Raw genomic sequence first — 45,683 nt, forward strand, 5'->3', positions numbered from 1 at the left:
ACGCCCCGTGAAGCGTATCTTGAGCATCGCAAAATACGGCTCGCGGCGTAGATTTCGATTGTTTGACTACTGTCCGGAAAACGCGAGGCTCCTCACAGACCCCCAGCACTCGCACGTCCTCATCCGTCAAGTGCTCCAGGTACCCCTGCCCGGCGCTCCTCACGTCCACGCCATCCACGGTACGACCAACCCCGGGCGCCTGACATGCCGGCTTTCCGGTGCGGCCGGGTGGGCGGGTGGGCGGGTGGGCGGGACAGTGGAGGGTGTGCGGGGCCGTGGCGCCGAGGAGATGACGGACCAGGTGTCGACTGCGCGGCGGCGACCCCCTGTCCCAGTACACGCTCGCCACTCCCGACGGTCCGCTCACCCGGCCTGCTCACCGACGTCCTCGACCGGGTCCGCCCCGGCGCCGGGATGCGGATCCTCGTCCTGGACCAGGGGCAGTGGCCCGTGGGCATCGTCGCCGGGCACGACATCTACCGGCTCGCCCAGCAGCACGCGCGCGACGGTGACGTACCGGCGTGAACGCCGCGCCTCAGGGCAGACTCAGGACACACGTCGGAGATGGTTCGTGGAGGTGGGAGCCATGGACGGACCCCGGCTGTCCCCACGTGAACAGCAGATCCTCGCCCAGATCGAGAGCACGCTCAGCCACGACAAGCAGCTGGAGCGGGAGCTGCGCACCCTCCACCTGCGCGGACGAGCGAAGTGCGCGGAAGAGATACGGCGGATACGCAAGACCACGCTGGTCGTGCTGGCGGTGATCTGGGGGGTTGTGCTGGCCGCAGTCGTCCGCACGCCGACGGCCGGGGCCATCGCCGCCTTGGCCGTGCCGTGCGCGGTGGCCCTGGTGCTGGGCGTCACGGCCGTCCGCGCGTGGGCCCGCCGCCGGCGGCCGTGACCTCACCGCAAGTGGACTCGGCCTGTTGCGGCTCGGTCTGTTTCCTGCGGGAGCCCGTTCCACCCAGCCCCAAGGGGCTGAGATGCAGATCCAGCAGGAGCGTCCCTGCCGTTTCCGTGTCGATCCGCGCCAGGAGCGGATGCGGATGTCCCGCGGCAGGGCGTGCGCGACCTTGTCCATCAGCTCCGGGGGGACTGCCGCGTCCAAGGCCTCCAGCACCGCGGCGGCCTGGTGCACGGCGGCCTCCTCCGTATCACCGGTAAGCAGGGAGATCCGGCCGGCCAATGGCGCCGGAAGCTGGGCGGCCAGGTGCTCCGCCAGCCCGTCCGGCAACCGCTACTCCGGCGTCAGGAGGGTGGCCCGCACCGGGCGCTCGGCCGAACCCCGGTCCGGAAGACCTGCCCCTGACCGGACGTGTCCGGCCCTCGACGCCCCTACTCGCCCAGCGGCGAGGACAGTGGCGATGATCCGGACAGCACAGCGGTTCCTGACTTTCGCAGTCAGGAACCGTCAGCCTCCGAAGGGCGGTTCGGGCCCGGGCCCGGGCAGGATCCATCGCCTGGTTTCGAGTGAACAGCGGTTCATCGCGCCGATCAAGCAGAGTGGTCAGGGCTTCGCCCCACGAAGGCCGCGAGGGATGGCAAAGTCGGTCAGCCGGGCGGTGCCAGGCGCGAGTGCCGACCAGGTTCCCTGCCAGGTCAGCACCGCGATCGCTGCGGTCGGAAATTTCACCCGCGCCTGCTGCAGCGCATCATCCGCCGCCTCGCCTGCCAGCCGCAGTACCAGCTCTTGGGCACCTGGGTTGTGCCCGATCAGCAGCAGCGTTTCCACGCGGTCCGGGACTTCGCGTATGACGTTCAGCAACTCCGGGACGGTGGCGTCGTAGACCCGCGGGTCGTGCACCACCGGTGGTGAGGCCGCGAGTTCCGGAGCGACCAGGTCCCAGGTCTGCCGGGTGCGGCGGGCGGTGGAGCAGACGACGAGGCCGGGGGCGCAGCCCATCTCGCGCAGCCGGCGGCCGGCGGCCGGGGCATCGCGGCGGCCGCGGGCGGCGAGCGGCCGTTCATGGTCGGCCACATCGTCGGGCCAGGCGGACTTGGCGTGCCGCAGGACGGCCAGCCGCCGGGACGGTAGCGCCGTCATCGTGCCGGCCCGTAAGAGTAGGCGCTGCCCACGTCGCGGGGGAGTTCCAGCCCGAGCACGCGGTCCAGGTGCGCGAACGTCTCAAATTTCGCACCGTCCGGCATCTCGCTCTCGCCCTCCAACCATCTCAGGACGCCGAGCACGGCGGGTACGTCCAGGTCCTCCTCGATCGGGCGGATGCCCAGATCGGCCGCGTGCCGTTCGAACGCCTCCCGCCGGTCCCCGTACGCGGCCGACGAAGCGATCCCCACCAGTGCCTGTCCGCCGAACAGCTCCGCCGTACGCGCCAGCACATCAGCCACCAGCAGCACGCGCAGGCCGGACAGCTCATCACAGGCCCCGTCGCACGGCACATGAACCCAGACCCGCAGCGGCGTGCGCCGCCCCGGAGCGAGCTCGACGGGGCGGTGGGAACGGGCATCCACGATGCACAACACAGCTCCGAATCTATGCGACCGCCCCAGCCGCGGCACATCCTGCCGCCCTGCGCCCCAAGAAACGAACCACCCCCAACTCAGTCTCAACCTGACCCGGTCCTAATGGACCGGGCTTGGAGGTAGGGCACCACTATGAGGACGTGCCCCCGATTCAGGGTGTTCTCCCGTGCTCCCGCCCGATCCGTGGAAGGCGGCCCCACCCGGACGGGTCCCAGGCCAGCGAGTCACCCGGTGCGCCCGTGACTGCAGCGTCACGCTTGATCCATAAGCCGCTGGCTGGAGAGCTGTACCACCGGGCAGGTCAGGGTGCGGAGGATGCCCTCGACCTTCTGGATCCGTGCGAACACCAGGCGGCCCAGGTCGTCCACAGTCTCGCCCTCGGCCTGTGCGATCACGTCGTACGGGCCCGTCACCGCCCTGGCTCGCTGCACGCCGGGGACGGCCGAGACCGCTGCGGCCACATCAAGTGCCGTGCCCGCTCGGGTCTGGATCAGGATGTAGGCCTCGATCATGACGGACCTCCCGGCGCCTCGGGGCGGGCATCTCCCGCGAGGCGGCGCTGCACCGTTGTGACCTCGCGGTCAAGGCCAGTGTGCGCCGCCGTGCGACGCGTGACCATGGGGCTGGGAAAGGGGCGTTCTGACAGGAATGCCACCATGGCTTTGGAGCGCCCCCGGCGATACGTTGAACTCCTCGGTGGTCCATCGGGGCCGGTGCACGACTGGTGATTCGCGGGGCAGCGTCTCGGCCATGCCCTGCTCCCAGCTCCTCGCGAGCGCCCGCTGCCTGGAACACCGTGGCCCCGTGCAGCGCCGGCTCGGAGGGCTGATCCTGTACTGGCCCGGATGGGCACAGTAGGTGTCCTGCCAGTGCTGGCGCTGACGTCCGCCGGCTCCTCGCTTCCCTGCATCGTCAACTCCCGCACTCCGCCGCGTTGACCATCACCAGCCGTGGAGCACAGCGGAGATCCGAGCGGCAGCGCTATCGACCGCTGCTTGGAGAGCTTGCCCCGCGGGCGCGCCAACTCCACGACGGGGCGCGATGCCCGACATGATTGACGATCGCCTCCAACCGGTGGGACGTGGAGACTGCGGCCCGGTCATACGATGCACCTAGCCCGTGAGGCCGCCACTCCCCCGCCCCTTGCGGCCGCACGGGCGTGAAGCCGTCGTACCCCGCTGCCACGGGCCGGGGTGACCGTCAGCGTTCCGCCATCGTGTGCTGCTGGGCGAGCCGGTCGATGTCGCGCGCGGTGATGATCCCGCCGAGGCGTCCTCCGTCCATGACCAGGATGGGCAGTCCGGTCCCGGAACCCAGGCGGGCCAGGACACCGTCCAACAGCTCGTCCGGCACGGCGAGGGTGCACCGCGACAACGGGGTCGCCACCTCCCGTACGCGCAGCGCGTCCCGCCGCCCGGACGGCACGGTGGCCAGCCGGCGCAGCTTTACGACGCCGCTGGGACGGCCCTCGAAGTCCACCAGCGGCAGCACCGAATGACGTGTGTGCGCCGCCACCTCGGGCAAAAAGCGGTCCACCGTCAGCCAGTCCGGACCGGTGACCACCGGACGAGTCATCGCCTCGGCCACCCGTACACCCCGCAAGGCCGCGCCCAGCTCGGCCCGCCGCCGTTCGGCCGCGGCGGTGACCGCGATGAACAGCCCGATGACCGCCAGCCACAACCCGCCCGCCACCCCCCTCACAAACCCCAGCCACCCAACCACGACCAGCACCATGCCCACCACCTGCCCGCTGCGCCCGGCAGCGCGCTGGGCGCGGTCCCGGTCACCGGTGCGCCACCACAGCGCGGCCTGCAGCACCCGCCCTCCGTCCAGCGGCGCGGCGGGCAGCAGGTTGAACACGCCCAGCACTACGTTCATCGCGCCCAGCCACCCCAACACGGCGACCGGTATCCGCCAGCCCAGCGCCGCCTGTACCCCGGCCGCTGCTCCCAGCCCCGCCCCGCCGAGCACCAGACTGGCCAGCGGCCCGCTGGCGGCGACCGCGAACGCCGCCCGCGCTGTCGTCGGCGGGTCCATCCGGGTCATCCCGCCCAGCGCCCACAGCGTCATGTCCCGCACCGCGATTCCCGCCCTGCGGGCCGTCAGCGCGTGCGCCGCCTCATGCACCACCAGGCTCACCAGCAACAACAGGCCACCGGCCACCCCCGCGACGGCGTACACGACCGCCGCACGACCCGGTGCGTACGCGGGCAGCGTCCGACTTCCCAGGCCGTAAGCGAACAGCAGCATCAGCACCGGCACGCTCCAGTGCGTACGCAACGCCACCCCGCGTACGCTCCCGATCCGGATCGAACCGTTCATCGCCATCACCCACCGACGGGCAGCCGACCGCCATCCGCCCCCTTCCCATCGTCCGTCACCGGCCCCCACGACCGGAAACGCCCGACGAAACCACGCCCTCGCGCACTGTGGACCACCCGCCGCGGAGGCGGAAGCGGTGCCACAGACCTACGGTGGTTCGAAAGAGCCCAGCAAGCCGAACCGGCGTTGCGGAGGAGGCTGCGATGGAGGACCACTTCGTCTGGGTGACGACACGCCGCATCAAGCCGGGCACGCTGGAGGAGTTCGAGAGGGCATGGCGCCCGGACCCCTACCCGCAGGGCCTGCGCCGTGCCTACGCCTACTGGTCCGAGGACGGGCAGGAGATCACCGGGGTGTCATTCTGGGACTCCAAGGAAGCGTGCGACTCCTGGCGCGCCTCCGGGCCGGAGGCCCTGAGGCGCGCGGCCATAGCCCCGTACGTCGTCGAGGAGCGAGAAGGCTTCTACCGCGGCCGCGAACTCGCGGTCCCCGCGCGTTAGCCGTGGGCGGGCCTGGGCCGCCCACGGCCGCCTCAGTCCTGGTGCTCGTGCGCGCAGCGGCCCGCGGCCATGCCAGCAGCTCCGCGCCCAGGGGGCACACTGGAGACATGGCCCCGTAAGCCGTCAGACCGAGCTGTGAGGTGGCCGATGAGCACGCTCGAAGAACAGATCGACATAGACGTTCCGCTCGGTGCGGCCTGGGACAGCCTCCACCGCGTGGAGACCTATCCCCGGTTCGTCGAAGGCGTACGGGAGGCCCGCTCGGAGGGCGGGACCCGGACTCACCTGGACATCGACACGGGCGGCCGGACCCAGGAGATCGAGGCGGAGATCACCGACCGTGCCAAGGAAAACGTCATGGCGTGGCAGACCACCAGCGGCCCCGACCTGGCAGGAACCTTCTCCCTGCTGCCCATCGACCGGGAACACACCCGAGTCCAGGCCCGGATCGAATACGACCCGGACACCGTCAAGGAGGCATTCGGCGGGCCAAAGGGATTCGCCCAGGCAACCGCCATCGAACGGCTCGTCCGCAATGACCTCGAACACTTCAAGGAGCTCGCGCAGCAGCAGCGGTGAGCCTCACGACGGCCCTCTCACCGACACCGCCCAGCACGACCGGGAGCCCTGGCAGTAGGGCGGGAAATCCGGCGCAGGGCGCGTTCGGGGTCGTGTTTGGCGTAGTAGTCGCCACCGAGGTCGTGTAAGGCGGTGTCCTGGGTGAGCATGTGCCAGACCGCGGTCAGGGTCGCGTGTTCGAGTGCGACCAGGGCTTTCTTCTTGCCGAGGCGGGGCATGAGGCGGCGCAATGCCTCAGAACCCTAAGCCGCGCGCCGACCAGCTCCGAGCCGCTGATTTTTGCCGTCCGGTGGACGTGCGGGCTCGGCGACGGAGCGGGTCGCGCACAGGGGGCGCAGGCCGATGCGTGTTTCAGATCGCGGGTGGCAGTTCCTGTTCGGCCCACACGATTTTGCCGTCCGGTGTGTAGCGGGTGCCCCGTCGGTGGGACAGCTGGGCGACGAGGAAGAAGCCGCGGCCGCTCTCGTCGGCGGTCCGGGCGTGGCGCAGGCGCGGGAGACTGTCGCTGGTGTCGGAGACTTCGCAGGTCAGGAGCTGGTGCCGGATCAGACGCAGACGGACGGGGCCGGTGCCGTGGCGGACGGCGTTGGTGACCAGTTCGCTGACGATCAACTCGGTGCTCGTTGCCAGATCCTCAAGTCCCCACTGGGTCAGTTGGCGGACGGCCAGGGACCGGGCGGTGCTGACGACGGCCGGGTCGGCCGGTAGGTCCCAGGAGACCACCTGGCCCGGGCTGATGGTGCGGGTTCGGGCCAGGAGCAGGGTGACGTCGTACCCCGAAGCGGCTCTCCCAGCGGATGCAGGAACAGGCACGGCCGTTCGAGCCGGCGCTCCTCACCCCGCTGTTGGTGATCGTGCTGGCCGCGGTGGCGGACATCCTCACCCCCCACCTGGAGTTCTACCGGTTGCTCGGGGCGGCGCCGGCGCTGGCCGTCGCCATGTTCCCCGTGGCCGGCACGCTGGGCATCGGGCTGCTGGCCCTGACGGCCGGTGTCGCCCTGTCCGCCGCCCATCACGACCTGGGCCAGACACCGGCCAATTTCACCCTGCTCGCGATCACGGCCATCACCCTGGCCGCCGCGTACGCCAGCCGGGTACGGCAGCACCGGGAGCACACCCTCGCCCAGGTCCGCGCGGTGTCGGAGACCGCGCAGCGGGTGCTGCTGCGACCGGTCCCGCACCACCTCGGGCCGGTCGACATCGAGGTGCTCTACCAGGCCGCCGCCGCACAGGCCCGGATCGGCGGCGACTTCTACGAGGCGCGGCATACTCCGCACGGGGTGCGGCTGATCATCGGTGATGTGCGTGGCAAGGGACTCCTGGCCGTCGAGGTGGCCTCGGTGGTACTCAGCTCCTTCCGGGTGCACGTGCGGGACGCCCCCGATCTGCCGGACCTGGCACGCCGACTGGAAACCAACATGAACCACTACAGCGAGGACGTCCCCGGTGATGACGCACTGGAGCGTTTCATCACCATCCTGCTCGTCGAGATCCCCGCCGACGACCCCGTCGCCCGACTGGTCAACTGCGGGCACCCCCCGCCGCTGCTCCTCCACGACCGCGAAGTGCGCGAGGTAGAACCCAGCGCACCCTCACCACCCATCAACATGGCCGACCTCCTCGGCGACCACTACCAGGTCGACACCATCCCCTTCGCCACCGGCGACCGCCTGCTGCTCTACACCGACGGCGTCAGCGAGACCCGCGACCCGACCGGAAGCTTCTACCCCCTCACCCAGCGCATCCGCCAATGGGCCTCAGCCCCGCCCCGCCAACTCCTCGACCACCTCGACCAGGACATGCTCTCCTTCGCCACGGGCACCCAAGACGACGACCTCGCCGCCCTCGTCGCCCATCGCGTCGAACCGGTCGGCACCGTTACGCACGACTGGCTGGCTGATCCACAGATCGACCAACGCCCGCCCCTTGGCGGAGGCGTAGAACCCGGGAGTCGTACGGGTCTGTCCAACGAATGGCTCTGAGATTTCGGGGTGACGGTCGATGTCTATGAGAGCAGGATCCGCTGCCGGAGCAGGGGGAAGGCTGCTCGGCCGTACATCTGGCGCTTGATGGGCTTGGCCTTGGTGTTGGTGTTGGTGTTGGTGCCCTCGACGGGGCCGTTGCTGGAAGGCAGGGCCAGCCAGGGGACGGCCTACCAGCTGATCACCGAGCGTCACAATTTCATGATCACCAAGACCTGTGCCCGCCTTGCTCTCGGGGTCGCTCCCCGCGCCTATCCGCGCGACCTCTTATACGCGCTCTGGCTCGGCGTCCGAAACAACCCGCTGACGGTGATCGTCGCCAAGGACGACTACCAGCCGACCATGACCCACCGTCGAGATCACGAAAAGAGCGGCGGTCACCACCGACTTCAGGCTCAAGAAAGCGTAGTCGTCTGCTGCTTCTGACATGACCGGCAACTGGATCCGCGTGCCACCTCGCCGACCGGCGAAGCGGCACGCGGGTCGTCACCTCGTCACCTCCCCACCGACACTGTTGCGTTCAGCGTCGGGATCGTGGTCACGCCGTCCTCCCCTGACCACGACTTGACCAGCCGGGACAGGGCCGCAAACCAGACCCGGTCGAGCATCTAGGCAGTCCACATCACAGCCAGAGAGCTTTTTTAAGTTAATTAGTAATAACCGTTGACAGGGAACGGTGGCGCAGCCACAGTCTTCGTCGTGGCGCCGCCGCCGTGATCTTGGGTCGGCGGGGTGCCTTACCCCAACTCTCGGGAGACATCAGTGACTTCGCATCGTGGATGGATGGTGCGTGCTCGTTGTGCAGCGGCTTTTCTCGGGGCCACCGCACTGATCGGGGTGGTGGTGCCGACGGCACACGCCGCGGACGACCAGGGAGCACCGCAGTACTACAACAGCGGCCTTGCCCCCACGCCATACATGGGCTGGAACACCTACTACGGCCTCGGCGCACCGACTGAGGCGCAAGTCAAGAGCGTTGCCGACTATCTGGTCAGCAGCGGGCTCAGAGACAGCGGCTACAACATCGTCTGGCTTGACGGCGGCTGGCAGGCTGACAATCCGCGCGACAGCCAGGGACGGCTCGTCGCGAATCTCGACCGATTCCCCTCTGGCATCCCGTCGCTCGTGACCTATCTCCACCAGCGAGGTCTGAAGGCCGGGATCTACACGGACGCGGGCACCTACGACGGCGGCAAGAGCTGTGGGCTCGGCAGCCGTGGCCACTACACCGAGGACGCGCAGCAGTTCGCGGACTGGAAGATCGACGCCATCAAGGTGGACTTCCTGTGCGGGGTCTCCGAGAAGCTCGATCCGGGACCGGCGTTCAAGGAGTTCAGTGACGCGGTCGCCAAAACCGGCCGACCGATGCTGCTGAACCTCTGCAACCCGCTCACCGACGATTGGGGTCTGCCGCACACTCCCGCGCAGGACGCGCACAACGCGTACACCTACGGGCCGACCACGGCCGACTCGTGGCGCACCGGCACCGACATCGCCTGGGGATCTCCCACGGCCGGCGAGTGGCCCAACATCCTGCGTGCCGCCGACGCCAACGCCTGGCATCCGGAGGCACAGGGGCCCGGACACTACAACGATCCCGACTATCTGATACCCATGCGCAAGCTCTCGGACGGCACGTATGAGCTGTCCCAGGAGGAGTCCACGACCCAGGTGGTGATGTGGGCCGAGATGGCCTCCCCGCTGGTCGTCGGCTCCGATCCGCGCACGCTGCCCCAGTCGATGATCGACACGCTGCGCAACCCCGAGATCCTCGCCGTCGACCAGGATCCGCTCGGCATCCAGGGCGTCCGCATCGCCACCGACACGACCGGCGACGTCTACAGCAAGGTCCTCAAGGGCTCGGGCAACCGCGCGGTCGTTCTGCTCAACCGTTCGGACCACGCTGCCGAGCGCACGGTGAGGTTCTCCGACGCCGGACTGGCCGGCGAGGTCGCGGTCCGCGACCTGCGCGCCCGGGAGGACCGAGGTGGGCGCACCGGCTCGTACACCGTCACCGTGCCCGCGCACGGTACGGCGTTCCTCAAGCTGTCCGGCAAGGACGACGCCCCCGGAGTGTCCCTGGGCACCAAGTCCTCGGCGAGCCCCGCGCTGGTGCGTGACGGCGACAAGCTGACCGCCTTCACCCGCGGCGCCGACGGTTCGCTGCGCGAGCAGACCGGGAGCGACGGCCACTGGTCCTCGCACACCACTGTGCTCGGCGGCCCCGGGCAGGGCAAGGTCCTCGGCCAGCCCGCGGCGTACGGCACGCCTGCCGCGGCGGGTGGTCGTATCGACGTCTTCGTCCGGGGCGAGGACAACGCCGCCTACCGGCGCGTCTACAGCGGCGGACAGTGGGGTCACTGGCAGAAGCTGGGCGGGACGCTGAGCGACGCGCCGAGCGTCGCCTTCGAGAGCCCCGACAACTGGACCCTCTTTGCGCGCGGCGCGAACGGCTCCATCGTCTCGCGCGGTCCTGACGGCGGCTGGAGCTCGATCGGCACCCCCACGGACCTCAACGTGTACGGGCGCCCATCGGCCATCACCGACGCGGCCGGCCGGATTCATGTCGCCGTACGCACCAACGACGACGCGGTGTGGACGCGGGTGCGTGACGCCTCGGGCACCTGGTCGGACTGGACCTCGCTGGGCGGGACGGTCAGTGGCAGCCCGACGCTGGTGGCGACGGGGAACACCGTGCACCTGTACGTCCGCGCCAGTGACTACACACTCTGGCAGCGTTCCTACGCCGCGGACGCGGACAGCTGGGGTGGTTGGTCACCGGTGACCGGATTCGTGAGCGGCGTTCTCGACGGCGCGCTCGGGGCGACCGCGGGCCCGGACGGCAGTGTGCTGTCCGTCTTCCGCGGGGTCAGTGGCAGGGTCCACCAGAGCAAGCTCTGACGAGCCGCCTGCGGCCCGGGCCGCCGCGGGCCGCACGGTCCCCGATGGCCCATTAGAAATAAATTAGTAATTCATCTTGACGGTGCTGCGACACCGCGTCACTCTGATTCAGCCGAACGAGGGCCCGGCCGTTAGGGGGCCGGGCCCCGTTCCTTGGCATAGGGAGTTCTGCCATGATCACCTCACCACCCAGCCGCCGTGGGTTCCTCACCGGAGCGGGCGCCATCGGCGCCGCCGCGCTGATGAGCGGCTGCGTCGCATCCAGCTCGGGCGGTAGCGGGAGCCAGTCGAGCGGCGGGCCGGTCACCCTGCAGTCCAACCTCTCCTCACCGCAGGCGAAGTCCGCCATGCAGAACCTCGTCGACTCGTACAACAAGCGGGGCAGTGGGAAGGCCGAGCTCAACACCGTCGCCTCCGAGACGTTCCGCACCCAACTGCCGACGTACCTCACCTCCGCCAACCCGCCTGACCTGCTGACCTGGTACCCCGGTTCTGTCGCGAACTCGTATGCCAAGAAAGACCTGCTGCTCGACGTCAGCGACATCTGGAGCAAGCCGGAATTCGCCGGGTACTCCGCCGCGCAGCAGAGGTTGTGCACCTCCTCGGCAGGCAAGAAGGTGTTCGTCCCCGCCACCTACTACTGGTGGGGCGTCTTCTACCGGAAGTCGAACTTCGCCAAGTGGGGCTTGCAGGAGCCCACGACGTGGGACGAGTTCCTCGGCCTGTGCGACAAGCTCAAGTCCAAGGGTGTCGCCCCGATCGGGCTCGGCGCGGGCGGCAACACCGCCTGGGTGGCCTCCTCCTGGTTCGACTACCTGAACATCCGCGTCAACGGCGCCCAGTACCACCGTGATCTGCTCGCCGGCAAGCACCGTTTCGACGACCCTGAGGTCCGCAAGGTCTTCGACCGGTGGAGCGAGGCCCTGCCGTACTTCGACCCCAATGGCACGGCGCTGGCCTTCCAGGACGCCACCACCGCCCTTCTCCAGAGCCGCACGGGCATGATGCTCATCGGCACCTTCTTCGCCGACGCCGCGCCCAAGGACCAGCTCGACGACATCGACTTCTTCCGCTTCCCGGTCATCGACCCCGAGATCCCGCTCGCCGAAGAAGGGCCCACCGACGGCTACTTCGCCAGCGCCCACACGCGACACAAGGCCGAAGTCAAGGATTTCATGCGCTACATGGCCACGGCCGAGGCTCAGGAGATCTACATCAAGGGCTCGTCGGGGACCGCACTGCCGACCAACCCCACGGCCAAGGACTCCGGTACCGCGCTGGTCAAGAAGGGCCGCGCGCTGATCGAGAGCGCCTCGGACGTCACGCAGTTCTTCAACCGCGACTCCAGCGACGCCCTCCAGCCCACCGCCGACACCGCTCTCACCCGCTTCCTCGCCAAGCCGAAGCAGATCGACTCCATTCTCACAACCTGGCAGCGGGACGCGCAGAAGATCTGGAGCCAGTGAGATGGCGGTTTTCACCGCGACCCGGGTGCGGAGGCGGGCGACCGGGGTCCCGCCCGTGGTCCTCGCCTTCGTCCTCGTGCCCCTGCTGGCAGAGACATTCTGGGTGTTCTGGCCGGCCATCCAGGGCTTCTATCTCTCCCTCACCCAGTGGGACGGCGTCTCCGCGCCGAAGTTCATAGGCCTGGGCAACTACCGCGAGATGCTCGGCGACAGCGTGTTCCGTACCGCCGTCCTCGACACCGTGCTGTGGCTGTTGCTGTTCGGGGGGCTCTCGGCGGTCCTCGGGCTCGGCGCCGCCCTCCTGCTCCAGCAGGAGCGGCGCGGTGTCGGCTTCTACCGCGCCGCGCTCTTCCTGCCTGTGGTGTTCTCCCTCGTCGCCACCGCGCTGGTGTGGCAGGCGATGTATCAGCCCGATGGGCTGATCAACAAGACGCTCGAAGGCGTCGGGCTCGGCAGCCTCACCCACGCCTGGCTCGCCGACCAGGGCACCGCCTTCTACGCCGTGATCGTGCCCGCCCTGTGGCGGCAGATCGGCTATGTGATGGTGCTCTACCTCGCCGGCCTCAAAGGCATCGATCCGGTGCTGTACGAAGCGGCAAAAGTGGACGGCGCAACCCGGTGGCAGCAGTTCCGCAACATCACCATGCCGCAGCTGAGCAGTGTCAACGCCGTCGTCCTGTCGGTCATCGTCATCGACTCACTGCGCTCGTTCGACGTGGTGTGGGCGCTCACCCGCGGCGGGCCATACCACTCCTCCGAACTGCTCAGCACCTACATGTACTCCACCGCGTTCCAATCGCTGCGGCTGGGATACGGCTCCGCCCTCGCGGTCGTGATCTTCTTGCTGGCCTTCGGGGTCATCGTGTCCTACCTCGTCCGCGCCTTCCGGGAGGCCGACTGATGACCGTCACCCAGCCCTCCGCGCCCACCACTGTCCGGAAGGACCGGGCCACGCCGCCGCGTTCCCGCGCGAACGGCCCCGTGAGCCGGAAGTGGGCGACCGCGGGCTTCCACATCGGCGCGAGCGCGCTGTCCGTGCTGTGGCTGCTACCGATCGTGCTCGTCCTCGTCACCAGCACGCGTTCCTTCGACGACATCGCGGCCAACGGCCTCGGCAGCCTGCCACACTCCTTCACCCTGGACGGCTTCCGTCAGGCCTGGGTGGACGGCGGCCAGGAGCGCGCACTCATCAACAGCATGCTGGTCAGCGTCCCCACCGTGCTGCTGTCACTGCTGCTGGCATCCATGGCCGCGTTCGCACTCAGCCGCTACGAATTGCCGCTGCGCCGCACGCTGCTGCTGCTGATGCTCGGCGGCAACCTGCTGCCCCCGCAGATCTTGCTGATCCCGGTCTCCAAACTCACCGAGTTGCTCGGCCTGTACGACAGCCTGTACGCCCTCATCGGCGTCCAGGTCGGCTTCGGCGTCGGCTTCTACGTCTTCGTGCTGCAGGGCTTCATGCGGGCCATCCCGGCGGAGATACAGCAGGCCGCCGTCATCGACGGCGCGGGCCCCTGGCAGCTCTACCGGCGGATCATCATGCCCCTCGCCAGGCCGGCGCTCGCCGCGCTCTGTGCCCTCTCCTTCACCTGGATCTTCAACGATCTGCTGTGGGCGATCACCGTGCTGCGCACGGACAGCCAGATGCCCATCACGGCCTCACTCCTCAACCTGCAGGGACAGTACGTGTCCATGTGGAACGTCATCGCGGCCGGCTCGGTCATCGCCGCCGTTCCGACCGTGATCGTATTCCTGCGATTCCAGCGTCACTTCGTGGCCGGACTCAACCTGGGAGCAGTCAAGTGACCTCGCACGACCGGTGGATCCTGCGCACCGAGAACACCACCTACGCGGTCGCTCTCGCAGCCGAGGGCCCCTGGGTAGAGCTCACCGCCTGGGGCCCGCACGGTGCCGAGACCGGGCCCTCGCCGCTCGACTGGTCGGGACACACCCACTTCATCACTCCCGCCGACGCCGCACCCGCCGAGTACATCCCTTACGGTCTGCGGCCGTTCACCGGCGCCGACCTCGTCGCACAGCGCCCCGGCGAAGAGCGTGGAATGTGGTGGACGTTCAGCCCGGAAAGCACCGAAACCACCGAAACCACCCTGCGGCTGGTCTTCGACGACAAGGCCCTCGGCCTGCGGGTGGCGCTCTGCTACGAGGCCGTGCGTGGCACCGACGTGATACTGCGCTGGAGCGAACTCACCTGCACCGGTGAGGACGAACTGCGCCTGGAGCGCTTCGACTCCGCGGCCGTGAACGTCCCGGTCACGGCCGGCGCCCGGCTCACCTTCCTCACCGGCCAGTGGGTGCAGGAATTCCAGCGCACCGAGCTCGAACTGACCCGAGGGCGTTTCGAGATGGCCAGCACCCAGGCGGTGCCGGGCCACGCGTACGCACCCTGGCTCGCCGTCCAGGACGCCGCCCACCCGGCCGACGGCAAAACCCCCACCTACGGCGTCGCCCTGGAGTGGCCGGGCAACTGGCACATCACCACGGACGCCGAGCCCGGCGGAGCGGTGAGGATACGCGCCGGGCGGCTGCCCCACGAGGGCGCCGTCCGACTCGCCCCCGGTGCCACCCTCACCACACCGCGCCTGGCCTGTGCCTTCAGCCCGGAAGGGATCGACGGCCTCGCCCGGGTCTGGCACCGCTACGAGCGGCACCTCACCGGTGACCGGATGAACCGCACGCGCAAGGTCCTGTACAACTCGTGGGAAGCCACCGGCTTCGACGTCGAGGCCGGGAGTCAGCTGAAACTCGCCAGGATCGCCGCCGGTCTCGGTGCCGAACTGTTCGTCGTCGACGACGGCTGGTTCCCCGGCCGACACGACGACACCGGCGGCCTGGGCGACTGGTACCCCGACCCCGCAGCCTTCCCCCAGGGATTCGACGACTTCATCGGCGAAGTCCACTGGCTGGGAATGGACTTCGGGCTCTGGGTGGAGCCGGAGGCGATCAGCCCCAAGTCCGCGCTCTACTCGGAGCACCCGGAGTGGGTCTACCGCATCGAAGGCCGCCCCGCCACGCTGGTACGCAACCAACTGCTGCTCGATCTCGGTCGCGAGGACGTCCAGGACTTCGTCATCACGACTCTCGACCGGCTGCTCAGCGACCACGCCGTCAGCTACCTCAAGTGGGACATGAACCGCCCGCCCACCGAGCGCGGCCGGCCGGGCGGCGGCCCCGTCGAGAAGCAGGACCTCGACGCCGCACACGTCGCCGGCTATCTCCGCGTCCTCGACCACCTGCGCGCCCACCACCCCCACGTCACCGTCGAGGGCTGCGCGGGCGGCGGGGCCCGCATCGAGCACGCCACCATCGCCCGAACGGACGTCGTCTGGCCCAGCGACAACACCGCACCGCTGGACCGGCTGGCCATCCAGTACGGCTATCTCCACGCCCACGCGCCGCACACCATGAGCTCCTGGGTCACCGACGCACCCGGAGTCTTCGACCCGCGCCCGCGCTCGCTCGGCTTCCGCTTCGTCAACGCGATGGCCGGGGTCCTCGGCATCGGCGCCGACATCCGCACCTGGTCGCCGGAGCAGCGCACCGAAGCCGCCCGCTGGATCGCCCGTTACAAGGAGATCCGCAACGTCATTCACCACGGCGAGATCCACCTGCTGAACACCCCGGCCGACGCGACCTGCGGCATCCAGTACGAGGAACCGGGCGGCGGCCGGATCGCCGTCACCGCGTGGAACACCGGCCGTCTCAGCGGCGCGCCCCTGGTGCCCGGCCGCGCGGCGAGACTGCGGCTGAGCGGCATCGATCCCGCGGCCCGCTACCGCGATGCCGCCTCCGGCACCGAATACACAGGAGCCCATCTGCTCCACTCGGGACTGCCGTTCGCCTGGACCGACCGGTACGACGCCGAGCTGACCGTCCTGATCAGGCTCTAGGCCGGCCATGGCGCGCCCAGTCGCTAAAGTCGGCCAGTGGCCCGGAAAACGCACACCACCCGCACACCGAGGAGTTGACGCCCCATGAACGCAGCCGCTCGCTTCACCGACCGCGTAGCCGTGGTCACCGGGGCCGCCTCGGGTATCGGCGCCGCCACCGCCGTACGGCTCGCCGCAGAGGGCGCCGTCGTCGTCCTCGCCGACGTCTCCACAGACAGCGGGGAAGCCGTGGCCGCACGCATATGCGACCAGGGCGGCCGCGCCGCCTTTGTCGCGGCCGACGTGTCGGACCAGGGCGGCTGGGACCGGATCGTCACCGCCGCGCACACCTACGGCCCTGTCGGGGTGCTCGTCAGCAACGCCTACACCTTGGAGGTCAACCCCGCTCACGCGATGACCCGCGCCTCCTGGGACCGGCAGCTCGCGGTCAATCTCACCGGAGGTTTTCTCGGCTTCAAGGCCGTCCTGCCCGATCTTCGCGAACACCGCGGTGCGGTGGTGCTCACCTCATCGGTGCACGCCCACAAAGGCATCCCGGGCCATCCCGCCTACGCGGCCTCCAAGGGCGCGCTGCTCTCGTTGTGCGCACAGCTCGCCGTGGAATACGGCCCCGAAGTCCGCGTCAACGCCGTACTGCCGGGCCCGATCCTCACCGCCGCGTGGGACCGGGTGCCGGAGGAAGACCGGGTGCGCAGCGTCGCCGAGACCGCGGCCCGCCGCTTCGGCACGCCCGAGGAGGTCGCCGCGGCGATCGCTTTCCTCGCGGCGGAGGAAGCCTCCTACATCACCGGATCAAGCCTGCTCGTGGACGGCGGCTGGAGTGTCGTGAAGGCCTCGGCCTGACCGCCGTACACCAATCGACCAGCAGAAAGGCAGTAAGCGACATGACACCATACGCGCGCCGCGGAGTGCACGGGCAGACCGTGGAGACTCTTGCGCGCCGGGTGCTCAGCGGCGAGATTCCCGAGGGGGCGACACTCGACCTCGTCGCGCTGCAGAGCGAGTTGGACGTCAGTCTGACGGCCCTGCGCGAATCGCTGAAGGTGCTCGCAGCCAAGGGCATGGTGGACGCACGGCAGAAGCGCGGCACCTTCGTCAGGGCCCGCTCCGACTGGAACCTCCTGGACGCCGACGTCCTGCGCTGGCAGTTCGCCGAAGGCTCCGGCTCAGGTTCCGGCGTCGATTCCGGTCTGCTGCGCAATCTCGGAGAGGTCCGCGGCATCATCGAACCAGCGGCCGTCCGGCTGGCCGCCCAGCGCCGTACCGACGCCGACCTCGCCGAACTTGAGGCCGCGCTCACCGCGATGGGCGAGCGGGACGGCACAGCCGCCCACGCGGTGGAGGCCGACCTGGCCTTCCACCGCGCCCTACTCGCGGCCTCGCACAACGAACTGCTGGAACGCATGGAAATGGTCATCGAGTCGGGCCTCGCCCACCGCGACCAGATCGTGCACAGCTCCCCGCACGGTGAGGACCCGGTGCCCAGCCACCGGGCGGTTCTCGACGCCGTGCGCGCCGGGGACCAGGACGCCGCGGAACACGCCATGCGCGGCCTGCTCGACCAGGCCGTACGTGACCTCGACAAGGTCCACGGCAGCCCTCATACGAAAGGCCCCCAGGAGCAGTGAAGATCGTTCGCGTTGAAACGTTCCTCGTCCCGCCCCGCTGGCTGTTCTGCCGCATCGAGACCGATGAGGGAGTCATCGGCTGGGGCGAACCGGTGGTCGAGGGGCGTGCCGAGGTGGTGCGCACCGCCGTGGACGTCCTCGCCGAATATCTCGTCGGCCAGGACCCGCTGCGGATCCAGGATCATTGGCAGGTACTCAGCAAGGCCGGCTTCTACCGTGGTGGACCTGTGCTGTCCAGCGCCGTCGCCGGTATCGACCAGGCTCTGTGGGACATCGCCGGCAAGACGTACGGGGCACCTGTGTACGCCCTGCTCGGAGGCCCCGTCCGGGACACCGTCCGCGTCTACGCCTGGGTCGGCGGCGACGAACCCGCCCGGATCGCCGAGGAGGTCTCCGCGCAGGTCGAGGCGGGATTCACCGCAGTGAAGATGAACGCGGCCGGCCGCACCTCGCCCATGACCACCCCCGCGGAGACCGCCGCCGTCGTGGCACGCGTCGCCGCGGCCAGAGATGCCCTCGGCCCCCACCGGGACGTCGCCGTGGACTTTCACGGCCGGTTCACCCCGGCGAGCGCGCGCCGGGTGCTACAGGAACTGGGGCCGCTGCACCCGCTGTTCGCCGAGGAACCCCTGCTGCCCGAGCACGGGCACGCGCTGCCGGGCCTGGTGGCCGCCAGCCCCGTGCCCATCGCGACGGGCGAACGACTCTACGGGCGGTCGGAGTTCATGCCCGCACTCGCGGCCGGCATCGCCGTCGCCCAGCCGGATCTCTCGCACGCGGGCGGCATCTCCGAGGTTCACCGGATCGCCTCGCTCGCCGAAACCTACGGCGCCCAGCTCGCCCCGCACTGCCCGCTCGGCCCTATCGCGCTCGCCGCCAGCCTCCAGATCGCTTTCTGCACACCGAACTTCCTCATCCAGGAGCAGAGCAGAGGCATCCACTACAACAGTGAGGCCGACCTGCTCTCGTACCTCGTCGACACGGAGCCGTTCCGGTTCACCGAGGGGCAGGCTAATCGCGCCGAACTGCCGGGGCTCGGCGTCACCGTGGACGAGAACGCTGTACGCGCCGCCGACCGTTCCGGGCATGCCTGGCGCAACCCTCTGTGGCGGCATGACGACGGATCGTTCGCGGAATGGTGAGCGGGGCGGGGCGCGAGATGAGGACCGTCACCGATCCGGCGCTCGGCGGCCGCTGGACCTCGCTGGCCGCGGGCGGCCGGGAGTGGCTGTGGCACCGAGACGAACCGCGGCGGGCCACGGTGCGGCCGGGTGATGCCTTCGCCGACGCCGGCGGCCTTGAGGAATGCGTGCCCACCATACGTGGGACGCCCGACCACGGCGACGCCTGGTCGCGCCCCTGGCAGCGGGACGGGGACGAGGAGAGCGTCGACTGCCCGGACTTCCGGCTCGCCCGGCGCATCCGTACCGATGCGGAGCGAACGGTGGCCGACTACCGGCTGACCGCCGCGCCCGGCTACCGCTTCCTCTGGGCCGCGCATGCGCTGCTGGACGTCTCCGAACAGGCCACCGTGGAGATGGCGGAGGGCGCCGAACTCCGGCTCTACCCCGACGGCGGATCATACGCGAACCCGGGGGTCTGGCCGCGCGTGAGCGGCGTGCCGCTCGACCGGCTCGGACCGGACGACGGCACCGCGCTGGGAGCGGTGGTCAACACGCCGGAAGTGTCCGTCCACGACGGGGCCGACACGCTGCACATGGCCGTCGAGGCGGAAGGCCAGCCCGTCTCGGTCGCCCTGTGGCGCAACCTCCGCGGCTTCCCCGAGAGCGCGCCGTACCGCTCCATCGGCGTCGAACCGATGCTCGGCCGGGTCTTCGGCCTGGCAGAGGCCGGCGAGGGGGACACCGCGTGCGTCCCAGGGTCCGGCGAGGTGCGCTGGCGGCTCACCGTGACGGCGCGGCGCCACTCCTGACGACACGAGCAACCTAACTGCGACATAAGGAACTTCCGTGGATCTGCTGGGCGCGCTGCGCACCCACCGTCTTGTCGCCATCGTGCGCGGTGACGACGCCGAGGCGGCGCTCACGACCGTACTGACCCTGGCTGAAGAGGGCATCGCGCTGATCGAGGTGTCGCTCTCCGGGCGGGACGCGCTGAAGGTGATTGCCGGGGCCAGAGCCGCCCTCGGCCCCGACGCTCCGCTCGGCGCGGGCACCGTCCTGAACGCCGACGACGCGCGCGCCGCCCACGAGGCGGGCGCGGACTTCATCGTCACCCCGGCGCTGAGCGACGGCATCACCGTGGCCAAGGATCTGGGACTCCCGGTCCTCGCCGGGGTGATGACCCCGACAGACATCCTCGCCGCGCTCCGGCTCGGTGCCGAAGCGCTGAAGATCTTCCCGGCCGAACAGGCGGGCGGCCCGTCGTATCTGCGGGCCCTGCGCGGTCCGTTCCCCGACCTCCCGTTCGTGCCGGTCGGAGGGGTGGACGCCTCGGCCGCACGCGAGTACCTGGCGCAGGGCGCGGCGGCGGTGGGCGTCGGATCCCCGCTCGTCGGCGACGCTGCCGACGGCGGAAGCCAGGACGCGCTGCGGACGCGGGCCCGGGAGTTCCTCGATATCGCAGGCGCCCGGCAGGAGGAGCGGCGATGAACCAATCCGTACACATTCCGCAGCCCGCTCCCTGCTGGTCCGACCGGCTCGAACTCGGCGAGGGCATCCGCTGGGTCGACGGCAGCATCGTGCTCGTCGACATCCTCACCGGCCGGCTGCTGTCCGCCCCGGAAGGCGATGACCGTACCGGACCGCTGGAGGTCCTCGCCGAACTCCCCGTGCCGCTGGGCGCGGTGGCACCGGTCGAGGGCAGGCCCGGCAGCTGGATAGCGGCGGCGGGCACGGGCTTCTGGGTGATCGGCGCGGACGGTACGACCGAGCAGCTGGCGCGCCCCGAGGAGGGGTGTACGAAGGTCTCGATCCGGATGAACGACGCGGCCGCCGACCCGTTCGGCCGGTTCTGGGCGGGCAGCATGTCCTACGACGAGGTGGAGGGCGCGGGAGCCCTGTACCGGATGGACCGCGACGGGACGGTGACCAAGGTGCTCGAGGGCATAACCGTGCCGAACGGCCCGGTCTTCGGGCCGGACGGCACGACGATGTTCCTCGCGGACAGCGTCTGCGGAGTCGTCCGGAAGTACCCGGTCGTCCCGGACACGGGCGAGCTGGGCGAGCGGTCGGTGTTCACCACGCTGGATTCCGGCAGCCCCGATGGGATGGCCGTCGACACGGAAGGCGGACTGTGGACCGCCGTCTGGGGCACGGGCCGTGTCCACCGCTACCTGCCGGACGGCACTTTGGACCGAGTGGTGCGGGTGCCGGCCGAGCAGCCTGCCGGGATCTGTCTCGGCGGCGCCGACGGCCGCACGCTGTACATCACGAGCGCCCGGGTCGGGCTGTCCGCGCCGGGGCCGCTCGACGGCGCGGTCTTCGAGGTCCGGGTGGACGTGCCGGGCCTGCCCACCGCCCCGTACCGTCCGGAGTGGGTATGAGCACGCCGCCGGGTCTCGGGCCCGGACCCGTCGTGTGCGTCGGCGAGACGATGGCGGCCATGGCGCCCGCCCCGCTGGCTCCGCTCGCTGCCGCCGAGTCGCTGACCGTCGATGTCGCGGGCGCCGAGTCCAACGTGGCGATGTACCTGGCCGAGCACGGGATCAGCGCGCGCTGGGTGTCGGCGGTCGGCGACGACCCCTTCGGGCGCAGGGTCGTTGACCGGGTCGCGGCGTCGGGCGTCGATGTGACCGGCGTACGGACCGACCCCACCCGCCCGACCGGCCTGCTGTTCAAGGATCCCGGCCCCGACGGGACCCGGGTCCACTACTACCGGCGGGGCTCGGCTGCCTCGGCGCTCACCCCGAAGGTGCTGCGAGAAGAGGCCGCGCGGAGTGCGGCGGCACTCGTCCATCTCACCGGCATCACCCCGGCCCTCTCGGCGACGTGCCGGGCTCTGGTGGAGGAGGCGCTGGTCCCGGGCCGGCCGTGTCCGGTGAGCTTCGACGTGAACCACCGGCCGGCGCTGTGGACCGAGGAACCGGCCTCGGACGTGCTGCTGCCGCTCGCCGACAGCGCGGACATCACCTTCGTCGGCCTCGACGAGGCGCAGGCGCTGTGGGGCGACGCGCTCACGGACTCCGCGGCGGTACGCGGACTGCTGCCGGGTCCCGGCATGCTGGTGGTCAAGGACGGCTCCCGGGCGGCCACGGCCTTCGTCGGCACGGCGTCGTACACCGTTCCGGCCCTGCAGGTCGGCGTGGTCGAGCCGGTGGGGGCAGGTGACGCGTTCGCCGCGGGGTTCCTGGCGGGACTGTTGCGGTCCTACGACCCGGTGCGGGCGCTACGCCTGGGCCACCTGACGGCCGCGTCCGCCCTGCGGGTCACGTCGGACCACGGCCCCCTGCTCCCGCCGCCCCGGACAGCGGAACTCCTGGCGGCGGACGAGGAGACGTGGGCGGCGAGCAACGTGTGAGCGGGCGGCGGCAGCGCGGCGGGGCTGGCGCCGGTGGTGCGTCTGGCAGAGCGTGCGCGGCTGCCGCAACTGACCGACCAGGCGATCACCCCCTGCCCCGCAACGACCGACAGTTCACCAACCCGCGGCACAAGCCCGTGGAAGCTCACTTCCGACGCCCGTCGCCTGGATCGGGGGTTAGCGATCGCGGTCGACGTGGGCTGGTTCAGTCTGGGATGGCGGCGTCGACTACCGCGGCGGCCATGGTGCGGGCGGCTGTTTCGGCGCTGGGGTTGCGGTCCATCCAGGCGCTGATGCCGGCGCCGTCGTAGAGCAGGACCAGTTGCTGGGCGAGTGACTTCGCGTCCTGGGCGCCTGCCTGCTGGGCGAGGTCGAAGAACAGCTCGTGCAGCCAGGTTCGGTAGTCCTGCGCGGTCTGTTCGACGACTCCGCCGGGTGGGGCGTCGGCGCTCGCGCTGACGAACGCGCAGCCACGGAACCCCGGCTCGGTGAACGACAGACCCTGCACCTCGAACGCGCCGACCAGGCGCTCTTTGGGGGTGTCGTAACGTGCTTCGAGCTCGCGCGCCATGCGCTCGGCTGTGGCGGCGTGCCGTGCCTGGAGGTAGGCCCGGACCAAGCCGTCCTTGCTGCCGAACGCGCTGTACAGCGTTGCCTTCGCGACTCCGGCGCGCTCGATGACTCGGTCGATCCCGACCGACTGCACACCCTCGGCGTAGAACAACTCGTCGGCGGCGGCCAGCAGCCGCGCCCGCGCCGCCGCGCTGCGTTCCCGCGGGGAGAGCACCTTCTCAGACATGACCTCAAGGTAGCAGACAGGTCTGTCTGTCTTCAATTGATCGCGCGATCCCGTTGACATAGCCGGACGAGCCTGCCTACGTTGGTCGTGTTACCAGACAGACCGGTCTGGATGACAATTTCGAAAGGTGCATCCCATGTCTGTGGAGCGCACAAACAACCTGGACCCGCATCCCCTCACCGCCCTGGTCACCGGGGCCACGTCCGGCATCGGCCGGGCGGTCGCCAAGCGGCTGGCCGCCGACGGCATGTCCGTCGTCGTGGTCGGCCGCAACGCCCAGCGCGGTGCCGAGACCGTCAACGAGATCACCACCGCCTGCGGACACGCCCGATTCGTCGCTGCGGACCTCGAGGACCCGGCCGACATCGAACGGCTCGCCGCCGAGGTCGGCGAGATCGATGTCCTGGTCAACAACGCCGGGCAAGCCGTCTGGGCACCGACCGAGGAGATGAAGGTCTCCGACTACGACGCGATGTTCGCCGGCAACGTCCGCGCGCCGTTCTTCCTCGTCGCCGCGTTCGCCCCGGCGATGGCGGCGAAGGGATCGGGCAGCGTGATCAACATGGGCAGCATGGCCGGCAGCCTCGGCCTGGCCACCGGCGCCGCCTACGGCGCGACCAAGGCATCCCTGGCATCAATGACGCAGGCCTGGACAGCCGAGTACAGCGGCCGCGGCGTCCGCTTCAACACCGTTGCCCCCGGCCCCGTCTACACCCGGCCCGAGGCCCGCGCCCTGTTCGACCAGCTCGCCGAGACCACCGCGATGAAGCGCGCCGCCGAGCCCGACGAAATCGCCGAAGTCGTCGCCTTCCTCGCCTCACCAAAGGCAAGCTACGTCACCGGCGCGACCATCGCCGTCGATGGCGGCCGCACCGCCATCTGAATCTCCCCGCGTCGGAGGAAAACACCCGGACGGGGCCACCCCGCGGCTGAGTTTCCTACCCGAGCCGAAGTCGGTGAAGAACCGGCAGCACCTCGACCTCATCAGCCCCACCTTCGAGGCCGAGTCGCAGCGGCTGGTCGCGTTCGGCGCCTCCCGGATCCGCGACGTCAACCAGGGCTCCCCCCGCTGGAAAACGTTCGCCGACCCCCAAGGCAACGAGTTCGACCTCATCGCCGGATGAGAACGGAACTAGGCAGTGCCCGAAGCGGGCGGAACACCCACGGGATCGGCCATCAGAACTCACACGGCTCACACATGAAAGGTCACAGCAATGAACAGGCTGGACGACAAGGTCGCCCTCGTCACCGGCGGCAGCAGCGGTATCGGATTCGCGATCGCGCAGAGGTTCGTGGAGGAAGGTGCCTACGTGTTCATCACCGGGCGGCGCCAGCCCGAACTGGACAAGGCAAAAGACAAGATCGGCAGGAACATCACCTCCGTCCAGGGCGATGCCACCGTCTCCGCCGACCTCGACCGTCTCTTCCAGACCATCGAGAATGAGAAGGGGAAGATCGACGTCGTCGTCGCCAACTCGGGCCTGGTCGATCCGCAGGAGTTCGGCCAGATCACCGAAGACAGCTTCGACCGCACCTTCAACCTCAACGCCCGTGGCACCCTCTTCACCGCCCAGAAAGCACTGCCCCTGATGAACGACGGCGGATCGATCATCCTCGTCGGATCGATCGCCGGCTACACCGGCCTCGACGGGTACACCACCTACAGCGCCACCAAGGCCGCCCTGCGCTCCTACGCCCGCACCTGGACCAAGGAGCTCAAGGACCGCGGCATCCGGGTCAACAACCTCAGCCCGGGCCCGATCGACACCCCGATCATGGACAGCCAAGCAGACTCCCAGGAAGGCGCGGACGCAATCAGGGCAGCCTTCGCATCGGTCATCCCCCTCGGACGCATGGGACGCCCCGAGGAAGTCGCAGCGGCCGCCCTCTTCCTTGCATCCGACGAGAGCAGTTTCTGTGCAGGCATGGACCTGAGCGTCGACGGCGGCATGGCTCAAGTCTGAAGCTGGAGTCTGTCAAACCGGGGGATCTTGACTCCTCCCACGACTTCAATGGGATCGCCCCGGAACGTGCTGCGGCCATGTGTTGCGCCACAGGAGGCGCCTTGGCGAGGCGTCAGCGCGCGCCGAAGGCAAGGCCGATCGCCGCGGCGTCGCTGTTCATCGGATCTGCCGGAGAGAAACATTCCGGCACCACCTGTAGGGAGAACTCTCATGGGACAGAGCGTGGAAGAAAGGAACAAGGAGATCGTCCGGGAGGCGTTCGACACCCTCTTCAACAAGCGTGACTACGCAACCGCCGAGAAGTTCTGGTCCCCGGACTACATCCAACACAGTGCGCACATCGAGCAGGGCCGGGAGGGTCTTTTCAATCTGATCAAGATCCTGCCGGACGAGCTGCGCCACGAGGTCGACTGCATCATGGCCGAAGGCGACATGGTGATGGTCCGCGGACGGTTCTCCGGACACGCTCAACCAGCACCCTGGATCGCCGCAGACTTCGTCCGTATGGAGGATGGGCTGCTCAAGGAGCACTGGGACATCATCGAGGACGAGACATCTCGCGCGAACTCGTTGAGCGGCCTACCGATGTACGGTGACACGTTCCCCGAGGAGCGCTGACCGAACGTGGATCGGTCGGCCGCGTCGTGCTGCGTGCCGCCGCAGAGCACCTCACCCCCGTCGCCCTCGAACTGGGCGGCAAGTCACCGGCGTTCGTCGACCGGGACGCCGACCTGACCGTCGTCGCGGACCGGCTCGCGCGCGGCAAGTTCGTCAACGCCGGACAGATTTGCGTCGCCCCCGCACTACGTCCTCACCGACCCGGAGACCGCCGTTGCGTTGGAGCCCCGCGCTCGCCCGCGCTGTCGAGGCGCTCTTCGGGGCCGAGCCGAAGACCTCCGCCGAGTACGGGCGGATCGTCAACGAGCGGCACTTCGACCGGCTCGCCTCCCTGCTCGCCGCCGGCCGTGTCGTCACCGGCGGCGGCAGCGACCGCGCCACCAAGTACATCGCGCCGACCGTGCTGGCCGACGTCGCCCTCCAGGGCGCGAGCTCGCCGCCCTGGACAGCGCCGCCTACGGCAACCCGGCCGAGCGGCACATCGAGGTACAGCGCACCGCGAAGGACGCCGCTGGTGAGCTGATGCCCTACGGCCTGGCGACGTTCGTCGCCGAACGCGGCATGTGGCCCGTCCGAGGGACTTACACCGGGGACTGGAGCCGTCGGCCGGGAGACTCTGCGGTCGACGACTGGGATGCCCGGTCAGATCAGAGGGTCTTCGCTGACTGTTCGACGAGGGGCCGGCCGGTTCGCGTGATCCTTCGGCCGCCGCGCTGTCCGGGCCGAGATCAGGCGTGCGTGCGTGCGCCGGCACCGCCTTCCTGTACGGTGCGATCACTGGTGTGGCGCAGAGTTGGAAGGGCTGCGGTGGGCGTAGCGATGGAAGCATCGGTCAGCAATGGGCCCCCGGCGGATGGCGCGAGCAGTGCGCCGGAGACGCGTGCGCCCCGCGGCCGTCCGCGCAGCGAACGTGCCCGCACTGCCGTGCTCGAAGCGGCGGCGGACCTGCTGATCGCCGGTGGGATCGACGCTGTGACCATGGAGGCCATCGCGGCCCGTGCGCAAGTCAGCAAGGCAACCGTTTACAAGTGGTGGCCGTCACGCGCCCACGTGATGCTGGAGAGTTTCTTCAGCCGCACCAGGAATACCACTGACGTCCCGCTGAATGCCTCCCTGGCCGAGGCGCTCACCTACCAGGTCGGGGCTCTCGCCCGGCTGTTCCGGGACACTGCGACGGGGCCGCTGATGGCCGACCTGATCGCCGCGGGGCAGGCAGACCCCGACATCAGGGCGGCACTCGACGAACAGTGGCTGCGGCCACGCCGGCAGATCGCGGCGCGTCTGCTGCGCGAGGCTGTGGAACGCGGCGAGCTGGACCACGGCATCGAGGTCGCCGCCGCCGTCGACCAGCTCTTCGCACCCGTCTACCACCGCCTGCTGCTCGGTCACGAGCCGCTGCACGACGAGCTGGCGGCGACACTCGTCAGGCAGCTGCTGGCCGGATTGCGGAGCCGGCATCAGGGGCCAGCCTGAAAGCCTGCACCCCGGACAGGCAGGTGAGCACGGCGATCCCCAACCATGCCACCCGGTAGGCTCCCGGTCCTTCCCCGCCGTCGCCGGGCAGCACGGCGGCGCCCCGCAGGATCAACGCGCCGACCGCGACTCCCAGGCCCGCGGCCAGCTGCTGCGCGGTGGCCGAAAGCGTATTGGCCCCGGAAAGGACGTCGGGGCCAACATCGGCGAACTGAAGGGTGTTGTAGGCCGTGAAGCCCGTGGACCGAAACACACCGCTGGCCAGCAGCACCACCGAAGTGATCCACAGCGGCGTCTCAGCGGTCAGCGCCGCGCAGGCGGCGAACGTCGCGGCGAGCCCGACCGTGCTGACAACGATCACTGGCCGGAATCCGAACTTCCGCATGATCGGGGTCGTCGCGGGCTTGATCCCGATATTGCCCACGAACACGGCGATGACCACCAGTCCTGCCCGCAATGGCCCCCATCCGAAGACAACCTGAAACATCAAGGGGAGCAGGAACGGTGCGGCACTGACCACCGTCCGGAAAAGGGAACCGCTGAGCGTGGCGGCATTGTAGGTGCGTATGCGCAGCGTCCTCAGGTCGAGCAATGGGTTTTTTGTGCGCAGCATATGGACGGCGGACACGGTCAACATCACGGCGGCCAGTGCGAGGACTGCCAGCGGCGAGACGACATCGTCGCCGCCGAGTTGCTCCATGCCCAGCAACACGGCCGCGAGCCCCACCCCGGTCAGCAGGAATCCCGCCCAGTCGAGCCGCACCCGCCCGACCGGGGCCGGCGTACGGCCCACCATGCGCAGCGCGGCATACAGGCACACGGCACCCAGCGGCAGGTTGACCAGGAAGATCCAGCGCCAGGAGGCGTAGGTCACGAACAGCCCGCCCAGCGCCGGCGCCACGACCGGAGCGAGCAGCGCCGGCCAGGTCAGGTAGGCGATGGCGGTGACCAGATCACGGCGGTCGGTGGTCCGCAGCACCACCAGCCGTCCCACCGGCACCATCATCGCCCCGCCGATGCCCTGCAGGATCCTCATGGCGGTGAGCATCGGCAGGCTGCCGCTGATGGCGCACAGCCCGGAGGCAACGGTGAAGACCGCGATCGCCGCACCGAACACCCGCCTGGGGCCGAAACGTTCGGTCAGCCAACCACTGGCGGGGATGCAGACGGCGAGCGTGACCAGATAAGCGGTCATCACCACGTTGATGTCCACCGCGGCGGTATTGAAGGACTCGGCCATACGCGGAGCGGCGGTCGAGATGATGGTGCCGTCCAGGTTCTCCATGAAGAACGTACCGGCCACGAGCAGGGCGAGCCCGCTCCCCTCCCAGCGCTTCATGCCGTTCCGCCCTTGTTTCGCAGTGCCGTCCACTCGACGCTGCCTGTACCGGCGGGCCACGCGTCGCTCTGCCCCCGGCAGTGCGCCGCTCACGCGGCGATCTCTCGGCCGGCCGCGGCCTCTGCACGCACCTGGCTCAGAGTGGAGACCGCCCACACGCACACCCCGATGAGCGCGAGGGCGGCGCCGACCAGCGACACGCCCGTCCAGCCGTACCTGTCGTTCACGACCCCGGACACCGCGGTGGCTACGGCGCCGCCGAGGAAGATCGAAGTCACCCAGCGGCAGCAGGACAACCAGGCCAAGGGCGTATCCGAGTTGCGTGAGGGTGAAACCACCAGCGTGGTGCTGCCCTGGCTGACACCGAAACCCGACCCGATGGGAGCGAGCAACGGCTGCGAGTAGTAGATGTTGGCGACCGCCAGGCCGGTGCCCACAGCGAGGACCAGGATCACCTTCCGCAGCCGCGCTGGCGAAAGGACGGCTTCGGTTTCCGCTGCGGTCGGCGCCGCCGGCGCCTCTGCGACACCTCCTGGCGGCCGTCCCCCGGACACCCTCCGAGTCCCCTGGGTCTCTCTCAATTGACTCCGCCCTCACCCTGCCATTCTGTACGTTCCGTTTAGTTTATAGCGGGGAGCCGGTATGCGGACACTTTGTCCCAAGAGGCGGACATCGCGTCCGCCACGCCGGTCCGCAAGGGCCGGAACGTGAGCGACAGGCCCACGGGGCACCGGTCTCCGGATAGGAAAGCAGCGACTGCCCGGTCCACTCACGGCGCAGTTTGCGTGAACTCGCGGAGGTCCGAGGGTCCAGGCCGGCCAGGCCGATCTCGTTGAACCGATGGATCACGTCACGGACCGTGTCCTCGTCTGCCTGCACCAGCTGGGCGATCACCGGCACTCGGTTCCCGCCAGCGGAGGCCAGCAGCATCATTGCGCGCCGATAGCGCAACGAGTTGGTACTGCCCCGGCGCACGATCTACTGCAGCCGCTGCCCCTCCTGGTCGGTCAGTCTGCGCACGCGAACGGGCTCTGCCACCGCACCCCCACCTTTCCGGATCGAACGTGTCACCACATCCAACCGGGTCACCGGTCCCGGCCGCGACCAGCAACCCGGTGAACCATCCCGGTCAAAGCAGACGCGCCGCCGTTCTCCGCGGTCACGTACATCCCGTTGGCGTGGGCGCGCAGCGCGATGGCGGTGGACGCCGGCTGGCCGGCGCTTCGGCTCCTGCACTCCCAATCTCGCCTGCCGCCTGCCCCTCCATGCGCAGAGGGGCAGGCCTTGGCGTCGCAGTGCGTGTTCAGTCGCGGATCGGCGAGATGTCGCCGGCGAAGAGGCCTTCCGGGTCGACTTGCTTACGGATGCGCTCGACGGCCGCGAGCGTCTCGTCGTCGTAGGTCCTCTGCTGGGGCAGGTCGTGCCTCTCGACCCAGGTCGGCACGGTCAGTCCTGTCCGGTAGCTCAGCGTCGCGTCTCGGATGTACTCAAGGTCGACGGGCGTGGTGTGCTCGAAGGGCCCCGTCATGAGGCCGCCGCTCCAGTACAGGTAGGCAGCGTCGATGTGATCGAGCACGCCGCCGTTTTGGGACGGTGTGGCGAAGGCGCCGCCAAGCTGTCGGAGTTCGACCGACAGGAGCGTTGTTCCAGAGCCGGCGCCGGCCGCGCGCAAGAACGTGCGCCAGCCCTCGTCGTCGAACTCGCGCAGCAGTGCGGTGTCGCTTCTGAGCGGGATGGGTTCCTGTGGGTCCATGTGCGTGAGGGGAAGCTCACGCGGCTTCGCGACTGCCCAGGTGTCAATGAGCGGAGTGGCAACCGCGCGCAGGGGTGCGAGGAGCCCGTCGGCGATCTCCTGTGCAGCCCTGAGGTCGGCGGTGGTGGACGCGATGACGGCACCGTCCAAAGCCAGGACCTGCTTGTCCGTGATCTCGGGAGGAACCCCGTCAACGGGTGGGAGGTTGAGTAGCCGTAGGGATGTCGTGACGGCGTCCGGGGCTGTTGCGGCCCAGCGCTGCCACCGTGGCGCGATCTCCATCGCGTGGGCGGCGTCCCACATGATCGCCCCTGTGATGATCTCCGCGATGGGCACGAGGTCGATCTCGGCCTCGACGACGATCCCGAATCCTCCGCCTCCCCCTCGCAGAGCCCAGAAGAGCTCCGCATGCTCCGAGGAGCTGGCGGTCACGATCTGGCCGTCGGCGAGCACCACGGTCAGGGAGCGCACGAAGTTCGACGAGACGCCGAAGCGACGGCCGTAGAAACTCACTCCTCCGCCGAGCAGGAACCCGATCACTCCGACGGTCGGCGAGGAGCCGTGCAGTGCGGCCAACCCGTGCGGCGCCGCCTCGTTCACGACGTCCTGCCACCGCTTGCCCGCCGGCACCCGCGCGGTACATGCGTCGACATCGACCTGAACGGGAGCTTCGATCTCAGGCCGGAGCAGGAGGGACCCCGACACCGGGGCGCCTCGACCCATCGCATGTCCCGTCGTGGTGACCTGGATCGGAAGACGCGCCGAACACGCGACGCCGACAGCGCGCACGACAGCGGCGACCGACCGTGCCACGAACGCGCCCACCGGATCGACCGTCACTGCCAGCTGGTAGGCCACTGTGGCCCGGACATACTCGGGCTCACCGGGCCGAGCAAATGGCGCGAGATCCGCAGTGTCGGCGATTGACGTCATTTCTCTCCACGAAAAAGACAGGCCGGATATGGAAGCGATGATGCCACCACTCCGGACGCTCACAATTAGCGTTTGCCGAGGCTCGCAATGGCGAGTCGCAGTTCCGATCTTCAAGGCCCTGCGCGGTAGCCAGTTCTGCACAACTGGCTATGTAGAAGCCGAGGCAAGTTGAACGGATACTGGACGCATGCGTAAGCTTTCTGAACGAATAGTCGAGGTGGGTGGATTGGCATCTCGGTAGGTGTGGCGCTGTCTCGCGTGCCGGCCACCGCGAAGCGGGGTGGTGGTGCTGACCATGCCGGGGTGTACTCCTGCTCTCGCCCATCCAGGCTAACCCGACCAAGCGGGTGTCTCAGCCGAGACTGTCAGAGCGGGCTCGGCCGGCGTGAAAGCGCTGGGCGAGACCGGTGCCCGGGGCCTGACCGCTTGGTGGCCTATGTGCGGTGCCGCACGTGCTGTCGGACTCAGGCTGCGGCAGCGGTTCATCAAACTCCGATGACCCCGGGCCAACGCCAAGATCGAACGGTTCGCACAGATCGCCTGCTCGGCCTTGTGATGCGTGTCAGCCGTTTGTTTACTGTTGATTGAAGTGCCCTGGTGTTTCAGCACTGCGGAATCTGTATTCTTTTACGCTGCTTCCCACTGTTTCAGGTACACGATACGGATCTCGCGTGGACGGCGATACCCGTTTACTGTGAGAAAATTCCCCTAATTGGAGAACAACACGATGTACCGCGCAATGTCGTTCATCGCCCTGTCCCGCGTGAAAATTCCGGTTCGGGCTGTTGACCAGGTCGTTTGTATGGGTGCGGTCAGGCTGCTTGCTGGTACTCGTTGATGAGGCCGAGTAGTTGGGTGCGGCGGATGCGGCCTCCCAGTGGGATGACGGGTGCTGTCTGGCCGGTCTCCGAAGCGGTGGCCCATCCGGTCGCCGCCTGCCGGGCGGAGATCGCGCTGCGCTGGGAGCACGGCGCGGACTACCGCAACACCGGCTACGTATTGCGGCGATCCGGTTTCGCCTGCATGTCCAGGACCTCCGTGGCGACCCCCGTTTGTTGCATCCCTGTAAGAGCGGGTTAACGTTTGCGTTCGGCTACTGACGGATGCGCGGGGCGTTCATAGGGTCTGCATTGGTTGGACCATCCGTCCATCGATCTCCTGCACCAGTGACCGAGAGGAACGGCCCCATGCGCCACCTTCTGCCGGTAGCAGCGGCGTCCGCCGCTTCACTTGCCGTTCTCACGGCCTGCGGCTCCAGCTCGGGCTCCAGCACGGCAACAAACGCCGCAGCAACCGCAGCCCCGGTGTCGGCCGCCTGCAAGCAGCTGCAGACCACGTACCCGACGCTCAAGGGCAAGTCGTTCACGAACGCGATCAACCCGCACACGCCGGGATACGAGGCGCTCGATCCCAACGATCCGAGCAAGTACGTCGGATTCGACATCGATCTCGGCACCGCTCTCGGCGACTGTCTGGGCTTCAAGCTGAACTACAAGGCAGTGGCCTTCCCGGCGCTGCTGACCACGCTGCAGAGCGGCCAGGCCGACCTCGTCATCTCCGACATCTACGCCACCTCCGAGCGTGCCAAGGCGGCGGACTTCGTCACCTACTCCAAGGTCTTCGACGGGGTGCTGGTGCGCAAGGGCAACCCGAAGAAGCTCACGGGCATCAACACCTCCCTGTGCGGGTCCACCGCCGCGCTCAACACCGGCTTCGTCGAGGTGCCGCTCGTCCAGAACCTCGCCAGTGCGTGCAAGGCCGCCGGCCGTCCCGCTCCGCAGGTGCAGCTGTACGACAACAACGCCCAGTGCATCCAGGTGATCCTCGCCGGCCGGGCGGACACCTACATCAATGACGTCAACACCGTGGACCAGGCGGTCAAAGCGAACCCGAATAGCCTGGGCAAGGCGACCGCCGTGACGCTGCCCTACTCCATCGGCATCGCCGTGCCGAAGGGCAAGACCCAGTTCCGCGACGCCATCAAGGCCGCGGTCACCGAGGTCCAGAAGAACGGCACGGAGACGAAGCTGCTCAAGAAGTGGTCGCTTCAGACGGGCACTCTGGAGGCACCGAAGCTGGTGACCGGCTGATGTCCGGCTTCCTTCACTACCTGGAGATGCCGTATCTGCTGCAGGGCATCCTCATCACCCTGCAGCTGACGGCGCTGGGGCTGCTCGGCGGTCTGGTGCTGGGCTTCGCGCTGGCGAGCATGCAGCTGTCCAGGCACAAGGCGCTGTCCGGGGTGGCGCGCGGGTACACGATCATCTTCCGGGGCACCCCGCTGATCCTGCAGCTGGTCTTCGCCTACGACGCCCTGCCGCACGCCGGTCTGATGCTCAGTCCGATGATGGCGGCCGGGCTCGCGCTCGCGGCCAACGAGGCCACCTTCATCGCGGAAGTCTTCCGGTCCGGCGTGCTCGGGGTGGACAAGGGCCAGGTGACCGCCGGCCAGGCGCTCGGCATGACGCCGGTCGTGATCATGCGGCGCGTCGTCGCTCCGCAGGCGATACGTCTCATGGTCCCGGCTCTCGGCAACGAAGCCGTGACGACGCTCAAGAACTCCTCGCTCGCGTCCTTCATCGCCGTCCAGGAACTGACCCTACGCAGCACCCAGCTCGCCTCGTCCACCTTCGACTTCTTCTCGATCTTCTGCGCGTCCGGGGTCATGTATCTCGCCCTCACCGGAGCCATCAGCGCCATACAGCTGGCGGCCGAGCGCGCGCTGGACCTGGACCGTCCCGCGTCCCGGTCGTGGGCGGCCCGGCTGCTGCCGATCCGCCGGCCGGTCACGCCGACTGTGGCGAAGGACGCCGGTGCCGCGGCGCCCGCCGAGGCCGAGGAACTGTGGCTGCCGCCGACCCCGCCCGAGCCGTGGGAACGGCAAGCCCGCGCCGCGGCGCTCGACGGCGCTGCGGCGGCCGTAGAGGTCCGCGACCTGCACAAGCGGTACGGGGAGCACGTCGTACTCGACGGGCTGGACATGACCGTACGGACCGGCGAGGTCGTCGCCCTGCTCGGCCCCAGCGGGTCCGGCAAGAGCACGCTGCTGCGTGGCATCAACCACCTGGAGGACGTGGAGTCGGGGGCGGTCCTGATCGCGGGCCGCCGTATCGGCTACACCGGCGACGGCAGGCCGCTCTCCCCCGCGAAGGTCGCCGGGGCCCGCGCGGAGGCCGGGGTCGGCATGGTCTTCCAGCACTTCAATCTCTTCAGCCACCTCACCGCCCGTGAGAACGTGGCGGGACCGCTGCGGTGGGTACACGGGATGCTTGCCGCGGAGGCGGCACGCAGGGCGGACGAGCTGCTGGAGCGGGTCGGTCTGGCCCATCGGGCGGACGCCCTGCCGCGGCACCTGTCGGGCGGTCAGCAGCAGCGCGTGGCCATCGCCCGGGCGCTCGCGCCCAACCCCCGGGTGCTGCTGCTCGACGAGCCGACGTCGGCCCTCGACCCGGAACTCATCCACGAAGTGCTCGAAGTGATCCGCGGGCTCGCCCGCGAGGACGGGCTGACCATGCTCATCGCCACCCATCAGCTGCGCTTCGCCCAGGAGGTCGCCGACCGGGTCGTGTTCATGAGCAACGGGTCCGTCACCGAGGAGGGGCCCGCCGAGGAGATCCTCACCCGTCCCAAGCACCCGGCCACCGCCCGGTTCCTGCGGATCATGGGCGCGGAAAGCGTTGGAGAGGTCGCATGACAGAGAAAGAGACCTTCGTCTTCTCGGCCGAGGACGGGGTGCCGCCGCAGGTGGGCCCGTTCGCGCACGCGACCCGCTTCGGATCGCTGGTCTTCGTCACCGGGCAGATGCCCACCGACCCGGCGACAGGCCGGTTGGTGGAGGGCGGAGTGGTCGCCCAGGCGGAGCAGGTGCGCCGCAATCTGGTGGCGGTACTCCGGCAGTTCGCCCTCACGCTCGACGACGTGCTGATGGTCCGGGTCTACCTGACCGACTTCGATGACTTCGGCGTCTTCAACAAGGCCTACGAAACCTGGTTCGGCGGCCCCCTGCCGAGCCGCACATGCGTCGGCGTCACCGGGCTGGCCGTGGGCGCCGACATCGAGATTGACCTGATTGCCGGAATACCGGAGAGGAACGAGTCGTGAGCATGCCCCTCCTTCAGCCCCACGAGGGACCCATCCCTGGCCGGCACTACCTGGCGTCGACCGTCGAAACGGTCACCTGGGGATGGCTGCCCACCGAGGGCGCCACACAGATCGCCGAGATGGGCTCCGGGGAGACGATCACCGTGGACACCGTCTCCCACGAGGGCATCGTGGAGGACCACGGCAGGGATCCCCGGACCTTCTTCGGACAGTTCGGGGTCGGCCCCGACGACGTGTTGCGCGACGCCGTCGACATTGCGGCCGATTTCCCCGTCCGCGACGCAGGTGCCGACGGTCCTCATGTCGTCACCGGGCCGATCGCGGTCAGCGGGGCCAGGCCCGGCGACATACTGAAGATCGACTTCCTGGAGCTCGTGCCGCGAGCGCCGTACGGCATCATCTCGAGCAGACACGGTTACGGCGCCCTGGCCGGCGAGCTCCCGCCGCTGCCGTACGCCGGCTTCGAGCCCGATCCCAGCGACCCGGAGAAGGCCGGCCACGTCTCCAAGTTCTGCCGGGCCTCGGCGGACTTCACGGGGAGCCTGGCGGTGCCGGGCGGCCGGGAGCTGCGCTTTCCCCTCGCGCCGTTCCTCGGGCTCATCGGGGTGACGCCCAGTGGTGCCACTGCGCTCAACTCCGTGCCGCCCGGGCCGTTCGGCGGCAACATGGACGTCAAGGACCTCGTCGCGGGCACCAGCCTGTACCTGCCGGTGCAGGTGGACGGCGCCGGGCTGTTCATGGGAGACCCGCACTACGCCCAAGGGCACGGCGAGGTGGCTCTCACCGCGCTGGAGGCCCCGCTGCGCGCGACCCTGCGTGCGACGGTGCTGCCGGCGGAAGAAAGCCGCGCTCTGCTGGGGCGGCTGCAGCGGCCCTTCGGCGAGACCTCGGAGCACTGGCTCGCGCTCGGCCTGCACCGCGACCTCAACGAGGCGTTCCGCGAGGCGGTCCGCGAGGCCCTGCGCGTACTTGCCGATCTGTACCAGGTGCCGGCGGACGACGGCTACGCCTATCTCAGTGCCGCCGCGGACTTCGTGGTGACCCAGGTGGTGGACGACGTCAAGGGCGTCCACTGCCTCATCCGTAAGAGCGACTTCGCCGCGTGGACATGATCGGAAAAGACTCTCGGTGCCCGCCCCGGCCCGGGGTGAAGCCCGGACCCGCGGTGAACGGGCCCTGTACGCTGACTGCACAGTGGCCAAGGAGGTAAAGGACATGGGAGTGGCGAAGGTGCCGCCGCTGCGCACCCGTGTCCGCAGCGTAAGCGACGCGCTCGTCGCCCACCTGGAGCAGATGATCGCGCTGGGCGAACTCGCCCCGGGTGACAGGTTGCCGCCGGAGCGCGAACTGGCCGAGTCGCTGTCGGTGTCGCGGACCTCGCTCCGGGAGGCCCTGCACAAGCTGGAGGACAAGCACCTCATCGAGCGACGGCAGGGCAAGGGCACCGTGGTGCTGGCGCCGCCCACGCAGGTCAATGATCTCTACGCCAGGCTGGCCGAGTTGGGCGAGGCCGACCGGGAGCTGGCGAATGTGGCCGAGCTGCGGACGGTCATCGAGCCGAAGATCGCCGAGTTCGCGGCACTGCGCGCCACCAGCGCGGATCTACTGCAGTTGGACGACATCCTGCACGCCACGGACGAGAACCTGCTGGGCGCCAAGTCGCTGGAGCTGGACATCCAGTTCCATCTGACCCTGGCCCGGGCGAGCCACAATCCGCTGCTCACCGCGTTGAGCACGATGGTCAGTTCATGGACCACCCCGGTACGCAAGGACTCCCACAGCACGCGGGAGGGACGTCGGTCGTCCCTGGCCGGCCACCGGGCGATCCGTGACGCGCTTCAGGCCCGTGATCCGGCGGCAGCGGCCGAGGCCATGACCATGCATCTCGCCGATGTCGACCAGTTGATCCGGCGCACGCGCCACCAGGCCTGACCTTCTCAGATCTCCCCTTAAAGGGAGGCCAGTAGGTGAAGCCCTTGCCCCAGCCGTGATGCTCACCGGTGCCGTGCTCACCGGCATGTTCGTCACCGGTTGCGCCCACGGCACCCCGGCCGGCAAGCCCTCTGCCGTGCCGTCGCAGGTGGCGAGCACGGCGGAAACGGCGTCCGCGGCTGCCCCACGAGTACGTCGCTGCCGCTGCCCAAGGAGTTCCCGGCGACCCTGCCGGTCCCCGAACGCGCCACCGTCACGTCCGTGGAGCACAGCTCGGGCAATCGCTTGGTCGTCAACACGGTGGTGCACGGCGGTTTCCGGGCCGCCCTGTCCTTCATGCAGCAGCGGCTACCCAAGGCCGGGTACACGCCCGCGGAGGGCGAGGTGGAGACGTACGACGCCGAGTCGAACTTCTCCTCCGCGACCGTCGCGGGGCGCTGGACGCTGCGTGCGGTGCCCGGGTGTCCCGACGCGGTGTATCTGACCTACCTGACGTCTCGGAAATCCTGACGTCACGTCACGTCACGTCACGTCAAACGCTACGGCCGGCCCTCCCGATCCCTGGGTGGGCCGGCCGTCGGCGCGTGACGTACGTCGCTCCGCCGCGGCGGGCATAAGCCGGTCACCGCGGTGGCCTTCTCGGCCCGGACCGCGGACTGGATCGGCTTCGATGTCTGGACCGCGGCGGCGGTCACGGGCGCCGCCGGGGTTCGCCGACCTGGTCGCCCACGAGGTGGGCACCGAGCGTGTGGTCCACTCCCTTGAAGTGCGGCACACCGACGGCGCCTGCCGACGCCGCTGCGGTGGCGAGCCGCGACGTGCTGGGGATGGCGGAACACGAACTCGGCCAACGGGCAGCAATCCCGCGCACTGCGCAGCGTCACAAGTGCCTGAGGTCAGTGCTCGCTCCCTTCCTCGCCACATAGACGGTGTTGGCCGCGGTTCCCCCCTGCAGCGGATTGTCGAAGTCGACGACGTGGGCTTCCGATTCCACGAAGACCTCCGCGAGCACGGAGTTGAACTGATCGTCCGGTGCATCGTTCGACCACAGAGCGAAGACACCGTCAGGATGGAGACGTTCGGCAAGAACGCGCAGCCCGGCAGGCTGGTAGAGCGCCGTGTGACGGGGGTCCAGCACATGGCGCGGCGAATGGTCGACATCCAGCAGGATGGCGTGGAAACGACGGTCCGGTGTCTGGGGATCCAGACCACAAGAATCGCCGACCATCGCGAAGAAATCGCCTTGGACCAGTCGGCAGCGAGAGTCCGACGCCATCCGAGCACCCAGCGGTACCAACCCACGCTCATGCCACTCGATCACTTCGCCAAGCGCCTCGACCACGACCAGCGAGCGCACACGCGGGTCGTCCAACGCCGCCTGAGCGGTGTAACCGAGACCGAGACCGCCCACGGCGACGTCCAGTTCGTCGCTCGGAAGTTCCGCCAGGCCGAGACGGGTGAGCGCGATCTCTCCCGCCGTGAAGAGGCTGGACATCAAGAACTCGTCACCGAGCTTCACCTCGTACACATCGTCGCCCGACGCCGGGTCCCGTCGACGCCGCAGACTGATGTCGCCCATCGATGTCGGGCGCCAGTCGATCTCCTCGAAACGCGCGCTCATCCGTTCACCCTTCTGCGTCACCGGTGCCGACGAGTGGTGCGTCTGGGCGCTCCCTGGTCGAGGTGATGGTCCTCGTGTCGCCACCTTCGACTGGCACTTCATCCAGCTGGGCATGCTGAAGCGTATGCCGCTCGGCGAAACCGCGCTCGTGATCGTCGCCGTCGCCTGTGTGGTGGCCTCCCACGACCTGGCCATCGGCGCCGTCGTGGCTGCATTGTCGTCGTAGTGATCCTCGCCAGGCTTGCCGCTTACGTCGCCAACGTCTCTGGAGGGCGGCCTACCGCTCGGACCGGGGGGTGGAGACCATGCCCTGGTCAGCCCCTGGACCAGCCGGCGCGCATCCCGCACCTCGCCTGTGCAGGACGGTGTCGGGAACCCTGCCCCAGCGTGGCCCTTCCGGCCCGACGCTATGCCGGGGATCAGTGTGCTGTCCGCCGGGCGGCAGGTGCAGCCGGGCCCCTCGGCTCCACCGCGACAGAGACCGGACGGCTGCCGCCGGCAGCACCCGCCCCGCCCGCTTCCAGCACGACGCCGGAAGGAAGACCAGCATCCTGCCCGGATCGCAGGCCCAAGTCCGGTACATCGGCCACCAACTCCGACCACTCCGGGTCGACCTGCCCCGGGAGCATCCGGCTGTCCTGTCGCCACTGCAGGGCCACCGCCGCATAGATCGGCGGATCTGCCGCCAGAAGAACCGGTTCGCCATCGTTGCTGCCGGTGATCTTGCGTCGCCGCCCGGTCGGGACCGCAGCCTCCTGCATCACTGTCATCCCCGACCAACGACCCCACACCCGAAAAGGCAATCTTTCACGGACGCCTGTCACCCCACCGAGTGCAGAGTTCCTCGCCCTGACGCCTCAGGATCCCTTCGCACATATGAGCGACTTCATCTCTTGGCAACATTCACCGGCTGCCAGCCCACCAAGTGTCTGTCCGGAGCCGTCACACCACCTCCCGCCCCGTGGGGGACCTTCGCGGTGAAGCTGGTGGGCTGCCTGGTGCTGGGGGGGTGGTAGCCGGCGCAGCAGGGTCAGTTCTGTTCCTCACAGGGATCGCTGGCTCCGGGGCTCCCACGAGCCGTCGGACGCCACACCGGCAACTTTGAGCCACACCTTTGCGCCATCAAGTTGCTCTAGGCAAGCATTTAGCACTATACTTGCGGGGCTCAAGCAAGTTTCGGAGGGGGGAACAGGCGATCGACACGAGAACGACCCATGACCGCGGGAACAGGCCCCGTACCCCCGCCGGTACGAGCGGTGACACAGCCGCCCCCGGCACCGCTACCGGCACGAGCCCCGACAGGCTGACCGCAACGGAGGCGGCCGCCAGCCTGGGAGCCGAGATGGTACGGCTCATGCGGCTGGTGTCAGCCTGGAAACACCTCACCAAGTACGAACCCGGCGGCGCGGATCGCCTACTGCTGGCCCGACTCGTGATGGACGGTCCACGGCGGGCCACCGATCTGGCCGCGGACACACTCCTCGATCTTTCGACGGTCAGCCGTCGGACCAGGTCCCTGGTGGACCGCGGCCTGGTCGAACGTCGGGCGGACCCGGAAGACGGGCGTGGCGCGCTGCTGACCGCCACCAGTGCCGGGTTCGCCGCCCTGGAGCAGTACCGGCGTGAGCGGGACTCCGAAGTCGCGGCCGTTATTCAGGGATGGCAGCCCGAGGACCGCTTCCAGCTCGTCCGGCTGTTGACGCATCTCAATGACGACTTGCTGGCACATCACAACGCGCGACACTGCCCAGGAGGTCACTCAGGGGTGTCGGCGGAGAACAGGGAGAAATAGCACGATGAGCCATGCAGCCCCCGCGCAGAGCGCGGGGTCCACACCGATAGCCTCGCCGGGCGGCCTCAGCCACCGGCAGATCCTCACCATTCTCAGCGGCCTGTTGCTGGGCATGTTCCTGGCCGCGCTCGACCAGACCATCGTCAGTACGTCCATCCGGACCATCGCGGACGATCTGCACGGCCTCAGCCAGCAGGCCTGGGCCACCACCGCGTATCTGATCACCTCGACGATCTCGACACCGCTGTACGGCAAGCTGTCCGACCTCCATGGCCGCAAGCCCTACTTTCTGGGCGCGATCAGCGTCTTCATCATCGGCTCCACACTGTGCACTTTCTCGACCTCGATGGCCGAACTGGCCTGGTTCCGGGCCTTCCAGGGCATCGGCGCCGGTGGTCTGATGTCACTCGCGTTGGCGATCATCGGTGACATCGTCTCGCCCCGCGAACGCGCCCGTTACCAGGGCTACATGCTCGCAACATTCGGCGTCGCCAGTGTGGGCGGACCGCTGATCGGCGGTTTCCTCGCGGGGACGAACAGCATCCTGGGCATCGTCGGCTGGCGGTGGGTCTTCCTGGTCAATGTGCCCATCGGCATCATCGCGCTGTTCGTCGTCGCCAAGGTGCTCAACATCCCGCACACCCGCCGAGCGTCCCGCATCGACTGGTGGGGTGCGCTCACCCTCATCATCGGTGTGGTGCCGCTGCTGCTCGTCGCCGAGCAGGGCCGTGGCTGGGGCTGGGGCTCGACGCGGTCCCTCACCTGCTACGCGATCGGCGCGGTCGGCATCATCGTCTGGATCTTCGTCGAGCGCTGGATGGGCGACGCCGCACTGATCCCGATGCGCCTGTTCCGCATCCCGATCTTCAGCCTGACCAGCCTGGCCGGGGTACTGATCGGTATGGGCATGTTCGGCGGCATGCTGGTGATCCCGCAGTACCTGCAGATCGTCAAGGGCGCCAGTGCCACCAAGTCGGGCCTGGAGATGCTGCCGTTGATGGCTGGCATGATCGTCGCTTCGATCGCCTCCGGTCAGGTCACCTCCAAGACCGGCCGGTACAAGATTTTCCCGATCGTCGGCAGCGCCCTGATGGTCGCCGCGATGGCGCTCTTCTACTTCAGGGTCGTGTGGGACACGCCGCTGTGGCAGACCATGGTCTACATGGCCGTCTTCGGCCTGGGCCTGGGCGGCTGTATGCAGACGCTGGTCCTGGCGGTGCAGAACGCGGTACCACTCAAGGACATGGGTGTGGCGACCTCCTCGTCCACCTTCTTCCGGCAGATGGGCGGCACCGCCGGTACGGCGATCTTCCTCTCGGTGCTCTTCAGCACGGTCAGCGGCAAGATCGCCTCGGCGTTCACCGCGGCCGCGTCCACCGCGAGTTTCAAGGCCGCGCTGAGGGATCCGGCAGTGCTGGCGGACCCGGCGAACAAGCCGGTGCTGAGCATGCTCAAGGGCGGCTCCAGCGGCAGTTCCACCAGCGTCCTCAGTGACTCCTCCTTCATCCAGAAGCTGGACCCTCGCCTGGCCGAACCCTTCAAAGCGGGCTTCGCGGACGCCATGCACACGGTGTTCCTGCTCGCCGCGATCGTGATGGTCGTCGCCTTCGTTGTGATCCTGTTCATCAAGGAGGTACCACTTCGGAAGATCTCCGCGCTGGAGGCGCGCGCCGCCGAGGCGGCGGATGCGGCGGCGCCGCAGCCCGAGCAGGAGCAGGTCGGCGTGGGCGCCGAAGCCGCGCAGCCGCAGCCGCAGCCGCAGCCGCAGCCGGTGGCAGCCTTCGCCTCGTCGGGCGGCGATGACGTCGCAGTGGCCGGCACCGCCGCCGTCCACGGCTACGCGCGGGGCTCCGACGGCACGCCGGTGGCCACCGCCACGCTGACCCTGATCTCCCTCACCGGACAGCAGCTCGGCCGCGCCGCCGCCCAGGCCGACGGCAGCTACACCCTTCCGGTGCCAGGCTCCGGTTCGTATGTCCTGATCGCGGCCGCCGACGGCTGCCAGCCGCAGGCGTCCACCGTCACGGTCGGCCAGGAGCCGGTGTCGTACGACGTGTTGCTGTCCGCGAGCGGTGGGCTCACAGGCGTCGTGACCAGCGCGCTGGACGACCTGCCCGTCGAGGGCGCGATAGTTGTGGTGACCGATGTCCGGGGCGAGGTGCTGGCTACCGGCAAGACGGACGCGGGCGGTGGCTTCGCCTTCGCCGAACTGCCGGCGGGCGACTTCACGGTCGCGGTCAATGCCGCCGGTTGCCGGCCCACCGCCCGCCTTGTCGAGGTCGGCGGTGCCGGGAAGACCCGGGTGGAGATCGTCCTGCAGGCGGGTGCCCAACTGCAGGGCTCCGTCCGGGCCGGTGCCGATCACCGCCCGCTCGCCGATGCCCGGCTGACCCTGCTCGACGCGGCCGGGAACGTCGTCGGCACCGCCATCAGCGGCCCGGACGGCGCATATGCGTTCACCGACCTCGACGCGGGCGGGTACTCGCTCATCGCCAGTGGTTACCCCCCGGTGGCCACCGCCGTCACGCTCGAGGGTGGCGGAGCCAAGGGCTTCGACGTGGAGCTGAGCCACCCCGAAAGGTGACCTTCCAGTGAAAGGCCGGCCCGTACGTGCAGCACAGACGTACGGGCCGGCCTTCCCATCAGCCACCACCGACAGCCGACGGTCCCACTCTCTACGCTCAACCACCAGAAAGGTGTCGCGGTCGCGCCAGACTGTCGTGGTGGCGCTGTCGATGGCCACTGCCCGCTCGGTGGCCCCGCGTATCGCGTGGGCCCGCATGTGCGCACGCAGGGCGAAACCCCGTCGGCCGACGGAGTGAAGCTGTTCGAGACGGGGCTGTGCGTCGCCGGGGCCGACCCCGCCGTCACCTAGCGCGTCGGCAACAGCGTCGAGGGCCTCCTCCCCCGCTACGCCAAATGCCTCTACGACCGGCAATCCATCAACGACCAACGCATTGAACGACCTGGGCAAGATGAGCCTGAATCAGCAGACGCCCGAGCCGCTGATGCGGGTGGAGCAGCTGGACGAGGTGCTCCGGGCGGGGCAGGAGGAGCACGCGTGTCCGCAAGACGATGGCCCTGCACCTGTTCCGCACCCGCGACCTGCCTGTCGTCGCGTGCCAGCAGAACCACGCGGCGACCCGGTGCTGACTCCTCCGCGCCGGGGCTCCCATCGGTGCCTCCGGCGCAGTGCCGACCGTCCGCGCGGCAGCCGGCGGCCCGCCGGATACGCGCGGCGCCGACGCGGAGCGCGTGGACCCCGACGCGGTGGGAGGCGGCCCGGTCGGCTCAAGGACCTCCTGAAGACGCTGGCGCGCGAGTTCGCATGGGCAGTCAGGCACCCCGACCAGTGGTCCATACCTGTCTCCGGGGAAGTGAACTTCCCTTGGCGAGGGCCTGTCAATGACCGCGCAGCGCCTTACGCCGAAGCCGGGCACCGCGCGCCCGACGCCTCGGGCCGGCGTGGACAATGGCCGGAGCCGGCCCGGGGCGACGTACGCGACGCGGGGCCGGAGTCCGATGTGTTTCGTGGCCTCGAGGAGTCCGGTCCGTGGGCGTACCGCTGTTGCAATTGAAGGGCGTCAGCCGCACGTACGACCGGCGGGAGGTGCTGCACCGGATCGACCTGTCGCTGGGAGCGGGTGAGTGCGTCGCGCTGCTCGGCCACAACGGGTCGGGGAAGTCGACCTTGCTGCGCATAGCCGCCGCCCGGGACAGACCGACGACGGGGACGGTCACGTTCGACGGGCTGCCGATGGACGAGAACGATCCGCGGGTACGGGCGCGTGTGGCGGTCGTCGGGGACACGGCGGCGTGCTATCCGGATCTCACCGTCCGGGAGCACCTTCAGCTGGTGGCGGTCGCACACGGGGTGGAGGGCGCGGCGGAGTGGATCGACCATGTGCTCGCCGAGCGGCTGCTGAGCGGGCACGCGCACGCCCTGCCGTCGGCGTTGTCGTCGGGGCAGCTGCAGTCGCTGCTGCTGGCGTCGGCGCTCGTACGGCCCCGGGACCTGCTGCTGCTCGACGAACCCGAGCAGCGGCTGGACCCCGGCGCCCGGCGGCGGCTGGCCGATCTGATCACGGCGGAGACCGACGAGGGGGTGGGCGTGCTGCTGGTCACCCACCACGCGGAACTCGCCCGCTCGGTCGCGAGCCGGGTGCTGGTGCTGCGCGAGGGCAGGATTGTCGCTGACGGGACGCCCGAGGACGTACTGGCCGGCCCGGACGCCGCGGGCGACTCGTGGCTGGCGGGCATAGAGAGCGAGGCCAAGTGAGTACGGTCACTCAGCCGACCGAGGAGCGCGCGGCCGACTGGTCCGCGGAGGACGACTGGACCGCCGAGACGCTGCGGCTGCTGCGCGAGCTGCGGGCACCGCACCGGCGGCGACGGGCCGGTCAGATCGGGTACGTCGTCTACTGCGTGCTGCTGCTGGCCGTCGTATGGGGCGTGCTGCCCAGCATGGGCCTGTTCCTGCAGGCGTCGATGGGCGCCGACTACACCGGTCACGGTCCGGCGATCCTGGCGGCATTGCCCGCCGGGATCGCCGCGCTCACGGTGGGGTGCCTGCTGCTGGGTGCCCGGGACGGTCTGTGGCGGGGGCCGGTGGTGCCGCCGCGCGAGAGCGTCGACTGGCTGCTGGCGCAGCCGGTGCGGATCGGGCGTGTGCTGCGGCCGTGGTTCTGGATGTCGTGCGCGGCGGCGCTGGGCGCCGGGGTGCTGGCCGCCGCGATCGGCATGGTCGCGCTGGGGCTGACGGTCAAGGTGGAGCTGCCGGCTGGGTTCGCCTGGTGCCTCACCGGGGCGACGTGCGTGCCGCTGCTCGCGACGGCTCTCGGGGTCGCGGTCGAGAACAGTACGCGGGTGGCGGGCTGGGTGCGGGCGCTGACTCCGTACGCGTCCTTCGTGGTCCTGGCGCTCGCCGGGCAGAGCGCGCTGGCCGCCGACGGGCATGCCGTGCCGTGGCTGGAGCGGGTCGAGCTGTGGTCCGGGCCGTGGGGCTGGGCGGGGCTGGCGGCGCTGTCCCCCACGCCGGCCGCGGTGCCCGGCGGACCGGTCGCTGCCGGCCTGCTGTCGGCGCTGACCGCCGGCTGCTTGCTGCTCGCGCAC

The 45,683-nt window shown here is 69.3% G+C and carries 42 protein-coding genes and 5 pseudogenes; 34 read left to right on the plus strand and 13 right to left on the minus strand.

What is annotated here, in order from left to right; translation table 11 throughout:
• Positions 1-586: 586 nt before the first annotated feature.
• Positions 587-901 (plus strand): DUF3040 domain-containing protein, encoded by a 315-nt coding sequence (locus tag EFK10_RS24460; RefSeq protein WP_127357786.1) that lies wholly within the window; start codon positions 587-589, stop codon positions 899-901.
• A 606-nt stretch (positions 902-1,507) separates the two neighbouring features.
• On the opposite strand, the gene EFK10_RS24470 is transcribed toward EFK10_RS24460, so the two are convergent.
• The 4 genes from EFK10_RS24470 to EFK10_RS24490 all read right to left on the minus strand — a co-directional run bounded on the left by EFK10_RS24470 (position 1,508) and on the right by EFK10_RS24490 (position 4,803).
• A complete protein-coding gene (locus EFK10_RS24470) occupies positions 1,508-2,044 on the minus strand; it encodes a SixA phosphatase family protein (RefSeq protein WP_127357787.1) in 537 nt (178 codons plus the stop codon).
• A complete protein-coding gene (locus tag EFK10_RS24475; protein ID WP_322973391.1) occupies positions 2,041-2,469 on the minus strand; it encodes a hypothetical protein in 429 nt (142 codons plus the stop codon). Before EFK10_RS24475 ends, EFK10_RS24470 begins: the two co-directional genes overlap by 4 nt.
• 263 nt (positions 2,470-2,732) lie before the next feature.
• The gene (locus EFK10_RS24480) at positions 2,733-2,993 is read right to left on the minus strand and encodes an Lrp/AsnC family transcriptional regulator (RefSeq protein WP_127357789.1); all 261 of its coding nucleotides are present in this window, start codon (positions 2,991-2,993) and stop codon (positions 2,733-2,735) included.
• Positions 2,994-3,681: 688 nt separating this feature from the next.
• Positions 3,682-4,803 (minus strand): site-2 protease family protein, encoded by a 1,122-nt coding sequence (locus EFK10_RS24490; RefSeq protein WP_127357790.1) that lies wholly within the window; start codon positions 4,801-4,803, stop codon positions 3,682-3,684.
• 203 nt (positions 4,804-5,006) lie between these two features.
• Between EFK10_RS24490 and EFK10_RS24495 the strand changes: the two genes are divergently transcribed.
• A complete protein-coding gene (locus EFK10_RS24495; protein ID WP_127357791.1) occupies positions 5,007-5,303 on the plus strand; it encodes a hypothetical protein in 297 nt (98 codons plus the stop codon).
• Between the two features lie 147 nt (positions 5,304-5,450).
• A complete protein-coding gene (locus EFK10_RS24500; RefSeq protein WP_127357792.1) occupies positions 5,451-5,882 on the plus strand; it encodes an SRPBCC family protein in 432 nt (143 codons plus the stop codon).
• Positions 5,883-5,899: 17 nt separating this feature from the next.
• Here EFK10_RS24500 and EFK10_RS24505 read toward each other — a convergent pair whose 3' ends face one another.
• On the minus strand, positions 5,900-6,100 hold the full coding sequence (locus tag EFK10_RS24505) for a hypothetical protein (RefSeq protein WP_164836138.1): 201 nt from the start codon (positions 6,098-6,100) through the stop codon (positions 5,900-5,902).
• A gap of 133 nt (positions 6,101-6,233) precedes the next feature.
• A pseudogene (locus tag EFK10_RS24510) lies at positions 6,234-6,653 on the minus strand (ATP-binding protein); the annotation flags it as partial.
• A gap of 26 nt (positions 6,654-6,679) precedes the next feature.
• On the opposite strand from EFK10_RS24510, the gene EFK10_RS24515 reads away from it, so the two are divergent.
• The 14 genes from EFK10_RS24515 (at position 6,680) to EFK10_RS24580 (ending at position 22,246) form a co-directional block, all read left to right on the plus strand.
• Complete coding sequence (locus EFK10_RS24515; RefSeq protein ID WP_127357795.1) at positions 6,680-7,864, plus strand: PP2C family protein-serine/threonine phosphatase; 1,185 nt, start codon at positions 6,680-6,682, stop codon at positions 7,862-7,864.
• 9 nt (positions 7,865-7,873) lie between these two features.
• On the plus strand, positions 7,874-8,290 hold the full coding sequence (locus EFK10_RS50825; protein ID WP_240677440.1) for a hypothetical protein: 417 nt from the start codon (positions 7,874-7,876) through the stop codon (positions 8,288-8,290).
• A gap of 357 nt (positions 8,291-8,647) precedes the next feature.
• A complete protein-coding gene (locus EFK10_RS24525; protein ID WP_127357797.1) occupies positions 8,648-10,765 on the plus strand; it encodes a glycoside hydrolase family 27 protein in 2,118 nt (705 codons plus the stop codon).
• A 173-nt stretch (positions 10,766-10,938) separates the two neighbouring features.
• Positions 10,939-12,231 (plus strand): ABC transporter substrate-binding protein, encoded by a 1,293-nt coding sequence (locus tag EFK10_RS24530; protein WP_127357799.1) that lies wholly within the window; start codon positions 10,939-10,941, stop codon positions 12,229-12,231.
• Position 12,232: 1 nt separating this feature from the next.
• Complete coding sequence (locus EFK10_RS24535) at positions 12,233-13,132, plus strand: carbohydrate ABC transporter permease (RefSeq protein ID WP_127357801.1); 900 nt, start codon at positions 12,233-12,235, stop codon at positions 13,130-13,132.
• Positions 13,132-14,037, plus strand: a complete 906-nt coding sequence (locus EFK10_RS24540; RefSeq protein ID WP_127357803.1) for a carbohydrate ABC transporter permease — start codon at positions 13,132-13,134, stop codon at positions 14,035-14,037. Before EFK10_RS24535 ends, EFK10_RS24540 begins: the two co-directional genes overlap by 1 nt.
• Complete coding sequence (locus tag EFK10_RS24545) at positions 14,034-16,139, plus strand: alpha-galactosidase (RefSeq protein WP_127357805.1); 2,106 nt, start codon at positions 14,034-14,036, stop codon at positions 16,137-16,139. The genes EFK10_RS24540 and EFK10_RS24545 overlap by 4 nt, the downstream gene beginning before the upstream one ends.
• Positions 16,140-16,223: 84 nt before the next feature.
• Positions 16,224-16,982: an SDR family NAD(P)-dependent oxidoreductase gene (locus EFK10_RS24550; protein ID WP_127357807.1), complete on the plus strand. Its 759-nt coding sequence runs from the start codon at positions 16,224-16,226 to the stop codon at positions 16,980-16,982.
• A gap of 41 nt (positions 16,983-17,023) precedes the next feature.
• Positions 17,024-17,767 (plus strand): FadR/GntR family transcriptional regulator, encoded by a 744-nt coding sequence (locus tag EFK10_RS24555; protein ID WP_127357808.1) that lies wholly within the window; start codon positions 17,024-17,026, stop codon positions 17,765-17,767.
• Positions 17,764-18,909 carry a galactonate dehydratase gene (gene dgoD, locus EFK10_RS24560; protein ID WP_127357810.1) on the plus strand — a complete coding sequence of 382 codons (1,146 nt, stop codon included), beginning with the start codon at positions 17,764-17,766 and terminating at the stop codon, positions 18,907-18,909. The genes EFK10_RS24555 and dgoD overlap by 4 nt, the downstream gene beginning before the upstream one ends.
• 17 nt (positions 18,910-18,926) lie before the next feature.
• On the plus strand, positions 18,927-19,700 hold the full coding sequence (locus tag EFK10_RS24565) for a hypothetical protein (protein WP_127357811.1): 774 nt from the start codon (positions 18,927-18,929) through the stop codon (positions 19,698-19,700).
• A gap of 37 nt (positions 19,701-19,737) precedes the next feature.
• On the plus strand, positions 19,738-20,379 hold the full coding sequence (locus EFK10_RS24570; protein ID WP_127357812.1) for a bifunctional 4-hydroxy-2-oxoglutarate aldolase/2-dehydro-3-deoxy-phosphogluconate aldolase: 642 nt from the start codon (positions 19,738-19,740) through the stop codon (positions 20,377-20,379).
• The gene (locus EFK10_RS24575; protein WP_127357814.1) at positions 20,376-21,272 is read left to right on the plus strand and encodes an SMP-30/gluconolactonase/LRE family protein; all 897 of its coding nucleotides are present in this window, start codon (positions 20,376-20,378) and stop codon (positions 21,270-21,272) included. Before EFK10_RS24570 ends, EFK10_RS24575 begins: the two co-directional genes overlap by 4 nt.
• Positions 21,269-22,246 carry a sugar kinase gene (locus EFK10_RS24580; protein ID WP_127357816.1) on the plus strand — a complete coding sequence of 326 codons (978 nt, stop codon included), beginning with the start codon at positions 21,269-21,271 and terminating at the stop codon, positions 22,244-22,246. The genes EFK10_RS24575 and EFK10_RS24580 overlap by 4 nt, the downstream gene beginning before the upstream one ends.
• Before the next feature lie 205 nt (positions 22,247-22,451).
• Here EFK10_RS24580 and EFK10_RS24585 read toward each other — a convergent pair whose 3' ends face one another.
• Positions 22,452-23,045 carry a TetR/AcrR family transcriptional regulator gene (locus EFK10_RS24585; RefSeq protein WP_127357818.1) on the minus strand — a complete coding sequence of 198 codons (594 nt, stop codon included), beginning with the start codon at positions 23,043-23,045 and terminating at the stop codon, positions 22,452-22,454.
• Between the two features lie 136 nt (positions 23,046-23,181).
• Between EFK10_RS24585 and EFK10_RS24590 the strand changes: the two genes are divergently transcribed.
• From EFK10_RS24590 to EFK10_RS24610, 6 genes and pseudogenes are all read left to right on the plus strand, one after another.
• Positions 23,182-23,928 carry an SDR family NAD(P)-dependent oxidoreductase gene (locus tag EFK10_RS24590; protein ID WP_127357822.1) on the plus strand — a complete coding sequence of 249 codons (747 nt, stop codon included), beginning with the start codon at positions 23,182-23,184 and terminating at the stop codon, positions 23,926-23,928.
• A complete protein-coding gene (locus EFK10_RS52260; protein ID WP_164836139.1) occupies positions 23,906-24,169 on the plus strand; it encodes a VOC family protein in 264 nt (87 codons plus the stop codon). The genes EFK10_RS24590 and EFK10_RS52260 overlap by 23 nt, the downstream gene beginning before the upstream one ends.
• A gap of 90 nt (positions 24,170-24,259) precedes the next feature.
• Complete coding sequence (locus EFK10_RS24595; RefSeq protein ID WP_127357824.1) at positions 24,260-25,009, plus strand: SDR family NAD(P)-dependent oxidoreductase; 750 nt, start codon at positions 24,260-24,262, stop codon at positions 25,007-25,009.
• Between the two features lie 210 nt (positions 25,010-25,219).
• Positions 25,220-25,627 carry a nuclear transport factor 2 family protein gene (locus EFK10_RS24600; protein ID WP_127357825.1) on the plus strand — a complete coding sequence of 136 codons (408 nt, stop codon included), beginning with the start codon at positions 25,220-25,222 and terminating at the stop codon, positions 25,625-25,627.
• Positions 25,627-26,042, plus strand: a pseudogene (locus EFK10_RS24605) (aldehyde dehydrogenase family protein); the annotation flags it as partial. The gene EFK10_RS24600 and the pseudogene EFK10_RS24605, both read left to right, overlap by 1 nt.
• A gap of 404 nt (positions 26,043-26,446) precedes the next feature.
• Positions 26,447-27,100, plus strand: coding sequence for a TetR/AcrR family transcriptional regulator (locus EFK10_RS24610; protein ID WP_127357827.1), 654 nt, complete (start codon positions 26,447-26,449; stop codon positions 27,098-27,100).
• On the opposite strand, the gene EFK10_RS24615 is transcribed toward EFK10_RS24610, so the two are convergent.
• The 4 genes and pseudogenes from EFK10_RS24615 to EFK10_RS24630 all read right to left on the minus strand — a co-directional run bounded on the left by EFK10_RS24615 (position 27,051) and on the right by EFK10_RS24630 (position 31,125).
• Positions 27,051-28,439, minus strand: a complete 1,389-nt coding sequence (locus EFK10_RS24615; RefSeq protein WP_127357829.1) for an MFS transporter — start codon at positions 28,437-28,439, stop codon at positions 27,051-27,053. The genes EFK10_RS24610 and EFK10_RS24615 overlap by 50 nt on opposite strands.
• A gap of 89 nt (positions 28,440-28,528) precedes the next feature.
• Positions 28,529-28,876, minus strand: coding sequence for a hypothetical protein (locus tag EFK10_RS24620; RefSeq protein WP_127357831.1), 348 nt, complete (start codon positions 28,874-28,876; stop codon positions 28,529-28,531).
• Between the two features lie 340 nt (positions 28,877-29,216).
• A pseudogene (locus EFK10_RS53440) lies at positions 29,217-29,417 on the minus strand (helix-turn-helix domain-containing protein); the annotation flags it as partial.
• Between the two features lie 325 nt (positions 29,418-29,742).
• Positions 29,743-31,125: an FAD-binding oxidoreductase gene (locus EFK10_RS24630; RefSeq protein ID WP_127357833.1), complete on the minus strand. Its 1,383-nt coding sequence runs from the start codon at positions 31,123-31,125 to the stop codon at positions 29,743-29,745.
• A 1,187-nt stretch (positions 31,126-32,312) separates the two neighbouring features.
• Here EFK10_RS24630 and EFK10_RS24635 point away from each other — a divergent pair.
• From EFK10_RS24635 to EFK10_RS24660, 7 genes and pseudogenes are all read left to right on the plus strand, one after another.
• Positions 32,313-33,215 (plus strand): ABC transporter substrate-binding protein, encoded by a 903-nt coding sequence (locus tag EFK10_RS24635; protein ID WP_127357835.1) that lies wholly within the window; start codon positions 32,313-32,315, stop codon positions 33,213-33,215.
• A 26-nt stretch (positions 33,216-33,241) separates the two neighbouring features.
• Positions 33,242-33,832: pseudogene (locus tag EFK10_RS53445) on the plus strand (amino acid ABC transporter permease); the annotation flags it as partial.
• 228 nt (positions 33,833-34,060) lie between these two features.
• Positions 34,061-34,819, plus strand: a complete 759-nt coding sequence (locus EFK10_RS53450; RefSeq protein WP_240677444.1) for an amino acid ABC transporter ATP-binding protein — start codon at positions 34,061-34,063, stop codon at positions 34,817-34,819.
• The gene (locus EFK10_RS24645; RefSeq protein WP_127357839.1) at positions 34,816-35,226 is read left to right on the plus strand and encodes a RidA family protein; all 411 of its coding nucleotides are present in this window, start codon (positions 34,816-34,818) and stop codon (positions 35,224-35,226) included. Before EFK10_RS53450 ends, EFK10_RS24645 begins: the two co-directional genes overlap by 4 nt.
• Positions 35,227-35,228: 2 nt before the next feature.
• Positions 35,229-36,338, plus strand: coding sequence for an acetamidase/formamidase family protein (locus tag EFK10_RS24650; RefSeq protein WP_127357853.1), 1,110 nt, complete (start codon positions 35,229-35,231; stop codon positions 36,336-36,338).
• A gap of 103 nt (positions 36,339-36,441) precedes the next feature.
• On the plus strand, positions 36,442-37,158 hold the full coding sequence (locus tag EFK10_RS24655; protein WP_127357841.1) for a FadR/GntR family transcriptional regulator: 717 nt from the start codon (positions 36,442-36,444) through the stop codon (positions 37,156-37,158).
• Positions 37,159-37,257: 99 nt separating this feature from the next.
• A complete protein-coding gene (locus tag EFK10_RS24660) occupies positions 37,258-37,668 on the plus strand; it encodes a hypothetical protein (protein WP_127357843.1) in 411 nt (136 codons plus the stop codon).
• 370 nt (positions 37,669-38,038) lie between these two features.
• Here EFK10_RS24660 and EFK10_RS24665 read toward each other — a convergent pair whose 3' ends face one another.
• Entirely contained in the window at positions 38,039-38,779 is a 741-nt protein-coding gene (locus EFK10_RS24665; protein ID WP_127357845.1) for a polyamine aminopropyltransferase, read from the minus strand.
• A 419-nt stretch (positions 38,780-39,198) separates the two neighbouring features.
• The gene (locus EFK10_RS24670; RefSeq protein ID WP_127357846.1) at positions 39,199-39,540 is read right to left on the minus strand and encodes a hypothetical protein; all 342 of its coding nucleotides are present in this window, start codon (positions 39,538-39,540) and stop codon (positions 39,199-39,201) included.
• Between the two features lie 593 nt (positions 39,541-40,133).
• On the opposite strand from EFK10_RS24670, the gene EFK10_RS24675 reads away from it, so the two are divergent.
• From EFK10_RS24675 to EFK10_RS24690, 4 genes and pseudogenes are all read left to right on the plus strand, one after another.
• Positions 40,134-40,571 (plus strand): MarR family winged helix-turn-helix transcriptional regulator, encoded by a 438-nt coding sequence (locus EFK10_RS24675; RefSeq protein ID WP_240677442.1) that lies wholly within the window; start codon positions 40,134-40,136, stop codon positions 40,569-40,571.
• A gap of 4 nt (positions 40,572-40,575) precedes the next feature.
• Positions 40,576-43,155 carry an MFS transporter gene (locus EFK10_RS24680; protein WP_127357849.1) on the plus strand — a complete coding sequence of 860 codons (2,580 nt, stop codon included), beginning with the start codon at positions 40,576-40,578 and terminating at the stop codon, positions 43,153-43,155.
• A 969-nt stretch (positions 43,156-44,124) separates the two neighbouring features.
• Positions 44,125-44,850 (plus strand): ABC transporter ATP-binding protein, encoded by a 726-nt coding sequence (locus EFK10_RS24685; protein WP_240677443.1) that lies wholly within the window; start codon positions 44,125-44,127, stop codon positions 44,848-44,850.
• Positions 44,847-45,683: pseudogene (locus EFK10_RS24690) on the plus strand (hypothetical protein); the annotation flags it as partial. The gene EFK10_RS24685 and the pseudogene EFK10_RS24690, both read left to right, overlap by 4 nt.

Source organism: Streptomyces soli (genome assembly GCF_003999195.1).
Taxonomy (GTDB): domain Bacteria; phylum Actinomycetota; class Actinomycetes; order Streptomycetales; family Streptomycetaceae; genus Actinacidiphila; species Actinacidiphila soli.

Coding starts and splice junctions, on each gene's coding strand:
- EFK10_RS24460 (WP_127357786.1), top strand. CDS start 587: ATGGACGGACCCCGGCTGTCCCCACGTGAACAGCAGATCCTCGCCCAG.
- EFK10_RS24470 (WP_127357787.1), bottom strand. CDS start 2,044: ATGACGGCGCTACCGTCCCGGCGGCTGGCCGTCCTGCGGCACGCCAAG.
- EFK10_RS24480 (WP_127357789.1), bottom strand. CDS start 2,993: ATGATCGAGGCCTACATCCTGATCCAGACCCGAGCGGGCACGGCACTT.
- EFK10_RS24490 (WP_127357790.1), bottom strand. CDS start 4,803: ATGAACGGTTCGATCCGGATCGGGAGCGTACGCGGGGTGGCGTTGCGT.
- EFK10_RS24495 (WP_127357791.1), top strand. CDS start 5,007: ATGGAGGACCACTTCGTCTGGGTGACGACACGCCGCATCAAGCCGGGC.
- EFK10_RS24500 (WP_127357792.1), top strand. CDS start 5,451: ATGAGCACGCTCGAAGAACAGATCGACATAGACGTTCCGCTCGGTGCG.
- EFK10_RS24505 (WP_164836138.1), bottom strand. CDS start 6,100: ATGCCCCGCCTCGGCAAGAAGAAAGCCCTGGTCGCACTCGAACACGCG.
- EFK10_RS24515 (WP_127357795.1), top strand. CDS start 6,680: ATGCAGGAACAGGCACGGCCGTTCGAGCCGGCGCTCCTCACCCCGCTG.
- EFK10_RS24525 (WP_127357797.1), top strand. CDS start 8,648: ATGGTGCGTGCTCGTTGTGCAGCGGCTTTTCTCGGGGCCACCGCACTG.
- EFK10_RS24530 (WP_127357799.1), top strand. CDS start 10,939: ATGATCACCTCACCACCCAGCCGCCGTGGGTTCCTCACCGGAGCGGGC.
- EFK10_RS24535 (WP_127357801.1), top strand. CDS start 12,233: ATGGCGGTTTTCACCGCGACCCGGGTGCGGAGGCGGGCGACCGGGGTC.
- EFK10_RS24540 (WP_127357803.1), top strand. CDS start 13,132: ATGACCGTCACCCAGCCCTCCGCGCCCACCACTGTCCGGAAGGACCGG.
- EFK10_RS24550 (WP_127357807.1), top strand. CDS start 16,224: ATGAACGCAGCCGCTCGCTTCACCGACCGCGTAGCCGTGGTCACCGGG.
- EFK10_RS24555 (WP_127357808.1), top strand. CDS start 17,024: ATGACACCATACGCGCGCCGCGGAGTGCACGGGCAGACCGTGGAGACT.
- EFK10_RS24565 (WP_127357811.1), top strand. CDS start 18,927: ATGAGGACCGTCACCGATCCGGCGCTCGGCGGCCGCTGGACCTCGCTG.
- EFK10_RS24575 (WP_127357814.1), top strand. CDS start 20,376: ATGAACCAATCCGTACACATTCCGCAGCCCGCTCCCTGCTGGTCCGAC.
- EFK10_RS24580 (WP_127357816.1), top strand. CDS start 21,269: ATGAGCACGCCGCCGGGTCTCGGGCCCGGACCCGTCGTGTGCGTCGGC.
- EFK10_RS24585 (WP_127357818.1), bottom strand. CDS start 23,045: ATGTCTGAGAAGGTGCTCTCCCCGCGGGAACGCAGCGCGGCGGCGCGG.
- EFK10_RS24590 (WP_127357822.1), top strand. CDS start 23,182: ATGTCTGTGGAGCGCACAAACAACCTGGACCCGCATCCCCTCACCGCC.
- EFK10_RS52260 (WP_164836139.1), top strand. CDS start 23,906: ATGGCGGCCGCACCGCCATCTGAATCTCCCCGCGTCGGAGGAAAACAC.
- EFK10_RS24595 (WP_127357824.1), top strand. CDS start 24,260: ATGAACAGGCTGGACGACAAGGTCGCCCTCGTCACCGGCGGCAGCAGC.
- EFK10_RS24600 (WP_127357825.1), top strand. CDS start 25,220: ATGGGACAGAGCGTGGAAGAAAGGAACAAGGAGATCGTCCGGGAGGCG.
- EFK10_RS24610 (WP_127357827.1), top strand. CDS start 26,447: ATGGAAGCATCGGTCAGCAATGGGCCCCCGGCGGATGGCGCGAGCAGT.
- EFK10_RS24615 (WP_127357829.1), bottom strand. CDS start 28,439: ATGAAGCGCTGGGAGGGGAGCGGGCTCGCCCTGCTCGTGGCCGGTACG.
- EFK10_RS24630 (WP_127357833.1), bottom strand. CDS start 31,125: ATGACGTCAATCGCCGACACTGCGGATCTCGCGCCATTTGCTCGGCCC.
- EFK10_RS24635 (WP_127357835.1), top strand. CDS start 32,313: ATGCGCCACCTTCTGCCGGTAGCAGCGGCGTCCGCCGCTTCACTTGCC.
- EFK10_RS24645 (WP_127357839.1), top strand. CDS start 34,816: ATGACAGAGAAAGAGACCTTCGTCTTCTCGGCCGAGGACGGGGTGCCG.
- EFK10_RS24650 (WP_127357853.1), top strand. CDS start 35,229: ATGCCCCTCCTTCAGCCCCACGAGGGACCCATCCCTGGCCGGCACTAC.
- EFK10_RS24655 (WP_127357841.1), top strand. CDS start 36,442: ATGGGAGTGGCGAAGGTGCCGCCGCTGCGCACCCGTGTCCGCAGCGTA.
- EFK10_RS24665 (WP_127357845.1), bottom strand. CDS start 38,779: ATGAGCGCGCGTTTCGAGGAGATCGACTGGCGCCCGACATCGATGGGC.
- EFK10_RS24670 (WP_127357846.1), bottom strand. CDS start 39,540: ATGCAGGAGGCTGCGGTCCCGACCGGGCGGCGACGCAAGATCACCGGC.
- EFK10_RS24675 (WP_240677442.1), top strand. CDS start 40,134: ATGCGGCTGGTGTCAGCCTGGAAACACCTCACCAAGTACGAACCCGGC.
- EFK10_RS24680 (WP_127357849.1), top strand. CDS start 40,576: ATGAGCCATGCAGCCCCCGCGCAGAGCGCGGGGTCCACACCGATAGCC.